Genomic DNA, 56,101 nt, shown 5'->3' with positions numbered 1-56,101 from the left:
CGATGTACGCGTTGCCGGGGCCGTTGATGGTCAGCAGGCCGGGGTGGGTGTAGACCGCGCTCGGGTGGGCGATCCGACCGGTGTAGCGGATCAGCCCGTAGTCGTTCGTGGGGTAGCTGGTGGCGGTGCGGGTGCCGAGCACGGTGCTCTGGGCGCTGTCGGCGTACCAGGTGGCGGCGGCGGTGGTGCAGTGGCCGGCGGTGATCACGTAGTAGGTGCTGCCGCTGCGTGCGTTGGCGCCGAGCGAGCAGCGCGCGCCGCCGCCGTAGATCCCCTGCCCGCCGGCGATCAGGGGGCGCAGCGTTCCGGGTTCGCGGCGCAGCAGCACGCCGGCCCGGTCGGTCACCGCCCGCAGCGCGGCCAACTCGCCGGGGGCCACGGTGTCGTCGACAGTGAGGGTCATCCGGCCGGTGGCGGGGTCGAGACCCCAGGCGGTGCCCGCGGTGCGTACCCCGGTCAGCGTGACCGCCGGGTCGGCGGCGGGCGCGGCGGCCCGGTCGGGGGTCGCGGCCTGCGCCGCGCCGGGCGCGACGAGCAGCAGGATGGTCAGGACGAGGGCAACCAGCGGGGAGCGGCGCATCCGAACCTCCGAGGAGATCGAGATTGATGGATGCGGCCAAGCATCACCCGGCGTCCGACGCCGTGGCAACCTCCGGCCGCCCTCTTCGCCGCCCGGCGGGAATCACCGATCCGGGGACGGCCCGTGTCGGGGCCGCCGATAATTCCCCCGGGAGACGCGGCGGGAGGCCAGGCATGACCACCAAAGGGAATGCGGCGCTGGTACGCCGACGGGATCAGTCGACCCGGGCAACGCTGCTGGAGCTGCTCTTCGACGTGGTCTTCGTTGCCGCGCTCGCACTGACATCGAAACTGTTGTCCGAAGAGCTCTCCTGGTCCGGCGGCGCCAAGCTGCTGCTGATGCTGACCGCCGTCTGGTGGACGTGGTCGGTCACCACGACCACCACCGAGTTCTACGATCCGCAGCAACGCCCGATCCAGGCCATCCTGATGATCGCCATGGTCGGGTCGGTGGGGATGGCGGCATCGCTTCCGATGGTCAGCAGCGGGCACCTACTGCTCTTCGTGATCTCGTACGTCGGCACACACGTGATTCGCTGCATCATCCTGGTCACCGCCCTGCACCGGCAGGGGCACCGGACGGCCCGGGAGCGGGCCACCCGGTTTCTCTTCTGGTTCACGGTGTCCGGCATCTTCTGGGTCCTCGGCGCGCTGTCAGAGACTCCGAACTGGGGGCTCTGGACGATCGCCATAACGATCGACCTGGTCGCCGGGGCGGCCCGCTATCCCACCCCCTGGCTGGGCCGGGTGCCGCTCGCCCAGTACGGGCGGACCACCGAGCACCTGGGCGAGCGGTACCAACAGTTCATCATCCTGGCCCTCGGCGACATCATCCTGTTGCCGACGCTGCAGGTCAGCCGGGGCCATCTCGATCACCTCCGGCTCACCTCCCTGCTCTGCGCCTTTGCCACCATGCTGCTGCTCTGGCAGATCTACGTCTTCCGCGCCGGCGAGTTGTTGGTGACGGCCGGGTCCCACGGGAGCCAGGCAACGCGACTGGCCCCGTTCACCCACCTGGTCATGCTGGCCGGCGTGGCCAGCACTGCCGCCACCTTCGACCTGGTCGTCACCAGGCCGACCGGAACCACGCCGGTGCCGTGGCTCGTCCTGATCATCATCGGCCCGACGCTGTTCGTGGTCGGCCGCGTCCTCTTCACCATGGCGGTGTCGTGGGTCGTGCCGTGGCGGCGAATTGCCTGGCAGCTCCTGCCGCTGCTGGTGCTGCCGTGGGCCGGCGGTTGGCCGCCGGTGCTGGTGGCCACGATCGTGGCGCTCGGGTTGGCCGGTCACATCCTGTTTCCCGGAGCAGCCCGGGAGACCACGCCGGGCCTGCGGCTGCGACAATCCGCCGACTGACCCCTGCCCCTCCCCGACCGGCGGGAATCGCCGATCCGGGGGCGAGCCGCGCCAGCACCGCCGATAATCCTCGGAGACACGGCGGGAGGCCGGGCATGACCACCGGAGGCACCGCGGCACTGGTACGCCGGCCGGACGGGTCGACCCGGGCCACGCTGCTGGAGTTGCTCTTCGACGTGGTCTTCGTGGCCTCGCTCGCGCTGACCTCGACCCTGCTCACGCAGCGCCACACCTGGTCCGGCGCCGCGATGGTCCTGCTGGTGCTGACCGCGATCTGGTGGACCTGGTCGGTCACCTCCACCACCACCGAGTTCTACGACCCGCAGCAGCGCCCCATCCAGGCCATCCTGATGGTCGCCATGGTCGGGTCGGTGGGGATGGCGGCATCGTTGCCGATGGTCTCCGACGGGCACGCGATGGTCTTCGCCATCGCCTACGTCGGCACGCACGTGATCCGCGGCATCATCCTGATCACGACGTTGCACAAACAGCATCATCGGCTGGCCATGATCCGCGCCGCGCGATTCTTCTTCTGGTTCCTGGTGTCCGGCGTCTTCTGGATCGCCGGTGCGGTGTCCGGCACGGTGAACTGGACCCTCTGGACCATCGCCATCACGATCGACCTGCTCTCCGCGGCGGCCCGCTACCCCACGCCCTGGCTGGGCCGGGTGCCCGTCGACCAGTACGAGCGGACCACCGCGCATCTGGGCGAGCGGTACCAGCAGTTCATCATCCTGGCCCTCGGTGACATCATCCTGGTTCCCACGCTGCAGGTCAGCCGGGGCCCGCTGGCCGGACTCCGGGTCGCCGCGCTGATCTGCGCGTTCGCCATCATGCTGCTGCTCTGGCAGGTCTACGTCTTCCGGGCCGGCGAGTTGTTGGAGGCCGGGGCCGGGCCGAAGTCGGGCCGGCCAGCCCGGGTGGCTCCGTACACCCACCTGGTGATGCTGGCCGGCGTGGTCGGCACCTCGGCCTCGTTCGATCTGGTCGTCAGCCGGCCGACCGGCACGACGCCGGTCGGGTGGCTCTTACTGATCATGAGCGGTCCGGCGCTGTTCGTGATCGGCCGCGCCCTGTTCACCCTGCTGGTGTCCATGCTCTTGCCATGGCGGCGAATGCTCTGCCTCCCCCTGCCGCTGCTGACGCTGCCGTGGGCCGGCCGCTGGCCGCCGCTGCTGGTCACCACGGTCGTGGCGCTCACGCTGGCGGCGCACATTCTGATTCCCGGAGCGGCCCGGGAGACCACGCCGGGCCTACGGCTGCGGCAATCCGACGACTGACCCTGCTTGTTCAGGCGACGTGTCGAGCGGTCCACTCGGCGAGGTCCCGGGCGCACGCGTCCACCGACTCCCGCCAGGTCCGGGCCGCGCCCTCACCCGCCTCGTCGCTGACCTGCTTGACCAGCCGGCACGGCACGCCGGCCTGCGCGGCGGCCCAGGCCACCGCGTACCCCTCCATGTCGACCAGGTCGGCACGCTGTGCCAACCGGTCGCGCTCCGCGTCGTCGGCCACGAAGGTGTCACCGGTGGCCAGCACCGCACCCTCGGCGGCCAGCGCCAGCGGCGCACCGTAGGTCTCGCCGGTGAGCGTGCGCAGCAGGTCGGTGTCCAGGTCGTGCTGGAGGACTGTGGCGACCTCGTGGATACCGGCCCACCCCGGGCGCAACGCCCCGGCCGTACCCAGGTTGAGCAGCAGGGCGGGACGCGGCCCGGCGGCCAGCACCGCGGCCACCGCGCTGGCGGCGTTCACCTTGCCCATGCCGGTGAGCAGGACCGGCAGCTCGGGCGGCAGGTAGCGGGCCTCCTCGCCGACGGCGAGCACCACCAACGGACGATCGGCGCGGACCGTGCCTCGAAGATTCACCGGAGCATCGTACGAGTCGGCTGCTCGGCCCTCGACGTCAGTCGTCGGTGAAGCCGTACAGCACGAAGTCCTTCTCCGCGCCACAGGCGATCACGTGGGTGTTCCACGAGCAGGACGAGCTACGCACGTCCTTCAGCTCGCCCAACTCGTCGACCTCCCCGGACTCGGCCCACACCCCGGCCAGCACCCGGTTGTCCGCGACCACGCTTGGCGCCTTCGCGAAGACCAGCAGGTTGCCCTCGTCCAGGCGGACCGCCACCCCGCCCCGGTCGGGCAGCACCGGCTTGCCGGTGGCGTCGAAGACGGTGACGGTCGGCTCCGGGGACTCCCGCTGGGCGAGCAGCTGCTCACCCAGTGGGACCAGGTCGGTCACGCCCGGCGCCGACCACTTGATCATGCCCTCACCCTCGGTGGCCGCCACCACCTCGGTGCGCGCGACGTCGTTGTTCGGCACCTGCAGCAGGCACGCCCGCCGGGCACCGCAGGCCACCAACTCCTTCGGGCGGTACTCGTCGTTCCCGGACCGGTGCAGCACCACCGGCTCGGCGTCGGAACCCAGGTCGTACGCGAGCAACTGGTAACCACCCTCGTTGGCGGCCACGTACAGGCGGTCCTCGTGGGCGACCACCAGGTCGTCGAGGTCGGCGACGCTGCCCCACTGGCGCAACACACGACCGGAGGCCATGTCGAGCAGCCGCACCGACCGGTCCGCACCCACCTGCACGAGTCGGCGCCCCTTGCCCGTCCACGGGTCGCGGGGCCTACCGTCGAGGAAGGCCGGCCCGCCCGCCGCCGCGTCGGTGCCCACCGGCCGGACCACGGTACGGGCTCCGGCGTACTTGTCGCGGGGGTTGGGCTCGGTCCACCTCGTCGAGCCGTTGCTCAGGCGCAGGCCGACGAGTTGCTCCCCGGCCCGGTCCAGAAGCACCGCTGTGTCGTCGGCGACGTACACCTCGTCGTCACCGCGCAGATCGCGCTGCCAGCGCTGCTTGCCCGTACTGCCGTCGAGCACGGCCAGCGGTCGGAGAGTGCTGTCGGCCGGCGCGTCGGCGAGGACCACGACCGCCCCGGGAACGGCGATGATCGCCTCCCAGTCGTCGGCCCGCACGTCGGTGGGCCTGCGCCACAGCTCGTCGCCGCTGACCGCGTCGACGGCCACCACCTCCAGCCGGTCGTCGGGCAGCGGGAACGCCAGGTAGGCCCGATCGTCGAGCACCGCCGTCCACATGCCGACCGGCCGTTCGGCGCCGGCCGGCGGCCGGGACAGCTCGCGCAGCGAGTCGAACGCCAGATCCGGGTAGCGGTCCCAGGTCAGGTAGAGCGCCGCGGCGGTGGCCACTCCGACCAGGGCCAGCACCGCGCCGAGCACCACCCAACGCGCCCGCAGCCAGCGGGGCCCGCCGCCCGTCGGGGTCGGGGTGGCACCGGCAAGACCCGGCCCGGGAGGCGGGCCCACCGGCGGAGCCGATCCCGGCCAGCGCTGCGACGGTACGACCGGCGCGGGGGCTCCGGCCGGGGCGGGCGGGCTCACCGGAGCCGGCGCGGGTGGTGCGAGCTGCGGTCCCGCGTACGCCGGGGCGGGTAGCGGCTTGCGCAGCGGCAGGTCGGTCAGGGCGCCCTCGGCCACCGGTAACTCGGGCTGGTCCAGCACCGTCGGCGCGATCCCCAGCTCGGCGTGCAGCATGCGGGCCACCAGCGGGATCCGTGACGACCCGCCCACGAGGAACAGCCCGTCGAGTTGATCGGGGCTGAGGCCGGCGGCGGCGATGACCTCCCGGGCCCGCTGCACCGCCCGGTGCAGCAGCGGCGTGGCCACCCGTTCGACGTCCAACCGGGTCAGCTGGATCGTCTCGGCCACTCCCGGCACCGCGACCGGGGCGACAGCGGACCGGGACAGGGTCTCCTTCGCACCTCGTACCTCGTCCCAGAGTCGGACCTGGTCGCGGCGCTGCGCCGGATCCGCCGGTCGGGTGAGCCGGGCCCACTGCGCGGCGTGCCGCTCACCGACCACCTCGCCGACCCGCCGCACCAGCGCGGCGTCGAGGTCCAGCCCGCCCAGGTCCGGCAGGCCACCGTCGGCGACCACGCTGAAGCCCGAGTCACCCCAGGGGTCGGCGCCCTCGTTGCGCAGCACCGCGACGTCGAGCGTCCCGCCACCGAAGTCGAACACCGCGATCGCCCCGCCGACCGGCACCGGACGGTGCAGCACCTGCGTGTAGTAGCGGGCGGCGGCCACCGGCTCCCGCAGCAGCCGGGTGCCCGGCGGCGTCGGCCCGGCGAGGGTGTGCTCGGCCGCCTGCGGCCAGCCCGCCCGCAGCAGCGCGTCGGCGAGAACCTGCCGCCGCGTCGCGTCCCAGGCGGCCGGGCAGGTGACCACGGCCGGGGGCAGGAAACCCACAGCGCCCACCGCGGTCCGCGCGACCGCCGCCAGCACCGCGGCGAGCAGGTCGGCCGGCGGGTACGCGCGCTCGCCGAGCAGCACGGTCGGCTCGTCCACCCGACGCTTCGGGTTCGCCTCGAACCGGGCCGGGTCGGCCTGCGCCAACCGTCGGGCGTCCCACCCGGTGTGCAGGGTGCCGTCCGGGTCCGCGTAGACGGCTGACGGACTGAGCGGTTGACCGTCCATCAGCAGCGGACGGGTCCGCCCGTCGGGCCAGCGCAGCACCGCGACCGTGTTGGACGTACCGAGGTCGACGCCGAGAGCGAAACCCTCGTGCTGGCCTGCCATTGCCCGATACCTCCGCGCCGACGAGGGGAACTCGACCCCGCATCGTACGCAGGCCCCGCCGCACTGCTGATCACTCGGTCCGGGATGGCCGGTGGCGTCCGCTCAGCGGGTGGAGTGGACGCCCACCACCTCGTCCTCGCTGGTCTCCCCGGTCAGCTGGAAGCCGAGCTTCAGGTAGAACCGCTCCGGGCCGTCCGGCCCCGGCTTCCACGTGGTGTAGACGCGGTCGTGGCCACGTCGGTGGGCCTCGTCGCGGACGGCCTGCACCGCGAAGCGGCCGTACCCCCGGCCCTGGTGCTCGGCGGCGATGTTCAGCCGCCACAGCCCCGAGCGCCTGTCGTCCGGCTGGGCCGGATCCCACACGATGTCGAAGAAGCCCATCAGGAAGCCGACGATCTCGTCATCCTCGACGATCAGGCGCGGCCACGCGATCTCGGGCTGCGCGTACGCCTCGGCGAGGGACCAGGCAACCGGAGACGAGAACTTCTCCTGGTCGGGCCGCACGCTCACCCGACACGCGGCCTCCACGTTGTCCTTAGTGACTTTCACCAGTCGCGGCACGCCGGCCACCCTACCGAGCGGGCCGCGCAACAGCCCGTCGAGCAGCCTGCGCCTGCCGAATTGGAACCAGGTGTCGAGGTCGGCGTCGGCCTACTGTCGAGCTGCCGGGCCGTCCCGATCGGTCCGTGCGGCGCGGAGCAGCCGGAGCTGTCCGATCTCCGCGACGTTCTTCATCAGCTCGGAGTTGACCCACCCGATCGTGTGCGTGACGGTGAGGTCGGTCTGGTCCGGCCAGGGGAACGTCGCGATGCGGTCGAGGTCGTTGTCGCTGAGCTGGCCGAGGAGACCCAGCCATTCGGTGCGCAGCCCCCGCAGCCAGGCGACTGTCGGCTCGCCCGCGCCCGGCCAGGCGACGGCCGTCCGCTGCCGCGCTGATCCACCCCGGAGATGATCCATCGTCACGGTCCACCACCAGCCGACGTGCCAGGTGAGCCAACCGATGGTCGGCACCGGGACCGGGTCAGGTTCGGTGTCGGCCCAGTCCGGGATCCAGGTGCCGTCCGTGCTCTGCCGCACCGACCAGCAGTGTGGGGCCGGCTCCCAGAGGAAGTCCGCGGGATCGAGTCGCTCCAGGTGGTACTCGAACAGCGACCACGTCAGGTCGAACTGCCAGCGCAGGAGGGCGAGGGGCGCTACGGACATCCGGAGATGATGTCAGCCGATCGGGCCGGCGGGGTCGGCGGGGCAGCGGGTGGAGAGGGCGTAGCGGAGCAGGACCACGTCGCCGATCTGCCGGGCCTCGGCCAGCCGCGCGCGGCGACCCGGGTGCCAGGGGAAGCGACCCTCGCCGACGAACCGGGGCGCCCGCCCGTCGCCGACGAAGAACGGGGCGACCACCAGGTGCAGTTCGTCGGCGAGACCGGCGGCGAGGAACTGGGCGTGCACCGTCCCGCCGCCCTCCACCATCAACCGCTGTACACCGCGCGCGGCCAGGTCGGTCAGCACCCACTCCGGGTCGACCGGCTCACCCGCGTCGATCACGACGGCCAGTCGGCCGACCCGTTCCTGGGTCTTCTCCACCGCGCCGGTGGCGCAGTAGACGAGCCGGGCCGCTTCACCGGCGGTGAAGAAGCGGGCGGTCGGGTCGAGGTCACCCCGGGCGGTCAGGGTGACCTTGGTGGGTGAGGCGGGTCGGCCGGCCGCCACCCGCTCGGCTCGGCGGGTCGGAGAGCGCACCAGCAGCCGAGGGTCGTCCCGTCGGACGGTGCCGGCGCCGACCAGGATGGCATCGCAGCTGGCCCGGACCTCGTCGACGCGGTCCAGATCCTCCTCGTTGGAGAGCAGTAACCGCTGCTCGGAGGCGTCGTCGATGTACCCGTCGATGGAGGCCGCGCAACTTAACAGCACGTACGGGCGCGTCGGCCCCGGCCGCCAACTCATCGGGAGACGGGCCGCTCGGGAGTACGGGCCGCGAGCGCATCCGCCGCCTCGACCTCCGCCGCCTTGGCCGCCTTGGCCGCCAGGTAGTCGGCGTTGGCCGGCGAGAGGAAGACGCTGGTGAGAACCCGTTCGGCCACGTCCACGCCCAGCCGGGTCAACTGGTCGGCCTTGTCCGGGTTGCTGCTCAGCAGGCGGACCCGCGGCACGTCCAACGTGGCCAGCATCTGCGCGGCGACCGTGTAGTCCCGCTCGTCCTCGCCCCGGCCCAGCGCGACGTTGGCCTGGTAGGTGTCCAACCCGGCGTCCTGCAACGCGTACGCGTCGAGTTTGGCGTACAGGCCGATGCCACGGCCCTCCTGGCGGAGGTAGAGCAGGAAGCCCCCGGTCTCGGCGATCCGCTGCACCGCCTCGCGCAGTTGTGGCCCGCAGTCACAGCGTTGGCTGCCGAACACGTCGCCGGTCAGGCACTCGCTGTGCGGACGGACCAGCGGGGCCTCTCCCCCGGCGGCGAGCCGGTCCAGGGCGCCCGCCCAGTCGCCGAGGCCGAGGGCCAGGTGCTCCCGACCGTCCACCAGGCCCTTGAAGGTGAACACCCGGGCGGTCGTGGTGTAGCCGTCCGGAAACGCCAACGGCACCGTGACCTGCGTACGGATCGAGGCAACCGGCAATGCTTCGGGCATGGGACTCCTTCGTCCGGCGCCACCGCCATCCGGCGACGCGTTCCGTCTCACAACCGACTTCAACAGCCGCCGCCGGAGGCGGCTTCCCGGGCGGCGACCGGAAGTCGACGCCGACGAGCCAGCAGCACGGCGGCGCCGGGCAGGCTGGCTACCAGCACCAGTGCACCGTAGACGGTGGCGGTGGCGACACCCTCGGCTGCGCTGAGGCCGGCCGCGCCGAACACCCACGCCGCCACCCCCTCGCGGGGCCCGAAGCCCGCCACGTTCAACGGCAGGCCCATGGCGAGCAGGGCGAGCAGCGTCAACGGCAGCAGTCGGGTCAGCGGGGCGTCCGACCCGGCGGTGCGCGCCGCCACCAGGAAGGTGGCCAGGTGACCGGCGACCATCACGGCCGAGGCGACAAGCACACCGAACCAGGTGCGTCGCGCCAGCAGCCCCGAGCGCACGTCCGCCACGGCGGTACGCAGTGCCGTCGACCAGCGCGACCCGCCGCCGTTCGGAAGGATCCGGGTCACCAGAACGGCGACCAGCCCGCCGGCGACGACAAGCGCGGCGGCGACCGGCAGGTACGGCCGGACCGGGGACGGGAAGGCCGCGAGCACCACGAGCGCGACTCCGACCAGGACCACCTGCCCGGCGATCCGCTCCCAGACCACCGCGCGGATGCCCCGGCTGACGTCGCCGGCGTCGCGGCCGTGGCGTACCGCCCGGTGCACGTCGCCGAGCACCCCGCCGGGCAGGGTGGCGTTGAGGAACACCGCCCGGTAGCAGTGCGCCACCGCGGTGGCCAGTGGTAGGCGGACGCCGAGGCCGCCGGCGACCAGGCTCCACCGCCACGCCGCGCAGACGGTGGTGAGCACCCCGATGACGAGCGCCGCCGCCAACGCCGGCGCGTCGATCAGTCGTACCCCGGCGAGGAAGGGGCCGGTGCCCACCTGCCACAGCAGGACGGCGAGCAGACCCACCCCGCCGACCACTCGTGCCCAGGCCCAGAACATCGGCGCCGGCCCTCCCCTTGAAGATCGTCCACTTGCCCTAGTGCACGTACCCAGGGTGTGAACGGTTCATCCACCCGCGAGGAGGTCGATGTGATCGACCAGCACGGTGAGCCGGCCGGCCGCCGCCTCGGCCAACCGACGTCCGGCGTACGTCTGGGCGGGGCCGGCCAGGTCGGGGCGCTGCGCGCAGGCCGCCCCGAGCCAGCCCCGGAACCACTCGGCTGCCAGGTCGGCCTGCTCCGGGCCGAGATGCCACGGGCTGGGTCGTTCCCGCACGTCGACTCCATGCCGGGCGAACGCGGCGGCGGTGACGGCGGCGGCATCCGGGCCGAGTAGCCGCCGGCCGTCGACGGTACGCCGCTGGTGCTCGTTGAACGCGGCTTCGACCGCCTCGTCCAGCGGGTCGGCCGGGGTGAACCGGACCCGTCCGGTCACCGAGATGGCGAACAGGGTGGGCCGGCCGACGCAGGCGGCCACCACCCGTTCGACCTCCTCCGCGGTGAGCATGTCCAGCAGCGCGGACGCGGTTACCAGGGAAGCGTCGGCGAGGTCCGCGGTGGTCAGCCGGGTGAGGTCACCGCAGCGGGTGTGGACGGTGACCGGGGCGCCGTCGGCGGCGGTCACCCCGCTCATACCCTCGGCGGCGCGGGCCAGCAGGTCGGCGTCCCGGTCGTGCAGCACCCAGTGCTGTGGTCCGGGCAGCCGCGCGGCCATCCAGCGGCTCATCGAGCCGGTGCCGCTGCCCAGGTCGTGGATCACCGGCGGGGCGTCCCCGGTCAGCCGGGCTCGGACGGCCTCCAGCAGGTCCTCGGCGCGCGCCGCCGCGTCGGCCGGCTCACGCAACCGCAGCCAGTCGGCGAACGGCAGGGTCTCCTCGACGGTCATTCCGCCACCTCCTTCAGCACGCCGGCCAGCAGCGCGGTGGTCACCGGCCAGTCGGTCAGGGTGTCCCGCCGGGCGAGCGCGGCACGCCGAAGCCGGGCGCGCAGCGCGTCGTCGTCCAGCCAGCGGGTCAGCGCGGCGGCCAGCGCCTCCGGGTCTCCGGGCGGGACCAGCAGTCCCGGTCGGTCGCCGTCCGGCGCGTGGCCGAGCGTCTCCGGCAGGCCGCCCACCTCGGTGGTCACCACCGGCAGGCCGCGGGCCAGCGCCTCGGTGACGACCATGCCGTACGTCTCGCCTCTCGACGGCAGTACCAGCAGGTCGGCTGCGGCGTACGCCTCGCCCAACGCCGCGCCGGTCAGCGGGCCGACCAGCCGCACCCGCTCGGTGAGGCCCGCTGCGGCCAACCGGTCGCGCAGCACGTGCACGAGGTCCGGTTCCCGGGCCAACGTGCCCACCCAGAGCATCGTCCAGGGCCGGCCGGCCAGCGTGGCCAACGCGTCGACCAGCACGTCGTACCCCTTGTGGTGGGTGACCGCCGCGACGCAGAGCAACCGGTCGCCGGCCGCCGAGCCGGCCACCGCCGGCGCGGGCCGCACCCCGGGCGGCGCGGCCCGGACCCGGCCGGCGAGCGTCGGATGGCGGGCCAGCAGGGCGCGGCGGGTCCAAGCGCTTGTCGTGACGACGGCCCGGGCGGTGGCCAGCGCGTGGGCCTCCGGCTCGTCGTCCAGCGGCAGGTGCACCAGGACCACCAGCCGCAGCCGACGGGCGTGCGGGGCGAGCAGGTCCGGCACGGTCGAGGCGATCAGACCGTCGATCAGCACCACCGCGTCGTCGGGCGCGGCGGCGAGCACCCTGCCCAGCGTCGCCCGGTCGGCCGGGTCGGGGTGCGGCCAGGCGCCCGGCACCGGGTGCTCGTGGACCGACCAGCCGCGCTCGCCCAGCCCCGCGCAGATCCGCCGGTCGTAGGAGTTGCCGCCGCTGGGCGTCGCCGGGTCGTCGATGTCACCGGGCAGGACGACGTGCACCGCCCGGCCCGCATCGGTCACAGCGACCGCTCGTAGCTCGCCCAGGCGATGTGCGACTCGTGCAGGGTGACGGTGATGCCGGCCAGGTCGCGCGCCCCCGCGCCCAGCTCACCGGCGTGCACCCGCTCGACCAGTCGGTCGGCGATCGTACGGGCCAGCACCTCAGTGGTGGTGTTCACCCCGGCGAAGGCCGCCTCGTCGTCGAGGTTGCGGTAGGTCAGCTCGCCCAGCACGGCCCGCAGCTGCTCGGTGGCCAGGCCGATGTCCACCACGATCCCGTCGGCGTCCAGGTCGGGCCTGCGGAACGTCGCGTCCACCACGAACGTCGCGCCGTGCAGACGTTGGGCGGGACCGAACACCTCGCCTCGGAAACTGTGGGCGATCATCATGTGATCCCGAACGGTCACGCTGAACACGGTCACTCCCCGTCGTCGTAGGTGATGAGGTGGCAGAGGGCGGGCAGATCACCCGAGGTCAGTCTGGCGAGCACGTCGGGCAGTTCCGCGAACCGGGACGCACCGGTGATCAACGCGTCGAAGGCCGGGTCGTCGAGCAGGTCCAGGGCGAGCGCCAGCCGGTCGGCGTAACTGCGCCGTCCCCGCCGGGCGGGCGCGACCATCCCGACCTGACTGCTGCGCACGGTGAGTCGGCCGGAGTGGAACGACCCGCCCAGCGACACCTGCACCGGGCGGTCGCCGTACCAGCTCAGCTCGATGACCGTGCCCTCCGGCGCGAGCAGGTCCAGTGACTGTTGCAGGCCGGCGGCGGTGGCGCTGGCGTGCACGACCAGGTCTCGTTCGCCCTTGGCGTCGGCCGGGTGGGCGAAGTCGACGCCGAGCGCACCGGCCACGCCGGCCCGGCGCGCGTCGGGGTCGACCAACTCGACCTGCACGCCGGGGAACCGGGCGAGCAGCGCCGCGACGCAGCAGCCCACCATGCCGCCGCCGATCACGGTGACCCGGTCACCGACCAGCGGCGCCGCGTCCCACAGCGCGTTGATGGCGGTCTCCACCGTGCCGGCGAGGACCGCTCGGGCGGCCGGCACCCCCTCCGGCACCGGCACCACGGCGCTCGCTGGCACGACATAGGCGCTCTGGTGCGGGTGCAGGCAGAACACCGTCCGCCCGAGCAGCTCCGGTGGGCCCTGCTCGACCACGCCGACGCTGAGGTAGCCGTACTTCACCGGGCCGGGGAAGTCGCCCTCCTGAAACGGCGCGCGCATCGCGGCGTACTGGTCGGTGGGCACCCGGCCGGCGAAGACCAGCGTCTCGGTGCCCCGGCTGACCCCTGAGTAACTGGCCCGGACCAGCACCTCGTCGGGGCCCGGGGCGGGCAACGACACCGGCCGGATCTCGGCCGCGCCGGGTTCACGCACCCAGCAGGCGTACGCCTCGCGGATCACCGTCGCGCACCTCACGTCTGCTCCGGGCCAAACCGATCGGCCATGTCGGGGTCCCCCGGTCGGGTTGTCGATCATAAACACGGAGGTACGGCGCGCACAGTTCGAAGCTCGCTCGGTGCAATAGCGATTCGGACAAATCTGGCATAAGATGCTTTTTGCCCCGATACGCTCCCCTGGCACATTCGAACCAACGGGGGCGTGATGAGGATTTCGTGGTGGGGTAGCCGCAGGTCACGGGCTGCGGCGCTGGCCGCAGTGGCGGGCGTGCTGGCGGTCAACGGTCTACTGGTGCCGGCGCCCGCCGCGCCCACTCCGATCAACCCGGTACTGGCCGCCGTCGACGAGGCCATCGGACCGGTCGACCCGGTCGCCGAGGCGCTGAGCTTCGGCGTGATGACCGAGGGCAACGCCACGGTGAACAACGACGAGAACGAGGGAACCCTCGCCGTCGGCGGTGATCTCACCTTCGGCACCTACCAGCTCGCCGGGGCGACCGCCGGATCGTTCGTGGTGCCCGGCGACGCCAATCCCAGCGCCCTGGTCGTGGGTGGACGGGTCAACTTCGCCGGCAGCGTCGGCGGCAGCCGCCTCCAGGTGCTCTCCAACGGCTACGCCAAGGTCGGCGACCTGACCGGCGCCTTCGTCCGCAACACCGACAACAACGGCGCCCAGGTCAACACCCGGATCCTGCCGACGAACGACTACGACGCGTCGCCCCGGGTCGAGCTGGTCACCAGGCAGCCGGTTCCCAGCGTCGGGCCGACCTCGCCGATCAACTTCGCCGGTGCGTTCGCCGCCTTCCGGGACACCACCGCCGGCCTGGCCACCTGTGACAACACAGTGGTGCTACGGACGCCGAACGGTGACGTGCTGCCCCGCCCGATCCCGCCAGGCAGCAACGCCGTCGTCACGTTGACCCCGGGCGTGACGAACGTGCTCAACCTGACCGCCGCCGACCTGGCCAACATCCAGATCCTGACCTTCGCCAGTCAGCCGACCGCCGACACCCCGCTGCTGGTCAATGTGGACACCAGTGGTGTGGGCAACACGTTCGCCTGGACCGCCCCGAACTTCGCCGGGATCGCCGGGCCGCAGGCGCGCTACATCCTGTTCAACTTCCCGACCGCCACCGCGCTCACCCTCACCCCGAACGCGGCCACCGTCGAGGGCACCATCTACGCCCCCAACGCCAGCCTCACCGACCTCTCCTCCAGCAACACCGAGGGCAGCGTCATCACCCGTACGCTGGACCACCGCGGCGGCGAGATCCACTACTTCCCGTTCAGCACCACCCTGTCCTGCGCGGGCGCCGCCCCGGCCGACATCGCCCTGATCAAGTCGTCGACCACCACGCTGATCAACAGCGTCGGTCAGCAGGTGCCGTACTCCTTCCACGTGGTCAACACCGGCGGCGTTCCGTTGACCAACATCTCCGTCACCGACGTGCAGACCCCACCGTCGTCGAACGCCAACCTCGGCCCGATCACCTGCGCCGCCACCACCCTCGCGCCCGGGGCGCAAACCGCCTGCACCGCCACCTACACCGTCACCCAGGCCGACCTGGACAACAACGGCGTCACCAACGTCGCCACCGCACAGGGCAACCCATCCACCGGCCCACCTGTCGTCTCCGATCCGAGCACCCTGACCATCCCGGCGCGGGGGCTCACCGCCGCCGTCACGGTGGTGAAGTCGTCCACCACCACGTCGATCACGTCCGTCGGACAGCAGGTGCCGTACCGGTTCCTGGTCGCCAACACCGGCGGCCTGACCCTGAGCAACGTGGCCGTCACCGACGTGCAGACACCGCCGTCGTCGAACGCCAACCTCGGCCCGATCACCTGCGCCGCCACCACCCTGGCGCCCGGCGCGACCACCATCTGCACCGCCACCTACACCGTCACCCAGGCCGACCTCGACAACGACGGCGTCACCAACGTCGCCACCGCACGCGGCACCCCGCCCGGCGGCGGTACGCCGGTCACCTCGCCGCCGTCGACGCTCACCGTTCCCGCAGCCGGACTGACCCCGTCGATCGCGGTGACGAAGACCTCGACAACAGCGTCAATCACCGCAGTCGGGCAGCAGGTGCCGTACTCGTTCCACGTGGTCAACAACGGCGGGCTCACCCTGACCGCCATCAACGTCACCGACGTGCAGGCACCGCCCTCGTCGAACGCCAACCTCGGCCCGATCACCTGCGCCGCCACCACCCTCGCACCCGGCGCGCGCACCGCGTGCACCGCCACCTACACCGTCACCCAGGCCGACCTCGACAACGACGGGGTCACCAACACGGCCACCGCACACGGCACCCCGCCTGGCGGTGGCACCCCGGTGAACTCGCCGCCCTCGACCCTGACGTTGCCGGAAACCGGCCTGGTCGCCTCGATCGCGGTGGTGAAGACCTCCACGACCAATGTGATCAGCACCGTCGGGCAGCAGGTGCCGTACTCGTTCCACGTCGTCAACAACGGCGGGCTGACCCTGACCGACGTCGGCGTCACCGACGTGCAGGCGCCGCCCTCGTCGAACGCGAACCTCGGCCCGATCACCTGCGCCGCCGTCACCCTCGCGCCCGGCGCGCAGACGGCGTGCACCGCCACCTACACGGTCAGCCAGGCCGACCTGGACATCGGCTTCGTCCGCGACACCGCGACCGCGGAGGGCACCCCGCCCGGTGGCGGAACGCCCGTCCAGTCGGGGCCGTCAACGTTGACGATCCCGAGCGGTGACGTCTTCCCGGCCATCTCGCTGATCAAGTCGTCCACCACCGCCGCCATCAGCTCGGTGGGCCAACAGGTGCCCTACAGCTTCCTGGTCGCCAACACCGGCGGTGTCACCCTGAACAACGTCAACATCACCGACGTACAGGACCCACCGTCGTCGAACGCGAACCTCGGCCCGATCACCTGCCCACAGACCACCCTCGCTCCCGGTGCGACCACCGTCTGCACCGCGACGTACACAGTCACCCAGGCCGACCTGGACCATGACGAGCTGACCGACATCGCCACCGCGCACGGCACCCCGACGGGGACCGAGGAGCCGGTGGACTCGGACCAGGTCGTGCTGACCATTCCGGCGGCCGACGTCACACCGTCGATCTCCGTGGTGAAATCGTCCACCACCACATCCATCACCTCGGTCGGGCAGCAGGTGCCGTACCAGTTCCTCGTCGTCAACAACGGCGGTGTGACGCTGACCAACGTCAACGTCACCGACGCGCAGACCCCGCCCTCGTCGAACGCGAACCTCGGGCCGATCACCTGCCCACAGACCACTCTCGCGCCAGGCCAGGCGACAGCCTGCACCGCCACCTACACCGTCACCCAGGCCGACCTCGACAACAACGCGGTCGCCGACGTGGCCACCGCACACGGCACACCTCCGGACAGTGAGACGCCCGTCGACTCGCCGCCGTCCACACTGACGATCCCGGAGGCTGGGCTGGTCGCCGCGATCTCGGTGGTCAAGGTCTCCGAGGTCACCTCGATCGGTACGGTCGGGCAACAGGTGCCCTACCGGTTCCACGTGGTCAACACCGGCGGACTCACCCTGACCGACGTCAACGTCACAGACGTGCAGGCGCCGCCCTCGTCGAACGCGAACCTCGGCCCGATCACCTGTGCCGCCGACACCCTCGCACCCGGCGCGCAGACGGCGTGCACCGCCACCTACACCGTCACCCAGGCGGACCTGGACAACGACGGGGTCACCGACACGGCCACCGCACACGGCACACCGCCGGGCAGCCAGACGCCTGTGAACTCGCCGCCCTCGACGCTGACCATTCCGGAGGGCGGGCTCACCGCCAACATCGACGTGATCAAGTCGTCGACCACTGTCGCGATCACCGCACCCGGCCAGCAGGTGCCCTACACCTTCCTGGTGGTCAACACCGGTGGCTTCACGCTCACGAACGTGACAGTCAACGACACGGTGCTACCGCCGTCCCCGCGTGGCGAACTCGGCGACATCACCTGCGGTCCGCAGGACACCCCGAACGGGGAGGTGACGCTGTCGCCGGGCGCGTCCATCCAGTGCCGGGCGACCTACACGGTGACCGCGGAGGACTTCACCGGCTCGTCGCTGCGCAACGTCGCCACGGCCACCGGCACACCGCCGTCCGGGCCCCCGCCGGTCTCACCACCGTCGCCTGTGGACATCCCGATCCCGCATCCAGCCATCGCCATCACCAAGTCCGTGACGCCTACCGTGGTGTCCGCGGCCGGTGACGTGGTCACCTACCGGTTCGTGGTGAGCAACACCGGCACCACCTCACTCAACGCGGTGACCGTCGACGAGACCGACTTCTCCGGCACCGGTACGCCCGGGGCGATCACCTGCGGCACCCCGCCGGTCGCCAACGGCACGGTCACCCTGGCCGCCGGTGCGAGCACCACCTGCACGTCCACCTACGCGGTCACCGCGGCGGACATCGAGGCCGGCCGGATCACCAACACGGCCGTCGCGGCCGGCACCCCGCCGACCATTCCCGGCCAGGACCCGCCCGCACCGGTACGCTCCGCGCCGGCCTCGGCCGAGGTCACGGCCACCCGGGGCGCGGCCATCACAGTGGCGAAGTCGAGCAGCACCGACAAGATCGTCCGACCGGGTCAGCACGTGCCGTTCCAGTTCGTGGTCACCAACACCGGTCAGGTGCCGCTGACCGGCGTGACGATCACCGACACCCTGACCGCGCCGGCCTCGGCGGCAAACCTCGGCCCGATCACCTGCGGTCCGGAACGCACCCCGAACGGCGCCGTCACCCTCGCGGCCGGCGCTGCCGTGACCTGCGCGGCGACGTACACGGTCAGCAAGGCCGACTACCACCACGGGTCGCTGCGCAACACCGCGACGGCCACCGGCACCCCGCCGGACGGCCCGGCGCCGGTCGCACCCGAGTCCACCATCACCATCCCGGTGAAGGGCAAGCTCCCGGTCACCGGTGACTCGTTCCCGATCTCCGCCTGGATGGGCGCCGGCGTGCTGGCGGTGCTCCTGGGCGCGGCGCTGCTGCTGGTCGTCCGGCAGCGCAGGCTCCGCGCCTAGCGCGGACCTGATCGCGGGGGTCGGACCGGAGGGGAACCGGTCCGGCCCTCGCGGCACGTCACCACCACCGCGCGGCGGGCGATCCGCCTCAGCCTCCGACCAACGAGTCGGTCCGGCACCTTTGCATGAAGAACGTCGATGGCGATGACTGCTTGAACGACCACCAGTGACCTCTTCGGTGTGAACTCTCGGCGAGCCGGTCCGATCGGGTGTCATCCGAGGTCGTACGGCGTGCTGGGGTCGTTTCGGGTCGGGTTCGGTGGGCAGGGTTGCTGTACTTCGCTGCTGTACTGCTCGTCGACGAGGAACCTGTCGGCCAAGTTCGGCCACTGCTTCCACGCCCTCGGCCGCAACACCCACGCCGAACGCTTCGCTGTCCGGTCCCTGCGCATGGACAACCGATATGTACGCGGCCGAGCCTTCAACCTCGCCCTGCTCGCCAGCGTCCACGCCCAACAGGGCGAACCTGACCGGGCCTGCGCCGTCGGCGCGGAAGCCCTGACCCTGACCACCCAGCTACGGTCCGCCAGAGCCGTCCGCTACCTCCGGGACCTGCAAACTCAACTCGCTCCGCACCGGCGGCTACCCGCCGTCCGGCACTTCACCGGCCGCATCGACGCCACGCTCGGTCGGCGGCGCTGACCGGTCACAGCTCTCCCCGGGCCTTACGCGCGACCAGCTCCAGCACCGCGATCACCGTGCCGGCACCGACGATCTCACCCCGGGACACCAGCCCGTACGCCTCGTCGAGCAAAATCCACGCGACCTGCTCCGCCTCGTTCACGTCCAAAGGTGCGCCGATGCGCTCAGCCTTACGAGCCAGGAACAGAAGGTTCTCAGCGTCGGCAGTGCCGACCCACGGTTGGAAGGACAGCAACGGCTCCACCCCTTGAGGCCGCCAGCCGGTCTCCTCCTCGACCTCCCGCACCGCGCACTGCGCCGGCTGCTCCTCGTCGTCGACGTAGCCACCGGGCAACTCCCACACCCACCGGTCGAACACGAACCGGTGCCGCCGCATCAACAACAGGCGCTCCCGATCATCGAGCACGGCGACCATGGCCGACCGGGGAGCCCGGATCACGTACTGCTCAAAGCGCACCCCGTCGGGCAACTCCACCTCGGCGATGCTCAATTGCGCCCGCCGGGTGTCGTCCACGACCCGCTCGCCGTGGATGGTCCACCGGGTCAACTCCGTCGCCTGCTTCTTCACCACCCCGCCAGTATCCGCGCCGAACCCGCCACCTGCCGTAGGCGACGCCTCCTGGGCGCACTTCCCGGTGCCTCGATTAGGGACAGCCTGGATCGGCGGGTGGTTGCTATCGTCGCTGCATGGTTGCGGGGAGTAACAAGGGCAGGCGCAAGTCACGAAAGCCAATGTCTGCGGAGGACCGTGCCCAGGCGGAGCGAGACGTTCGAGGTGCGGTCTCCGACTTCCAGGACACGGCCTACGGCAACCTCCGCGCCGCCATCGCCAACGTCGCGATCTTCTTCGGCTTTGTCGGCGTGTTCGGGATCGTCGTCGGGGCGGCAGACGGGCTACGCCTCCTCCCGATGGCTGCTCTTGTCCTTGCCGGACTGGTCGGAGCGGCTTACTACCCCGCCCGGCAGCAGTGGACGACAGCTGTCAGGCTCCTAGTCGCGTCGAGCGCGCTCGTGGTGATCGGACTAGTCGGCCTCGTCCTAGTCGCCACGGTCGTGGAAACATGAGCTTCACCGTTGAGCCATTCGCGCTGGCCAACTACGCCCGACAACTGGACCGCGCAAGCGGCGACTCCTCAGCCATTGCGGGCTACATCGGCACCTATGCCAAGGACGCCACCGGCGGCGAGTTGATCGCCATGGCCGCCGATGGGCACCGGCACGCCGTCACCGTCATCTCCGACACCATGCGGCGGCTAACCACTCTGCTGGACGCCTCCGCTCCCGAGCTGGTCGCGACCTCCATGTACTACCGGCTGAACGACCTCGCCACCGCAGCGAGCCTTGACCGCACGTTTCCCGGCGCGGCTCCATGCCAACCGCCGACAGCTCTGGAACAAGAACTCACCACGCTTGCCTGCCTCCCCCCGCCCTTCGCCGACATGTGGGACGTCACCGCGAGCCTCACCCCGCCCCCGGAGCCGTCCAACCCGCCCAACGCCCTCGGCTGGATGGACAACATCAGCCCCACGTCCTGGGCCATGCAGGGCTTCGACGTCGTCTTCGGCTTCGACCCCATCTCCTGGCTCCAGGAACGCCTTTTCGGCAACTGGGAAGCGCTCGCCACCATGCAACCGGTCCTCACCAACGTCGGGTCCGCGCTACACGACCTGGCCCTCAACACCCAGACCGGTGCGGCCACCCTGCGGCAGGTGTGGCAGGGACAGGCAGGAGACGCCGCCTACAGCTACTTCACACAGCTCTCTACGGCGGCTGCCGCGCTGCGCGGACCGCTCAACGACATCGGTAACGAGTACAAGGCTATGGCCGACTCAGTCTGGTCCATCAGCGAAGCCATCGGCGGCATCATCAAGGGCCTCATCGACGCAGCGATCATCGCCGGCATCGCCGCCGCCGCCGGCACCGTCACCTCCGCAACCGGCGTTGGCGCCATCGTCGGCTACGGCGTTGCCGCCGTCGAAGTCGCCTACATGCTCAAGCTGTGGGGCCAGGCCACCCAGCTTTACCAACACGCAAGCGCGGCCGTCCTCGCGTTCCGGTCCGCACTCACACACAGACTCGCCGACCTCGAATCCGTCAAGCTGCCTACGCTGCCCGGCGGTAGTGGTTATGACCATCCTGTCGCATCGGCCGGTGGCGCTCGGTGAGCGACCTCTCCGACATTGCCGACGGCGACCCGCATCGCTTGCGCGGACTGCGCGACAGCCTCGACCGGCTGGCAGATTCCCCGCAGCCCGAACTCCGTGAGATGGCACGCGCCGTCCTTGACGGCGAGATTCCGCTACGGACAGCGGCGCTCAGCAGCGCCTACGCTCCCGCGCTCGGCGACGCCTTCGGCGGCTTCTGGACGTACTACAGCCAGCTCAGCCCACACGAACGCAGCGAACTTGAAGCCAGCGCCTACACCTATCTCCCGTCCACCGCGCAGGACCCGGGTACCTAGCGGCCGTGCCGCTCGCCACCAGGCGGCTGACATCTCGCTTACAAGCTCTGTGCATCGCGTCCGCCCTCGTTCGGGAGCGGCCGCACGCTCAGAGCCTCGTCCATGCCAGCCCTCGTCAGCGTGCCGCCGTCCCGGCGCGGTTGCTGTCACGGCTGCTGTCGCTCACCTTCGCTGGCGATGGCGTCGTCCTCTGCGTCGAAGCGCCAACCTGTGGTCGGGAATTCAGCCATCAGGGCGGCAAAGCTCGGGGCCTGATGAATCGCTGCGTCCCAACCCTCAGCAGTGATGTCGAGCAGCACCAACGGCGGTGGCTGCTGGCGAAAGTCGTAGGTGAGCATCTCCCGGCTACCGTCACCCCCGATGATCACCCCACCGGGAAAGCGCTCTGCCGCCTCCGCCCGCCGCGTTCACCTCAATCAGGCGACCCTGTACGTAGATGCTCAGGAAGTCCCCCGCCGGGGGGACGAACTCGTCAACGCCACCGCAAGAATTTCCCGACTGCAAATCTGACAGCAATGTCCGTCGAGGGGAGTATCCGCTTATCGGAGAGTGCGCTTACCTCGTCGCAGAACCGTGTAATAACTGCAAACATGGTCACAGCCAAGTCTGTTATATACCTCGATGATAATCGATTAGAAGGCACTTCCGAGCATCACTCGGTTGACTTCTGCGGAGTCCACGCACAAGCCTTATCGATCTTCCGGACGCACCTCCGAAATACCTCAGGGCCTGTGCTTATAGCGGAAGGGATGGTGATAGAAAGCCACTTCGGGATGACGTCATGCACGGCCTTCGGTCGTTCATCGCGGACGGTGGTCAACTTGGCCTATTCCAAATTCGGCGGCGGCTTGGACTTCGAGGGTACGAAGGTCCGAAAACATCGACGATAGCCCGACTGGATATGCGGTTGACTTACGAGTCTGTTCGACCGAGAGGATTTCGCTCCCAGCCACTCTGGCCTGCCGGTCGGGCGAACTGTCTCCGACGACCTGGCAGCCAGACGGGACAATCGATCTCGACCATCTTAAGTACTCGTCTCTTGCCCGAGGCGATGCAGGCCTTGATTGCTGGCTGGAATGGTTGAGGCGCAGCCCAGACTACGCCGCCCACCCCTACAAGCTCCTAGCAAACACTTATAGGGACTCCGGCCACGAGGCGTCGGCTCGACGAATACTCGTAGCGCAGCAGGATGACCTGCTATCTCGCCGCCTTCCGGGCGAACGCTTCCGCCGCCTCGGCAAAAGAGCACTCAAAGTCTCGCTCGGTTATGGCTACCAAACATGGAGGGCGCTTGCCGGGTTTGCCGCCGTAGTTCTAATCTCTGCAACACTGGCCATCGCAGCAGGAGGGACCGAGGTTCAACCAGGGAAATTTGCGGCAGCTCGAACGTTGAAAACAGCGCAACCCGGTAGTCAATGCACTTTCGTGGAAAGGGTCGGATTGGGCATTGATCGCAGCGTTCCCGTCTTGAACACAGGAACGCGTGAGCGATGCGACTTCGACCCCACCACCCTTGCTGGTCAAATCTTCACAGTAGCCTCGTGGTTGCTTCAACTAGTGGCTTGGGCTCTCCTAACACTCTTGATAGTTAGTTACACCGGACTCGTTCGCCGCATCTAGCTGTCGGGTGACCTGCCATCACTGTCTGCCGTCGACCCGCCCCTCCTGGGGAGCAGGCCGTCGCCCCGACCCGCCACGTCAAGACGGCCTTGAAAGACGCGCCGGCGGCACTGGTCCGCTTCCGCAACCGCCTCGTGCATCCCATTCCTCGAATCGGCCCATCCCACGGGGTGGGGCGGCTGCTCGCGATCCTCTCGGACCAGCCCTGACCGCACGGGCCGACGGCCTTACTCAGCGTCTCGGCGCTTCACGTTCCAGCCGCTCCAAGTCCCGCTCCCAAACGGCGATCAGCCCTTCGCTGATCGCGTCGTCGGTGACGCCCCGGCGTATCCAACCGAGATCACGGTCGTTGTAGCGAAGCGCAAACACCAGTCCAAGCTCGCCTGAGATCTCCTCCAGCCACGCCACCAGCCACCGGACCTCGGCAAAGCACCGCCGTTCCACCGCAGGCGTCGCCCATGGTCCCGGCGCTAGAAAGGCGTGCGTAAGCCCGATTTGGCGCCCGCCATCCCGGTCGACCTCGTCGAACGCTTCCGCCCTCTCGCCCACCCAACTCAGCCTGCCGCACTCGCGCTCGTATGCCCGCAGGAAACAGCTAACGTCCCTGTCGTCCAAGCGTCCCTCGCTGTAAGCGATCAGCTCATCTGTAGGCACGGGCATGGCCCGATCCTAAGGACAGTCAGGCTGCCATCCGGACGACCGCGCGTCCGAGTGCCAGCCAGTGCCACGACCCCTTGACCCCCAGGCAACCAACAGGATTCGCCAACCTGCCAGATTCGATGCCCACGTTGGTAATTGCGTCCATCGGCGTCCGAGGATGTCCGACTGGATCCGCCCCGATCGTCACTCACTCGGTCGCATTGTCAAGGCAGCCACACTGGCCTTCCGGCGACGACAGCGCATTAGGCAGCCAGGATCCGGGTGAAGAACGCCAGGCTGTCGCGGATCAGCGGCTCCAGCGGCACCCCGGCGAAACAGTGGTCGGCCCCCCGCACCACCGACAACTCGACCTCGGCACCCACCGCGGTCAACGCTGCGGCGAGCTCTTCGCTCTGCCCCACCGGCACGACCAGGTCCTGGTCGCCGTGGATCAACAGCAGGGGTGGGGCTTGGCCGGTGACGTAGGTGATCGGACTGGCTGCCCGGCCCAGTGCCGGGTTCTCGGGCAGTGCGCCGCCGATCAGCAGGGACTCGGGCGAGCCCGCCGCGTCGTGGTCGATCGTTCCGGACGGGTGTGCCTGCGACTGCATGGTCAACAGGTTCGACGGCGCGTACCAGCAGACGGCCGCACCGACGGCGCTGTCGTCCTGGTCGGTGCCCGTCAGCGCGACCAGCGAGGCCAGGTGACCGCCGGCGGACTCTCCCCACACCCCGATCCGCTCGCGGTCCACACCCACCGTGTCGCCGCGCCGGCGTAGCCAGCGCACCGCAGCCTTGACGTCGTCGAGCTGGGCGGGAAAGTGCGCCTCGCCGCTGAGCCGGTACTGCGCGGAGGCGACCGCGAATCCGGCGCGGACAGCGGCGGTGAACGGATCCGCTGCCATGAGCCAGTCCGCCGGATGCTTGGGCGAGCCGAACAGCCACGCGCCGCCGTGGATCCAGACCAGAACCGGGACCGGCTGGCGGGCCTCCGCCGGCACGACAAGATCCAAGGTCACCGGTCGGAAGCCCGGGGCCTCGTTGACGACGATGTCGCGGTGCTCGATCCGGTCGGTCAAGCCTCGGGATGCCGCATCGATCATCGCGCCATCCTCGCACCGACGATCAGGCCGTACCCGCCCCGGAAGCCGGGTTGATCATTGTTTCTTCTCGGGCGTGGCCGGGCGGGCGCGGACGTGCAGCCGCTCCCCCTGCGGCCCGAAGAGACTGAGGGCCTCGGCGGTGCCGGGCCCGGGGTTGAAGAAGAGGTGCGGCATGCGGGTGTCGAACTCGGCCACCTCCCCCGGGGTCAGCGTCAGATCACGGTCACCGAGCAGCAGACGTATCCGGCCGGAGAGCACGTAGAGCCACTCGTACCCCTCGTGGGCCTGCGGAATCCGGCCTCCGGCGGACGGGTCCGGCGGGAAGATCTGCTTGAACGCCTGCACACCGCCCGGCCGGCGGGTCAGCGGCAGATACGTCACGCCGTGGATGACTATCGGTTTGGGGTGTACCCGGGGGTCGCCGGTGGCGGGGGCGTCGACCAGTTCGTCCAGCGCCACCTGGTAGGCCCTCGCCAGCGGGAGCAGCAACTCCAGGGTGGGCCGGCGACTACCGGACTCCAGCCGGGACAGGGTGCTCACCGAGATGCCGGTCAGATCGGCGAGTTGGGTCAGCGTGGTTCCGCGTTGGTGACGTAGGGCACGCAGCCGGGGGCCGACGGCCGCCAGCGCGGCGCTGTCCTCGTTTGCCATAACGGCAAGGATAGTTGCCGCCTTGCCGGCCGCGACGGATGGTGGGCGCAGCCGACGAAGCAAGAGGGAGATTCCGGTGGACGAGACATACGACGTGGTGGTGGTGGGCGGCGGCGCCGCGGGGCTCAGCGGAGCCCTGGCGCTGAGCCGCGCCCGACGGTCGGTGCTGGTCATCGACTCCGGCGAGCCGCGCAACGCGCCGGCCGACCGGATCCACAACTACCTGGGCCGGGAGGGGACGCCGCCGGGTGAGCTGCTCGCCATCGGGCGAGCCGAAGTCGCCGGGTACGGCGGGCAGTTCCGCACCGGACGGGTGGCGGCCGTGACCCGGGACGACGACGGGTTCCGGCTGAGCCTCGACGGCGGGGAGTCGGTGCGGGCACGTCGCCTGCTGGTGACCACCGGCCTGACCGACGAACTGCCCGACGTGCCCGGCCTGGCCCAGCGGTGGGGTCGCGACGTGCTGCACTGCCCGTACTGCCACGGCTGGGAGGTTCGGGACCGTCGGATCGGCATCCTGGCGACCAGCCCGCTGAGCGTGCACCAGGCCGAGATGTGGCGACAGTGGAGCCCCGACGTGCTGCTCCTGCTGCACGACGCCCCGGCACCGGACGCGGAGGTCGCCGAGCGGCTCGCCGCCCGGAGCATCGCGGTGGTGCCCGGTCCGGTAGCCGCGGTGGAGGTGACCGACGACGCGCTGACCGGTGTACGGCTCGCCGACGGCCGGGTGGTGGCGCTCGACGCGATCGTGGTGGCGACGCGGTTGACTCCCCGCGCCGACGTGCTGGTGGGGCTGGGTCTGGCCCCGGAGGAGGTGACGATGGGTGAGCACGTCATCGGTGCCCAGATCCCCACCGACGCCACCGGCGCGACCACCGTCGCGGGTGTCTGGGTGGCGGGCAACGTGGCCGACATCCGTGGTCAGGTGATCACGTCCGCCGGGGCCGGCCTGAGCGCGGCGGCGGCGATCAACGCGGATCTCATCGCCGAGGAGACCCGTGACGCGGTGGCCGCGTACCGGCAGTTGGTGGCCACGACGTTCGAGGAGCCGGCGTGGGAGGAGCGCTACCAGTCCCGCCCCTCGGTGTGGAGTGGTCGGCCGAACCCACAGTTGGTCGCCGAGGTCGCCGACCTGGCCCCGGGGCGCGCGCTGGACGTGGGCAGCGGCGAGGGCGCCGACGCGGTGTGGTTGGCCGAGCGCGGCTGGCAGGTGACGGCGGTGGACATCTCCACCACGGCACTGAGCAGGGCCGCCGCGCACGCCGAGACCGCCCGCGTCGGCGACCGGATCGAGTTCACGCACGCCGACCTGCGTGACAAGCCGCCCACCGAGGAGGCGTACGACCTGGTGTCCGCGCAGTTCATGCACCTGCCCCCGGAGCAGCGGCGGGAGTTGTTCGGCCGGCTGGCCGCGGCGGTGGCGCCGGGCGGCGTCCTGCTGATCGTCGGGCACCACCCGTCGGATCTGTGGGGGTCGGCGCACCGGATGCACATGCCGGACATGATGTACACGGCGCAGGACGTGGCCGCCGACCTGGAGCCGGCCCACTGGGAGGTGCTGGCCGCGGAGGAACGCTCCCGCCCCGCCACCACCCCAGACGGCGAGGACATCACCCACAACGACGCGGTCCTGGTAGCCCGCCGCCGCTAACCGCCCTCCCCCGTGGACCCGCGCCTCCCCCGTGGACCTGCGTCGATCATGGAGTTGTGGTGGTTGACAAAGGTGGTGGAGCACCACCTTTCCGGCACCACGAGTCCATGATCGGCGCGGGAACGGGGGAACTCGGGGCGGCAACGTGAGAGGTGGTGGGGCAGGACTTCGCATGAGGTCCGCTCGGCGGTAGCGTTGCGCCACACTGACGGCCCGTGGGGCAGGCGACCGCCGACCCTGACGCCCCGATCGTACGGAGGATGGTGCATGTCCATCGGCGCTGAGCCGCACGCAGCACGCGACGATGCGGCCTCCCGGCCGAGCTTCGAGCTCACCCTGCGCGGGTACGACAAACGCCAGGTGGACCGGCACCTGGAACAGCTCGACGGTCAGATCAAGATGCTGAGCGGAGAGCACGGGCGATCCGCCGTCCGCGTCCGTGAACTGACCGCCGAGGTGCAGCGGCTGCGCGCCGAACTGGCCGAGCTTCAGGAGCAACCCGTGCAGGTGGACCGCGCTTCGTTCCACGATCTGGGCCCGATGGTCGGCGAGATCATGGCTCTCGCTGAGAAGCAGGCCGGAATCATCACCGAGTCGGCCACCGACCGGGCTAATGAGCTGCGCAGCGAGTCCGAGCGGATCCTCGCCGACACCCGTGAGCGGGCCGCGCAGGCACGTCAGGATCTGGCCGAGGAGTTGGCCTCCCGACGTGCCGAGCAGGAGCAGGCGCACGAGGAGCGCCGCACGCTGGCCGAGGCCGAGTTGACCGCGATCCGCGAGCACGCCGAGCAGTTGCGGGCCGACGGTGAGGCCGCGCACGAGCGCGCCCAGCACGAGGCCAAGCGGATCACCGAGCAGAGCGCGCAGCAGCTCAACCAGACCCGGGTCGCCGCCGACGCGCTGATGAAGTCGGCCCGCACTCAGATCCAGCAGGAACACCAGTCGGCCCGCGCCAAGAACCAGCAGGAGATGGCCCAGTGGCAGGCCAGCGTGGAGCGAGAGGTAAACGAACGGCGTACCGCCGCCGAGCAGGACATCGCCGAACAGCAGGCCGCGGCCGAGCAGGAGCTGGCCGAGCAGCGCAGCGCGACCGAGCAGCAGATCGCCTCGCTGCTGGCCGAGGCGCAGCAGCACGTGACCGAGCTGCGTAACCGCGCCGACGAGCAGGCTGCCAGCCATCAGCAGCAGCTCGCCGCCCTGCAACAGGAGCTTGAGGAGCGCCGACAGGAGGCCAGCGAGCTGCAGGCCGAGCTGGGCACCGGCCGTCAGCAGCTCGCCGAGATCCGCCAGGAAGGCGAGACGCTGGAGAACGAGCTGTCCCGGATGCAGCAGCGGCTCAGTGAGGTCCGCCGGGACCTGACCGCCGAGAACGCCCGGCTGGACGAGGCCCGCCGGGCCGGGGACTCCGCCGAGCGGCACGCCAAGGAGGTCCGCGCCCGCGTACAGCGGGAGGCCAAGCGGGTGGCCGACCTCGCCGCCGCCGCGGTCATGGCCGCGGCAGCCGGCGGTACGGAGACCGCCGAGTACCCGATGGTGGGTTCCCGCTCCAGCGCCGACCGCCCCGCCCCCGACCGGTCCGGCGTCGAACGGCTCAACATCGACCGCGTCGGTGTCGACCGGCACTCCGCGGAGCGACCCGCCCTGGACGATGGGGACGCCGATCGCGCCACTCCCGACCGGGCCCCGCTCGACCCCGCACCTGTCGACCGGACCCCGGCCCAGAGCGGCTACGCCGACCTGACGCCGGTAGGACAGGCCAATGGCGACCGGCCCCGGGCCGAGCAGGCGAACGGCGACCGGGCCCCGGCGGAGCAGGCGAACGGCGACCGGGCCCCGGCGGAGCAGGCGAACGACGGGCATGGTGGCGCGGACGAGTCGGTGGCTTCCGAAGGTACGGCGGCCCGGGAGGTGAGCGCCGACGACGCCGAGCCGACCTTCCCTCGGCACATCGGCACGGACGCACCGACGCCCGTGCCGTTCCTGGCCTTCGGGCAGCCGGTCAGCGAGAACGGCGCCGCCCGGCACTGACCTCAGCCATGCCGCGTGGCGATCCTGCCACGCGATGATCGACTCGGATTCCTTGAACGCGTGGTGTCGGACGTCGTCGGACAGCGCGGTTTCCCGGAACCCGAGTCGATCAGCACGCGCTGGCGATTCTGCGCCGAACCGGGTCGGCGTGTCCGTCGGAGCTGGGAGGCTGGGCTGGCCGCCGCGCACCAGCGGTGGCCGCCGGCCTGGCCGGTGACCGAGAGGAGCGTCCGGTGACCGACCAACCGGAGGAGTTCGACCTGCTCGTCGTCGGTGGCGGCAAGGCCGGAAAGACGTTGAGCATGGACGTCGCCCGCTCCGGGCAGCGGGTCGCCATGGTCGAGCGCGGCATGATCGGCGGCAGCTGCATCAACGTCGCGTGCATCCCGACGAAGGCGCTGGTCACCAGCGCGCGGGCCGCCCGCCAACTGCGGGACGCGTCGGCGCTCGGCCTGACGGTGGAGGGCGGCCGGGTCGACGTGGACCTGTTGCGCGCGCACAAGCAGGACGTGGTCGAGGGGATGGTGGCCGCCAACCGGCAGCAGTTCCTCGACTCCGGTCTGCACCTGGTGATCGGCGAGGCCCGGTTCGTCGGCCCACGAACCGTACGGGTGGCACTCGCCGACGGCGGCGAGCGGCTGTTGCGCGGCAGCGACGTGGTGATCAACACGGGCACCCGCCCCCATCTGCCGTCGGTGCCCGGGATGGCCGAGGCCGGGGTGCTCACCAGCGACGAGCTGCTGCGCCTGGATCGGCTGCCGGCCCGACTGGTGGTCCTCGGCGGCGGCACCGTCGGGGTGGAGTTCGCGCAGATGTTCGCGTTGTTCGGCAGCGCGGTGACGCTGGTCGAGGGCGGTCCACGGCTGCTCACCCGGGAGGACCCCGACGTGAGCGACGCGGTGATGCGCGTCTTCCTCGATGACGGCATCGACGTACGGGTGGGTGTGGCGGTCGCACGGGTCGACCGGGAGGCCGACGGCTCGCTCCGGGTGACACTGGACGACGGCGGCACGGTGATCGGGGACGACGTGCTGGTGGCGGCCGGCCGGGAACCGGTCACCGACGGGCTCGGCTTGGACGTGGCCGGCGTACGCCTCAGCGAGCGGGGCTTCGTGGAGGTCGACGAGCACCTGCGCACCAGCGCCGAGCGCACCTGGGCGGCCGGGGACGTCGCCGGCAGCCCGCAGTTCACCCACGTCTCGTTGGACGACTACCGGATCATCAGGGCGAACCTCGCGGGTGGCCAGCGCAGCACCGCCGACCGACTGATCCCGTACACCGTCTTCACCACCCCGGAGCTGGCGCGGATCGGGCTGACCGAGACCGAGGCGCGCCGCGCCGGGTACGACGTCCAGGTCGCCCACCTGCCGGTCGCCGCCATCCCCCGGGCACGCACCCTGCGCCAGACCCGGGGCATGTGGAAGGCGGTCGTCGACACCAGCACCGACCGGATCCTCGGTGCGGCGCTGCTCGGCGCCGAGGCCGGTGAGGTGATCACCTCGGTGCAGTTGGCCATGCTCGCCGGAATGCCGTGGACCGCCCTGCGGGATGCGGTCATCACCCACCCGACCATGACCGAGGGTCTCAACCTGCTCTTCGCCTCGCTGGAGTCCAGCCCGGTCCGCTGAGCGCGGCCCGGACCGCCGACCCCAGGCCACGAAGCGGTCGTACAACTCGCGCGGGCTGGATCCGCCGTAGGGGTTGAGGTGGGGAAGATCCTGGGCGGCCTCGTAGAACATGCCTGCCAGGTAAATGGTCAGTCCCAACGGGTTGTCATCGAACTCCACCGTAAGCAGCAGCTTTGCGTCGTGGCAGGGCCACTGCTGGCCGTCCACCCGGCAACGCCACACCGGGCGCAGCGGCAAGTGCGTCTCGCCGTCGTGCACCAGGTGGGCCGTGAGTCCGTGCCGCTCCGTGTCAACCCTCAGGGGCTGAGCCGCGCTCACCGCTGGCCGGCCAGGTTCAGGCGGATCGCCGAGGTGAGCACCTGGTGCTCGAAGCAGGACCCGGTGCCACAGTCCGGAGGGTCCTGGCGGCGGCACACGTGCCCTCTCACCCACGCCCAGCCGCTGGTCGCTCCCCGACAGACGGCCACGACGATCACGACCTCGTCCCGTCGGGCGGGCACGGTGGGCTCGCACAGCCACTCCCCGGCCAGGAGGAACAGCTTGGTTCCGGCGGGCACCTCGACGTCGACATCCACGGCCGCCGCTCTCCCAATCCAGTTCATGACGTCCACCCCCAAGGCTTGTGTGTGGTGGCCGGCAAGAGCGAGATTCCGGTCGGCCACCACAACCAGCGGCTACGACAGACCACGCCGTCCCGCAGCGATCCGCCGCGCCTATTCACACCGCCCGAGATCGACCGGCATGGGTAGCGTGGCCGTTACGCTGAGGGTTGTGGCAGCCGTGAGCGGTGGGCCCACACGGGAGCCCACACGCCGGGGGGCGAGATGGACGGTTTCGGGGACACACTCAGGCAACACCGCAAGGCCGCCGGCTGGTCGCTGCGGAAGTTCGCCGAGCTGACGGCATACGACTTCGGCTACCTCGGGCAGATCGAACGCGGCGACCGCACCACCAACCCAGCGGTGGTGGCCGCCTACGACCGCGCGTTGTCGGCTGGTGGTGCATTGGAGACCGCGTACGGGAGCAACCAGGCAGGCGACAAGGACGTGCGCAGACGGTCGGTAGTCCAGGCAATGGGCGCGCTCGCTGCGGTGCCCGCGGTGGATCGGTTCGTGGGATGGGAGGCCCTACGGCAGGGGCTGAGCGCCGCCGTCGATGTCGACTTCGATGAGTGGACCGAGATAGTCGCGGGCTACGGACGCGGCTACTACCGCCAACCGCACGACCAACTCATGACCCAACTCGGCCGGGACCTGACCGTGTTGCAGCACCAGATCGCCGGCGGCGGCCACCGCCGCCCATTACTGCTACGCGCCGCCGGTCGCCTGTCGGTCATCGTGGCGCTCAGCCTGAACGCATGTGGGCAGACCGTGCTGGCTGGCAGGTGGCGGGCTAGCGCTCAGCGGGTCGCCGACGAGTCCGGCGACGCAGACACGCGAGTGCTCACCCGGGCGTGGGACGTTGTGAACGGCTGCTACGACGGTCGGACACCGGCCATGCTGGTAGCGCTGGCCGACCAGGTGCTGCCGCTGACCGACGGCATGCCGTCGGCGGCAACCTGCGGGCTACTCGCGGGCCGGGCTCAGGCATTGTCGCTCGCCGGCCGGCACGCCGAGGCCGTGGCGTCCGTGCGGGCCCTCGCCAATCTTGTGGAGACTTTGCCCAGCACGGTGACCGCCGACGTGGAGTCGCTGTGGGGGTGGCCAGAGCACCGGTTACGGCACACCGAGTCGTGGGTGTACGCCCACGCCGGTGACCAGCACGCCGCCGAGGCCGCACAGCAGCGCGCCCTGGAGCTTTACCCGCCGTCGCAGCAACGGCTACGCACGCAGGTGCAACTGCACCAGGCGGCTGCATTGTGCCGCGATGGGCACATTCCCGACGGGTTGCGCCTGGCTGCGGACCTGCTCGACCAGCTACCCGCCGAGCAGCACAACGCGCTTGTGCGTGCGGTCGCCCGGCAGGTTGCCACCGCCGTGCCCCACGACGAGCGACACCGGCCGGATTACGGCGAGTTGATAGAGCGCGTACGCGTCTAGCATCCGGGCATGGGCTTGCTCTACACCACCAGCCACGGCCAGGACGCGGCCCGCTTCTTCGGACCGCTGGTCGACCTGTACGAGTGTGTGTACGCCGAACCGCCGTACGAGGAAGGCCCCGACCAGGTGGCGCGTTTCGGCGACCGGCTTCCCGAGGAGGCCGACCGGCCCGGTTTCGTTCTCGTCACCGTCACCGTGGACTCGTCGCTGGTCGGTGCCGCTTACGGGTGGACCATGTCAGCCGGCGACTGGTGGTCCCGGGCCGACGCCGACCCGCCCGCCGAGATCCGTGCGGCGGCGAAACTGGCCGTGATGGAGTGGATCGTCCACCCACAACGCCGCAGCGAGGGCGTCGGCGCCGAGCTGATGCGCCGGCTGCTCGCCGATCGCCCGGAGCGGTACGCCACCCTCGCCTCGGACCCCCGCTCCCGGGCACGGAAGGTTTACGCGCGCAACGGGTGGCGGCAGGTCGGCGCATCAGTCCTGCCCTGGGGCCCGCCCATGGACCTCCTCGTCCTCGACCTTGACCCAAAGCCATTCCGCTGAGCCCTAAGAGGCCCCTCGCAGCGGCACAACGGCTACCCGACGATCTCGTCGCGTACCCGTTGTTGGAAGGCTCGGGCCTGCGCCCCGGTGGGCGGCGGTCCGCCGTGCCGTGCGGCGACCGCCCGACGGATCACCTCGGCCGGGTCGCCGGCGTCGATCAGCCGCTGACCGGCGGCCACCTTCGCGAGCCAGACGCCGTCGCGGTGGCGTACCAGCGACCGGCAGGCGCCGAGCACGGCGTCCTCGGTGCCGGGCGCGGGCTGGTCTGCCGGCGGTGTGGGCAGGGCCAGCCACCAGGACAGCGCCTCGATGAGCAGCCGGCGCAGGTCGGCCGGGGTGAGGTCGGCGAAGACCTCCCCCACCGGCGGCCCGAGCAGCGCGAGTCCACTCTGGTGCAGGATGCTCCGGTCGAGGCCGTACCAGAATCGGCCGTCGGCTACCGGCCGGTCGGCGGGGTCGAGGGTGCGCCGGAACGGCATGCCGGCCCCGGTGTTCAGTTCGACCTCGAAGCCGGGCTCCGGGGTGCCGGAGGCGGCCACCGTCCGGTCGTAGACGACCAACTCCAGTCCGCGTGCGGGGCAGGGCAGCGCCTCGTGCCGCAGCCGGGCGACCAACGTCCGCTTGGCGGTGTCGGTGAGCGGCCCGGCGCTGAGCAGCGCCACGTCCACGTCGCTGCGGCCCGGCTGGTACGCCCCGAGCCCCACCGAGCCGGCCGCGTACGCGCCGACCAGGTCGGCGCCGAGCACGTCCTGGGCGGTGGTGACCAGGTCGTCGAGGTAGCGCTGAAGATCGGAGTCCACGGGCCATCATGACGCACGGGCCGGAGCCCGGGCGGGACTACCCCGCGTAGAGCAGCAGCAGACCGGCGACGGTGTAGGCGACCATCAGTGCCAGCAGGGGTAGTTGGCCGGCCACCGCCCGGGCCCGGGGGAACAGGTACAGGGCCCGGTCGTGGGCGAGCAGCGTGCCGAGCAGGTGCCCGAGGATGATGACGGTGATCTGGAGGGTCGCCACCCCGGAGGGAGTGACCAGCCCGGTGTGCGGCTCCCAGTCGGCGGTGCCGAGCCAGTTGGCGCCGGTGCCCAGCGGGTCGGAGAGCAACGCGACGGTGCGCTGGCCCTCCAGGATCAGCAGCGAGTAGTAGTGCGCCACCACGTACCCCACCGCGATCGGCACGATGGAGTGGGCGATCTCGCCCGGCACCTGACGGGCGTCGGCCGCGTCGGCGCGGCCGATGCGCGCCGCGGCGCGGGTGGCGGCGAGGTACGCCGCCGCGACGGCGGCGATGACGAGGCTCAGACCGGCGCTGCCGGTGACCGCCGGGTGCAGGCCGTTCTCCTGGCTGAAGCGCAACCAGCCCGGGGCGTTGGAGAGGCTGTCGTACATGGTCGAGCCGAGCAGCACGATCACCACGGCGACCAGTCCGGGGCGGGGTCGCAGGCCGGCGATCCCGTCGAGCGGGTTGCGCCACACCAGGACGCCGTCGGCGGCCCGGCCGAGCGGGGCGAGCTGACCGATCACTGTGCTGTAGGTCTCGAACGGGTCGGCGTGGTCGAACCAGCCGGCGCCGAACAGCACCGCGCCGGCCAGCAGGACAACCGCGTACCCGACCAGCCAGGCGGTGATGACCGGCAGGGTGGCCCGGTCGGGGGCGACCAGTTCCAGCCAGACGAACCCGAACAGGGTGGCGGCGGCCGGCCACCATCCGACGCCGTCGGGCAGCTCACGAAGCCCGCGGTTCGGGTCGCGCCGGGCGGCCAGCGCCCCGAGCAGGTGCAGCGTCCGCAGCGGGTTGACCGTCCGCCAGACCGGGCCGAGCAGCAACGACAGCGGTGCCAGCCCCACCCAGAGCAGCACGTAGAGCGCGCCGGCGGTCGGGTTGTCGGCGGTGTCCGGTCCCAGCAGACCGAGGCAGAACCACGCGGCGGCGAGCAGGCCGAGCGCGCGCAGCACCCACCGGAACGCGGGCGCGTCGATGAGTCGGGCGAGCCACCGTGGCACCTGTCGACCGCCTGTGGCGTCCCGGTCGAGTCGGGGTTCGCGCCAGAGCAGGCCCAGCGCCACGAACGTGACGACGAGGGTCAGCGCGGCCGCGACGACGAGTTGTGGCAGCGTGATCGGCAGGTCCTGGCGGCCACCGACGCCGTGTGCCAGCAGCGCGGGAGCGGTTGTCATGCCGCTCAGCGGACGACGAGCTGGAACAGCACCAGCTCCGACTCGTGCGTCTCCACCTCGAACAGTCCGGTCTTGTCGGCTCGGAACTCCACCGAGCCGGGGGTGCCGGCCGGCAGCCGGGCGCCCAGGTCGTAGCCGTGCACGTGCAGCTCGTCGGCCACGTCGGAGGTGACCGTGATCCGGACCAGCTGGCCCTTACTCACGGTGACCCGCCCGGTCGGCGGATCGATCCGCTTCTTCGCGATGGTCACGGTGATCTGCTGGTCCACGGCAGCGGTGCTGGCGGAGGCGCTGGGCGTGGCGGTGGCCGTCGGAGCCGACGCGGTGGTGGTGGCGCTCGACGGGGCGGCGGACGTGGGCGCCGTCGTGGGCGTGGCCACGGAGGGGTCGTCGTCATGCCCGCAACCGGCGAGGAGCAGGGCGGCGAGGGTGACGGCGGCGAGGGTGACGGAGGTGCGGGCGGCGGGGGTACGGACGAACACGTGTGGGACTCCGAACGACGCGAGGGGGACGGGTGTCGGGTTGATCGTCGGGGAGGAGAACTCTACGTCTTGTTCGGTGCCGGGGAAATGACCATGATGAACGGATGCGATCGAAGCCGGCCACTGTGCGTAAGGCCCTGAACCGTGCCGTGGCGGCGCTGGCGGCGGCCCTGCTGGTGACTCTGTTGCTGCCGGTCGCCCCGGCGTCCGCGCACGGCCAACTGGCGACCTCCACTCCGCTGAAGGGCACAGTCGTCCGCAAGCCGCTGACCCAGCTGGCGTTGTACTTCACCGAGAAGCCGGCCTCCAACGCGCACTTCGCCATCAGCGGGCCGGACGGGTCGCGAGTGGACAGTGGCTGGTCCTACGGCGAGCCGAAGCGGCTGGACAAGCCGGTCACCGAATACTTCATGGTCAACGGGGTGTTCGAGCCACGGCTCTACCACACCGGCTTCCCGGCCATGGTTACCGTCGCGCACTGGCCGGCGAAGGGCCGCTACACCGCCAGCTACCTCTCGGTCGCCTCCGACGGTGAGGCGGTGCGGGGCGAGGTGACCTTCGACTACCAGGGTCCCGGCACGGCGGCCCCGGCCGGCTGGTCGGCGCCCACGGCGGGGCCGGATCCGGCGCTGCTCGCCCAGGCCGAGGGCGAGGGCTCGACCAACCCCGGGGCCAGCGGCAGCCCAGTGGTCCCCACCGACGCTCCGGCGAGTGCGCCGGCCGGCGCCGCCGAGGAGCAGAGCGACACCGGGTTCCCGGCCTGGCTGATCCCGGTCCTGATCGTCGTGACGGTCGCAGTGCTCGTGCTGGTGGCGGCCCGCCGTCGGCCTGCGCAGCGCGGAGCCTCCCCGGCGGGTCGCCGGCCCGCCGGGGCAGCGGGCCGGGGCGGCGGCACCACCCGCAGGTCCGCCAACCCGACTCGGAAGACCGGCAACCGGACGGGCAGTTCGGCCCGGCGCGGACGGCGGTAGGCCGCCGCAATAGCGGGGCATCTCTCGCGTATCGTCTCGAACTTTCGTACGGACATTGGAAACTTTTGATGTATCGAGGCGAAGCCATGGACAGTCCAATCGAAACGCCTTAATGTCTCGACCCATCAACCCGGTGTTTCCGCACTGTCACTCGTCGGCGTCGAGGACGTTACGGAGCCGGGCCGGCGGCCATCCTCACCGTTGATCCACGCCGGCCGTCGGACACTCCACTGCCTCCTGGAGGAACGATGGGCACACGCCTGCTACGCCGACTCCACCATCCCGTCCTGGGTGCGCTGGCACTCGTCCTCGCCGCCGGCCTCTGGGCCGTCCCTGCCACCGCCGCTCCCGCGCAGGAACCGGGCGTCACGCTGCGCGTCTTCGACGTGCAGGTGCCGCTCTCCGAGCTGTGCACGCTCAAGCCCGCGCAGACCCCGAACGTGGACAAGCTGATGTCCACGATCAACTGGACCTCGGCGGCCGACTTCGGTTTCGAGGACAACTTCGTCTCACAGGTGCTCGGCAACATCACCACCACCCAGGCCGGCAGTTACACGTTCCGGCTCAGCAGCGACGACGGCTCCAAGCTGGCGATCGACAACGCCGTGGTCATCAACCACGACGGTCTGCACGGCGCGACCCCGCCCAAGGAGGGCACGGTCACCCTCACCGCCGGCCTGCACGCGCTGCGCATCGACCACTTCGAGCGTGGGGGCGGGCAGCAGATCACCCTGGAGTGGAAGACGCCCGGCTCGTCGACCTTCGCGGTCGTGCCGAACTCGGCGCTGAGCACCGACGCCGGTGTGGTCCGGGTGACCGCGCCGGGGCGCAAGGAGTGCGAGGGGGTCTTCGACTCCCCCGGTGACGGCTTGCCGTTGACCGGCGTGCACCCCGGCTACACGCTTACCAACCTGCGGCCCAGCGGCTTCCAGCCGAAGGTCACCGGCATGGACTGGCTGGCCGACGGCCGGCTGGTCATCAGCACCTGGGGCGGCAGCGACCAGTCCGGCACCTCCCAGGACGGCGAGGTCTGGATCCTCGGCAACACCGGCGGATCGACGAGCCCGGGCAACGTGACCACCAAGAAGATCGCCGGCGGCCTCAAGGAACCGATGGGGCTCAAGGTCGTCGACGGGGTGGTCTACGTGACCGAGAAGCAGCGGTTGACCCGGCTGGTGAACACCGGCGGCGACGAGGCCGCCGAGCGCCTGGAGACCGTCGCGACCTGGCCGTACGGCGGCAACTTCCACGAGTTCGCGTTCGGCCTGCTCTACCAGGACGGGTTCTTCTATCTCAACCTGTCGGTGTCGATCAACTCCGGCGGCGCCACCACCAACCCGCAACCCGCCACCAACCGCGGCACCACACTCAAGGTCAATAAGGACACCGGCGCGGTCAGCTACGTCGCCGGCGGCCTGCGTACGCCGCACGGCATCGGCTGGGGCCCGGAGGGCGGCATCTTCGTCACCGACAACCAGGGCGGCTGGCTGCCCTCGTCGAAGCTGGTGCACGTCAAGCAGGGCCGGTTCTTCAACCACTTCACGAATCCGGCGGGGCCGTTCGACACCGCTCTGGTCACCCAGCCGGTGCTCTGGATGCCGCAGAACGAGATCGCCAACTCGCCAAGCACGCCGCTCTACCTGACCAGCGGCCGGTACGCCGGCCAGTTCGTCATCGGCGACGTGACCTACGGCGGTCTGCAACGGGCCAATGTGGAGAAGGTCAACGGCGAGTACCAGGGCGCCCTGTTCCGGCTCACCCAGGGCCTGGAGGCGGGTGTCTCCGAGGTCAACGTCGGCCCGGACGGCGCGATCTACGTCGGCGGGCTCGGCGCGGGCGGCAACTGGGGCCAGACCGGCAAGCTGTCGTACGGCCTGCAGAAGCTCAGCCCGAACACCGCCACCACGTTCGAGATGCTCGCGATGCGCGCCACCACGACCGGCTTCGAGGTGGAGTACACCCAGCCCGTCTCGGCGGAGACCGCCGCCCAGCTGGCCGCACGCTACAAGATCAAGCAATGGCGGTACGTGGCGACGTCGAACTACGGCGGGCCGAAGATCGACGAGGAGACGTTGACCGTCACCTCGGCCACCCTCTCGGCGGACGGGAAGAAGGTCACCCTCGCGGTGGCCGGTCGCAAGGCCGGCCGGGTGGTGCACCTGCGCTCGCCGCGCCCGTTCACCTCCACCAGCGGTCAGTCACTGTGGAGCACCGAGGCGTGGTACACGCTCAACTCCATCCCGGGCAGTCCGCCGCCGCCGACCGGTGGCACCATCACCGGCGTCGGCGGCAAGTGCCTGGACGTCGACAACGCGGGCACCGCCGACGGCACGAAGATCCAGCTCTGGACCTGCAACGGCACCGCCGCGCAGTCGTGGACGCGGGTCGGCGACACGTACCGCGTGCTCGGCAAGTGCCTGGACGTGGACAACGCGGGCACCGCGAACGGCACGAAGATCCAGCTCTGGACCTGCAACGGCACCGGCGCGCAGATCTGGCAGCCGCAGAGCGACGGGTCGATCCGCAACCCGCAGTCGGGCAAGATCGTGGAGGCCGCCGGCGGTAACACCGCCGACGGCACCCAGATCCAGCTCGGCACGTACGCGGGCGGCGCACACCAGAAGTGGGTGGTCAGCAGCGGGGTAACCGGCTGACCTGGAACGAGGGGGCGTGGTCTGACCGGCGGGTCAGGCCACGCCCCGCCCACCTCGCGAAGATCACTCAGCGGAACAGCAGCGGCCGGTTCCCCCGGGCGCCGACGAGTTGGCCCCGGATGTTGATGTCCTCGATCGAGTCGGTGTCCCCCACGCCCCGGGTGGTCAGGTCGGTCATCACCCCGTTGCGCCAGAGGAACGGGCGCCACGCGCCGGTGGTGGTGCTCTGGCCCAGCACGTCGCCCCGGTCGTTGATCGCGGTGGCGCGGCTCCAGCCGCCGCCGAGCGTGCCGAGGTCGGTAAGTGTCCCGTTCTGCCAGCGGAACGCCCGCCCGTTCGCCGCGCCCACCACCTGACCCCGGTTGTTGATCCCGATGGCCTCGCTGCCGATCTGGGTGAAGACGCCGTTGCGCAGGAGACCGCCGACGCAGGTGCACGGGTAGTCCTGCGGCGGCACGTTGAACCCGCCCACCACGTCGCCGGCGTTGTTGAAGTCAGCTGTGAACTCGTAGAAGTACTCCTGGCCCAGGTCGGTGAAGACACCGTTGCGCCACAGGAACCGGTGCGGCATGTCGCCGGCCGGTTCGCTGCTGCCGAGCACCTGCCGCCGGTCGTTGACCCCGATCGCCACGCTGTTCTCCCCGCCCAGGGTGCCCAGGTCACGGAGCCGGCCGTCGCGCCAGAGCACCGCGCGGGTCAGGTAGTCCGGGCCGAAGGAGGTGATGGCCACGTCGCCGAACTCGTTGACGTCCACGGCGGCGGAATCCGTGTCGCCCGGCAGCACGCCCAGGTCGGTGATGACACCGTGGCGCCAGAGCACGGCGTGCCGGGCGCCGCTGGCGACGGTGCTCCAGCCGACGATGTCGCCGCGGTCGTTCATCGCCGTGGCAGCGCCGTCGCCTCCACTCAGGGTGCCGAGGTCGACGACGCGGTAGCCGTGCGGGGACGCGGCGGCCGGAGCGGGGGCGAGGGTGATCAGCGCGACGACTGTCGTCGCGGCGGTCAGCAGGGGACGCGGGGACACCATGGACGTCAAGGGGGACGCTCCTCGGATCGGAGCGGCGACGACCCGGCGGACGGGCACGGAGCCACCACCACTGCGCGTTCGATCGGTCACGCACAGTAGATCCGGTGTCGTGGGCAACGCGCCAGGGACCGAACGGTCACCGACACCCGAGGCGTCCAGCTGTGGGGCGTCGGTCAGGGGCCGTGCGGCAGGGGTTGCGCCAGTGCCCGCAGGTCCGCCGGGAGCTGGGCCAGGGCGTCCTCGAACTCCCGGTGCCCGACCACCCGGTGCATCGTCTGGAGCACCGCGCGGGCGCCCCGCTCGGCGGCCGGACGGTCGATACCGGCCCGGTCGGCCACCCGGCGCAGGAACTCGTCGTAGTCGAACGTCTCCGCCGGCTCGGCGGCCTTGACCAGCAGCGGGCTCAACTCGTCGGCCAGGTGGGGGGCCAACGCGCCCACCTCCCCGCCGCTGAGCCGCTCGGTGAGGGTTCGCAGGACCGCCTCGGTCAGTGGGCGTGCCTGCTCCGGCGAAAGACCCGCCCGTGCCGCAACCTTGTCGACGAACGCCAGCTCGGCCATGCCCCCGCCCTTCGCTTTCGGAAACGCGTGGCTACCCGGGCCCACCGGCAGCAAACCCGGCAGCCGGAGCGGGATGGTTCTGCTGGTTGCTCCGCGCGGTGCCGTCCCCTTCTCGTACGGTGGGGTCGGACCGGGAACCCGACGGCTGCCCGACGGCGGCCCGTGCCGCAGGAGGAGCAGATGGCCCTCGACCCGCCCGACGTGATCGACAGGTACTTCCGGGCCGTCAACGACCGGGACCTGGACGCCTTCGTGGCCTGCTTCGCGGACACGGCGAGCGTCGCCGACGAGGATCGACTGTACGACGGGCGGGCCTCGATCCGTGCCTGGCGGCAGAAGACGATGGACGCCTACTCGTACACCGCCGAGCCGGTCCGGGTCACACCGCAGGCGGGCGATTCGTATCTGGCGCTCACCCGGGTGTCCGGCGACTTCCCCGGCAGCCCGATCGAGCTGCGGTACCGGTTCACCCTGCGCGACGGGCTGATCGGCGCGCTGGACATCCGTCCCTGACGGCGAACCGGTCCACCGACACGAAGGGAACGCCGTGCCCCGAGTCTGGCTCATCACCGGCTGTTCGCGTGGTCTCGGCCGCGCCCTCGCCGAGGCCGTCCTGGCCGACGGTGACCATCTGGTGGCCACCGCCCGCAACCCGGCGCAGCTCGACGACCTGGTCGACTCGCACGGTGACCAGGTCCGCGCGGTGGCTCTCGACGTCAACGACTCCGCCGCCGCCAGCGCTGCCGTGCGCACCGCCGTGGACACGTTCGGGCGGCTGGACATCCTGGTCAACAACGCCGGGTACGCCGACGTCGCCGCGATCGAGGACATGTCGGAGGACGACTTCCGGGCGCAGGTCGAGGCCAATTTCTTCGGAGTGGTCAATCTGTCCCGGGCCGCGCTGCCGGTGATGCGCGAGCAGGGGCGCGGGCACATCGTGCAGATCTCCAGTGTCGGCAGCCGGGTCGCCAGCACGGGTCTGGGCGCGTACCAGTCCGCGAAGTGGGCGGTCAGCGGCTTCTCCGGGGTGCTCGCCAAGGAGGTCGAGGCGTTCGGGATCCGGATCACCACTGTCGAGCCGGGCGGGCTGCGCACCGACTGGGCCGGCTCGTCGATGAGCGCCCTGCCGATCAGCGAACCGTACCGGCCGGTCATCGACCCGGCTGTGCAGCGGCTGCGCCAGGCCAGCGGTGCCCAGCCGGGCGATCCGGCCCGCGCGGCTCAGGCGATCATCCGGATCACCCGGGTCGACGACCCGCCGCTCCGACTGCTGCTCGGCGCCGACGCCGTGGCGGCTGCCGAAGCAGCCGCCAGGGCCCTCGCCGCGTCCGACGCGCGGTGGCGGGAGTTGAGTGAGTCGATCGCCTTCGACGCGGCTCCCTGACTCGACGCCCCGGCCGGACCACCGGTCGGGTGCCCTGCCGGACCGGTGAGGCCGGTCGGGCCGGCCCGCAGGTGATCAGCCGCCGAACGGACGAGACGGCCAAGGGGTCGGTGGGTGACATGATGTGGCGACAACAGCTGTCGCTACGAGAAGGGTTGCCGCTGCCCGATGGCGCACTTCGAGGCTCGCACGCCGACGACACCCGCGCGGGTCGCGGTGCCGCTGGCCGGGCAGCCCAGTCGGGCGGGCTGATGCGGGGCGAGCGACGGGAGGCCGTGGCCGAGCAGAGTGTCCACACCCACGCCGCGGACAGCATGGCGTACCAGGTCGCGACCGACGTACGAGCGCTGCGCGCGTTCGTCAGCGCCGGGGCGCTGGCCCGCGGCCTGTCGGCCGAGCGGGTGGAGCTGTTGACGCTGGCGGTCAGCGAGCTGGCCACCAACACGTTGCAGCACACCACCGGCGGCGGTTGGGTCCGACTCTGGGCCGAGGCGGGCCAGCTGTTCTGCGACGTGGTCGACCGCGGGCCGACCCGAGCGTTCGGCCGGAGCATGCCGACCACGGACTCGGTACGGGGGCGCGGGCTGGCGATCGTGGAGCAGATCTGTGACGAGGTCGCCGTGCTCACCGGCCCCGGGGAGACCGTCGTCCGGATTCGCCTCAGTCTGTGCACGCCGGCGGCGATCCCCGCCCATCCAGGGCACCGTGGCTGCCACAATGCGGACAGCCCGGACCAACGGTGACACCGGGTCGGACCCGAAACGGAGGACGCCACGATGCCGGACAGCGCACGCGAGGCTGAGCTGCTCGACGCCGAGCGCACTTTGCAGGCCGCCCAGCGGGCCGGCGACGTCGCCGCTCTCGATCAGCTGCTGGTCGACCAGCTGATCGCCGTCGGCCCGGATGGGCGTACGCACAGCAAGCAGGATGACCTGGCCGCCCATCGGGACCGCCGCTCGGTCGTCGAGGAGTTGGTGGAGGAGGAGCTGGACCTGCTCGTCGTCGGCAGGACGGGGGTGACGTTCTTCCTGGGCCGGGTGTCCGGCGTCTTCGAGGGGGCGCCGTTCGCGGCACGGCTGCGCTACACCCGGACCTGGGTGCACGACGACCGGAACGGTTGGCGGATCCTGGCCGCGCACATCAGCCCGGTCTGACTCAGCTCCCGTCCTCGTCGTCCTCGTCGAGCAGGCCCTGCTCGTCGAGGAACGCGAACCATCTGTCGTCGGCGGGGGTCAGGTCGGCGTAGCCCGGCCCGAGCAGGTAGTAGTCCACGAAGGATTCCACGTCGGGGGCGAGCTCCTCGAACGCGTCGGACATGAACCACTCGGTGCCGTTCGGCGGGAAGTACCAGATCGCTCCCGTGCCACGATCCATGAAGATCGGCTCGTCGCTGCGGGTGCCGACCACCAGCCAACCGGCCCGGTCCTGCGGGATGGATGAGAAGTCCGGCGCGTAGTCCAGGTGGTACTGGATTCCGGGGAGGGTCGACGAGGACGCCAGCTCGACCCGACCCGCGCGCAGCCCGTCGGCCACCAGTAGGAGATCCCGCAGGTCGGCCGGGAGCCCTGCCGGTACGGCGTCGATGGCCGCCCCCTCGCCGAACTCGGCGTAGGCCAGGCTCTCCGGCAGATCGGACAGATCGGCGCGCAGCTCCTCGATGAGCTGCCGCAGCTCGAGGTTCACTGCATCACCTCTGTTCGGATGAGGTCCGTCCGGCAATGCCCCCGGCTGCCCGGAGACCTGCGAGCCGATGCGCGGTTTGGTTCTACCACGCACCGGCCCGCTGGGGTGTCACCTCACGAAATCCGCCAACCGGGCAATCACGTCGGTGGCCAGGAGACCGTACGGGTAGGCGGTGTAGATCTTGGACAGTTTCCGCCGACGTAACGGAAACTGTCCAAGATCTGCTGGTGAGGCGGCGCCCACGATGGTGTCAGCTCACGACGGCGTCGATCGGGCCGAGGCGCAGGGTGCCGTCGTTGAGGGGCGTGCAGCGGATGCCGCCGGTGGTGCGCAGCGCCTTCCACGCCCCCGGGCCGACGGTGACGTCCATCCAGGCGCACGGCCGGGCCGCCCGGTTGACTCGCAGGCTGACCGGGCCGTCGCCGGAGTCCAGCACCAGCACTCTGCCGATCAAATCGTCCACGGCGATCCCGGTGGTGAGGATGTTGCGCCGCACCTCGGCCAGGCCGATGCCGACCGGCAGCGACTCCTGGGCGATGACTGTGACGCTGGCGTCGCGGTGTGCCTGTTGGCCGAAGTACCTGTCGCCGACGATGCCGAGGCCGGCCCGGATCCGGACGGCGTCGACCAGCTCGCCGGGCGGGGCCGGTGCCGGGCCGTCGGCGGGCCGGCCCAGGAAGCGGTGCACGGGCGAGGCCAGCAACTCGACGATCTCCGGCATGGCAGGAATTCTACGAAGCGGGTCGGGCCCTGCGGGGCCTGTCGACGGGATGACCGTCGACCCGGACGGCGCGCTCGTCCGGAACACCTTGCCAGAATGGACCCTGCCGTTCTATAACTGTTGCATGAGTTCTATAACAGTTCGACCGGCGGTCGTTCCCGGGCGGTACGGAAGCTACGGCGGGCGATACGTACCGGAATCCCTGATCCCCGCCTGCGAGGCGGTCGCCGAGGCCTTCTCGACGGCGTGGGCCGATCCCGGGTTCCGCGGCACCCTCGGCGCGCTGCTGTCGGCGTACGCGGGACGGCCGACCCCGCTGACGCCGGCCCTGCGACTGTCGGCCGACCTCGGCGTGACGGTGCTCCTGAAGCGGGAAGACCTGACGCACACCGGATCACACAAGATCAACAATGTGCTCGGGCAGGCGTTGCTGGCCCGACGCATGGGGCGGACCCGCCTGATCGCCGAGACCGGGGCGGGCATGCACGGCGTCGCGACGGCGACGGCCGGCGCCCTGCTGGGTTTGCCGGTGAAGGTGTTCATGGGCGAACGCGACATGGAACGCCAGGCGCACAACGTCTTCCGGATGCGGCTGCTGGGCGCCGAGGTCGTCCCGGTGACCAGCGGCAGCCGCACGCTGAAGGACGCCACCAGTGAGGCCCTGCGGCACTGGGTGACCGACGCCGACGAGGCGTACTACTGCGTGGGCTCGGTCATCGGGCCGCACCCCTATCCGACGATGGTCCGCGAGTTCCAGCGCGTCATCGGTGACGAGGCCCGGCGACAGTGCGCGGCCGAGCTGCCCACGGCCACCCCCGACTACGTGGTCGCCTGCGTCGGCGGCGGCAGCAACGCGGCGGGCACGTTCGCCGGGTTCGTCGAGACATCGGCGAAACTCGTCGGGGTGGAAGCCGAGGGCGGCTCCGGCGCGGCGAACGGGGAGATCGGCGTACTGCACGGCTTCCAGTCGCTGTTCCTCCAGGACGAGCACGGGCAGATCACGGAGGCGCACTCGATCGCCGCCGGGCTGGACTACCCCGGCGTCGGCCCCGAGCACGCGTACCTGCGCGATCTGGGACGCGCCCGCTACGTCACCGTCTCCGACGGGGAGGCGATCGCCGCCGCCGTCCGGCTCGCGCGGGCGGAGGGCGTGCTGCCCGCCATCGAGTCGGCCCACGCGGTCGCCTGGGTCGTCCGCGCCGCCGGTACGCCGGAGCTGCCCACCGGATCGACGGTGCTCGTGACCCTCTCCGGGCGCGGCGACAAGGACATCACCACCCTGATCGCGGAGGCGGACCTCACATGAAGCTGCTGATGCCCTACATCACCGGCGGGGTCGTGCCGGGCTGGACGGCGTACCTGAGCGCGTTCGAGCACGCCGGAGCCGACCTGATCGAGGTCGGGCTGCCGTTCTCCGATCCCACCGTGGACGGTCCCACCATCCAGGAGTCCTCGGACGCGGCGCTGGCCCGAGGCGCGACACCCGCCTCGGTCCTCAAGGACCTCGCCGACGTGCGGACAGGCATCCCCCTCGTCGCCAGCACGTACGCCAACATCGCGCTGCGGCCCGGGTTCGGTGACGCGCTGACGGCGGCCGGGGTGACCGGGCTGATCGTGCCCGACCTGCCCCTCGACGAGTTGGCCGGGCTGGACGTGCCCGGCGTCCAGGTGAGTCTGCTCGCCTCGCCCGCCACGCCTGACGACCGGCTCGCCGAGATCGGCCGGCGCAGCCAGGCTTTCGTGTACGCCATCTCGGTCATGGGCACGACCGGCGAACGCGACAGGCTCGCACCGTCGGCCGTCACCCTGGCCGCCCGGCTCAAGCAGGTCACGGACCTACCCGTGCTGCTGGGCTTCGGCATCTCCACCCCGGAGCAGGCGGGCGAGGCGGCGGCGGTCGCCGACGGGGTCATCGTCGGCGCGGCCGTCATGCGGCGCATCCTCGACGGGGCGAGTCCGGCCGAGGTCGGCGCCTTCGTGGCGTCGCTGCGGGCCGCGCTGCCTCTGGTCGCCCCCGTGCGATGATCGGCGGTGGCCGTCGATGACGGGCGCGAACAGTCGACGCAGCGGGAGGCAGACCAGTGGCAGTGGCACGCTATCGGGCCATCGCCGCCGACCTCGCCACCAAGATTCGCGACGGCCACTACGCGCCGGGCGAGGCACTGCCGGCGCAACGCGAGCTGAGCACGGCGTACGGCGTCACTCTGATGACACTGCGGCAGGCCCTGCGCGAGCTGAGCGCCGAGGGGCTGATCGTCCAGCAGCCCGGCAAGGGCACGTTTGTCGCACCGCCCCACGCGGCGTACCAGCTGGGCTCTCTGCGGAGCTTCGGCGACGACCTGCGCGAGCAGGGCCACGAGGTCCACACCACGGTGATCTCTCGCGCGCAGCGCCGCGTGCCCTCGCGCGTCGCGGCCCGGCTGCGGGTCCGCGAGGCCGAGACGGGCCTGCGTCTCGAGCGGGTCCGCGCGTTCGCCGGCCGTCGCGCCATCCACCAGATCTCCTGGGTACGCGAGCCGCACGCGAGCCGGTTGCGCGACGTGGACTTCACCGGCACATCGTTGTACGCGGCCCTGGCCGACCTGGGGGTGGTGGTGGCCCGGGCCACGGAGACGATCCGGCCGGACGTGCTCGGTGCGGACGTGGCCCGGCATCTGGACGAGGCCGAGGGAGCACCGGTGCTGGTCAGCGACCGGATCACGTACGCGCCCGACGGGACGGCCCTGGTGACGGACCGGGCGACGATGGTGGGAAGCTTGCTGCAGATCACCGCCGACCGGGCCGCCACCGGGCTGTCCCTCCACTACGCGGCGGTCTAGCCCCCTACCCGGTGGGGGCCGGCGTGCCGGTGACGGTCAGGTCACGCAGCCGGCCCACGTTGTCGAACGAGCCGAAGCCGACCCGTCCCGAGCCGAACGTGCCGTCCTTCGCGGTCAGCAGCGGGTCCCGGTGCCCGTCGACGTAGACGGCGATCTCGCCGGTGGCCGGCAGGTGCACCACCCGGACGCGGTGCCACCTGGCGTCGGTGATCGCCGGGTTGGCGCCCCGGGACCGGCCGTTCCACTGGTGGTCGATGCGCTCCCGGTCGGCGTTGTCCACCTTGAAGATGCCGTTGTGCGGATAGATCGTGTTGTCGGTGGACAGGTGCGCGTAGTAGAACTCGGTGTCCGAACGCCAGCCGAAGACGATGATCACATCCCGGTTGGTGACCTCCACCGGTGTGTCGAGTCGTACCTGGGCGTCGACCCGCACCGACGACCACACCGGGCCGGCGGTCAGCACGGCGTACTCGAAGGGCCGGCGCGGACCCGGCCGGCTCTCCCCGGCCTCGGCCAGGACGACCTGGTCGCCTGTGAACTGCCACTTCGCCGGCGTCACCGGCGCCCAGTTGGGGGCCCCGGCGGTGCGGCACAGGGTGACGTCCCCGACGTCGCCGCTGGCGAACTCCCTGGTGCCGGTCACCTTCCACACCTTTCCGTTGGCCTTCGCGAGGACGTACAGCTCGCCGGCGGCATCGGTGCCGAAGCGCAGGTCCACCCGGTTGGGGTCACCGGGTGCGCCCGGGGCGGACAGGTCGCGCAGCCGGACCGGGGCGCCCGCCGCGTCGAAGAGCGCGAGCTGGTGGATCGTGGCCAGACCCCGCCCCCGGCGCATCTCGTCGGCCTCGGTGTAGAGCACCCGGCCGTCGACCAGGTCGCCGAAGACGTACTTGCCGCGCAGCGCGGGCAGCGCCCGCCCCCGGTAGACGAAGCCGCCGGCCACCGCGACACCGACGTCGTCGGTGCAGTTCCAGCCGGCGGCGGGGTCGTGGTCGTACGCGGCGACCGGGTAGGTGTAGCCGTACCTGTCGTCGTCGGCGGGCAGCGGGAGCAGCCGGTCGCAGGGGTTCGTGGCCGTCCTGTCGAAGACGAACGAGCCCTCGCGCTCGCTCCAGCCGAAGTTGTCCCCGGCGCGGACCTCGTAGATCGCCTCGACGGCGTGTTCACCGATGTGCCCGAGGTACATCCGGCCGGTCGCCCGGTCCCAGCTGAACCGGTGCGGGTCGCGGAAACCCACGGCGTAGAGCTCGCCGAGCGCGCCGGCCCAGCCGACGAACGGGTTTGCGGACGGGATGCCGTAGCGCCCGTTCGCGGCGTTGGTGCCCCGCGGGTCGATCCGCAGCAGCTTGCCGTGCGGCAGGGCCAGGTTCTGCGGGTCGGTGTTGCGTGCGCCCTGGCCACCGTCGCCGACGGCGAGGTACAGCAGGCCGTAGTCACGGTCGTGACGTTTGGCCGTGGGGTTGAAGTTGATCTCCTGGATGCCGTGCACCTGGCCGCCGAAGCCGATGCGCAGCACCTCGCGGTGCGTACCGGCGAAGGTGGCGGCGGCCGGATCCGTCGCCGTCCACTCGGTGATGACACCGTGGAAGAGCGTGTTGGGCTGGGCGTAGTCCGGTGTGACGGTCGTCGTCGACGCCAACTCGGTGTGGATGGTGTAGAACCGGCCGTTCGCCCCGAACTCCGGGTGGAACGCGACGTACCCGAAGCCCTGGCCGAGCCCACGACCGGAGAAGAACCGCGGCGCGAACGTCGCCGCCACGTCCAGGTAGACGCGCGGCACGCCGTCCTCGACCAGGTAGAGGCTGCCGTTGAGGTCGGGCACCGCCCGCCGGCCGGAGCCGTCGGGCACCTCCATGATGGTGTTGATCCGGGCGGTACGCATGAGCCGCGCGTCGGTCGGCGCGGGTGTGGGGGTCGACTGCGGGAAGCTGGCGTACTCGCTGAGGACCAGCCCCAGTCGGGACTGGACCGGCATGTCGGGGATCGGGTCGTCGACCGCGTCGACGGCCCGCGCGGGCGTGGCGACAAGTGTGGACAGGATCAGCACGAGGGCGGTGAGGCCGGCCCCCAGGGTGGGCCGGCGACGTGTGCCGGCGCGGCGGTGCAGGGTGCGCACGCGTGTCTCCTTCTCGGTGGGACGGTGCCGAGGGTGGTCAGCGGGCAAGGTGGCGGTACTGCCTCCGCACGTCGTTCGCGGAGACCACACTGTCGAGGAACATCAGGCCGTCCATCCGGCAGTCGCACGGGTTGCGTTCCAGGGTGTCCTGGGGGAAGCTGCCGCCGATCTTGATGCCCCGGGGGTCGGACGCGGTGGTCACGTGCGGGCCGGGCCCGGACACCAGCCACGGGTCGTCGGTGCGGGTGTGGAAGCCGTCCACCGGTTCGCCGTTGCGGTAGAGGGCCAGCGCGCCGGTGCTGAAGTCGAAGGTGGCGGCCAGGTGCACCCACTCCCCCACCGGCAGCAGCTCGCGCCAGTCCCGGGCGGCGGCGAAGGTCTGCGAGTTGCCGCCGTCGAGCCGCCGTCCGAGCGCGACGAGACGCAACTCCCCGTCGACGTCGATCAGCTCCAGCAGGGCGCGGACGCCGTGGCCGTCGGAGTCGCCGGTCAGCACCCCGGCCAGCCCGATCGCGTTGTACCTGTCGTCCGGGTCGACGGTGGTGGAGTTGGGCAACGGGCTGTCCATGTTCAGCTTGAACCAGCCCATGACCGTGGTGCCCGTGGTGGCGCTGAAGGCGCGCAGCGTTCGCACCCCGCTGGCCGACCAGGTGCCGGCCTTCCAGTCGTCGTTGCCGGCGACGGCGGGAGCGACCTGCCGGGTCTGCACCGCGTTGCGGCTGCCCCGGTAGGCGCGGTCCGGCACCCGCATGGCCGCGCCGCCGTTGATCAGCTCGATCTCGGTGCCGGAACGCCCCTGGTCACGTTCCAGGGCGGGGTCGCCGGGCACCGGATGGTCGAAGTCGTACGCGGCGACCAGGTGCGCGCGCAGCGCCGGGTGGACGTCGGGCGAGATGCCGCGGTCCGCCTGCGCGGGTGGCGTGCCCGCACCGGTCAGTGCGCCGATCGCCAGGAGGGAGACGGCCGCTCGTCGGGCCCTGGACATGGCTGTCACCTCGTTTCACGGCATGCCGGATGCCGGTCACGTAAGCGCTCAGGAAAGCGCTTACGTGACCATAGGCTGCCATGGATGCATCTGCCAGTCCGGCCACGATGCCGCCTCAGACCGCCAGGGCCGCCCGGACCTCCCGTTCCGCCGTGACACCCCCGTCGCCGTGCGAGGTGACCCGCCCGGACTCCAGCACGTGGTAGCGGTCCGCCACCCGCAGCGCGAAGCCCAGGTGCTGCTCGACGAGCAGCACACTGAACCCGGACTGCCGGGTCAGCTCGACGATCCGCTCCTGGATCTCCGCGACCACCGACGGCTGGATGCCCTCGGTCGGCTCGTCGAGCATCAGCAGCCTGGGCCTCGTGATCAGGGCACGGGCGATGGCCAACTGCTGACGCTGACCGCCGGAGAGCAGCCCGGCCCGACGCCGCAGCAGCGCGCGCAGCGCCGGAAACAGATCCAGCACCTCGGCCGTGGCCACCGCCCCGTCGCGCCGGCCGTCGGCGACCAGCCGCAGGTTCTCCGCGGCGGTCAGGTGCGGGAAGCACTGCTGACCCTGCGGCACGTACGCCATCCCCCGCGCCACCCGCTCGTGCGGCCCGGCGCGGGTGACGTCCTCACCGTCCAGCTCGACGGTGCCGGCGCTCGGGCGCAGCAGCCCGGCCGCGACCCGCAGCAGGGTGCTCTTGCCGGCACCGTTGTGCCCGAGCACGGCGGCCACCCCGTCGGGCGGGACCGCCAGATCGACCCCGTGCAGCACCCGAGAACGCCCGTACCCGGCGTGCACCCCGCGCAGCGTCAGCATCATGCCTCCAGGCCGGTGCGGGCCGACCCGGCGTCGACCGGGTGGCCAAGGTAGACCTCCTGCACGCGCGGGTCCGCCTGGACCTGCGCCACCGTGCCCTCGCTGAGCACCCGGCCGGCGTGCAGCACTGTGACGCTGCGCGCGAACCGACGCAGGAAGTCCATGTCGTGCTCGATCACGACGACCGTGCGATCCCGGCTCACCGTCTCCAACAGGGCGCCGGTGGCGTCGCGTTCCTCGTGGCTCATCCCGGCGACCGGCTCGTCCAGCAGCAGCAGCCGAGCGTCCTGCACCAGCAGCATGCCGATCTCCAGCCACTGCTTCTGGCCGTGCGCGAGCGTCCCGGCGAGGTGCGCGGCCCGCTCGGCCAGACCGATGGTCTCCAGTGCGGCGGCGACCTCGTCGGGGACACCTCGACGGCGGCGGGCCAGGGTCGCCCAGCTGCGCCGGGCGCCCGCCGCGATGTCGAGGTTCTGCAACACCGACAGCTCCTCGAAGACCGTCGAGGTCTGGAAGGTCCGCCCGATGCCGAGCCGGCTGATCCGGTGCACCGGCCGGCCGAGCAGTTCCTCGTCACCGAACCGGACCGAGCCGGTGGCCCGGACCAGGCCGGTGATCGCGTCGACCAGGGTGGTCTTGCCGGCGCCGTTCGGCCCGATCAGGAACCGGATGTCGCCGGGGGGCACTTCCAGCGAGACACCGTCGACGGCGGTGAAACCGTCGAAGCTGACCCGCACGTCCCGGACGGACAACCCGTCCAATGGTTCCCCGCTCATGCCGTGCTGGCTGGGCATGCGCTCACGGCCCTCGCTGCGCTCGGTGCGTTCGCTCATGCCGCCTCCACCTCCGTCCGTTCGGCGCGGCGTCGGCCCAGTGACAACCACCCCCGCCGTACCGGTTGCGCGCCGAGGTCACGGCGGCGGGCCAGCGCCCACAGCGACGCCAGGCCGCCGGGAAGGAACGCCACCACGACCACGAAGAGCAACCCCTGCAGGTACGTCCAGGTGCCCGGGAAACGCTCGGACAGGGCGGTACGCGCCCAGGCCACCGCCACCGCGCCGAGCACCGGCCCGAGCAGGGTCGCCCGACCGCCCACCGCGACGCCGATGACGAACTCGATCGACGGGACGATGCCGATCAGGGCGGGCGAGATGATGCCCACCGCCGGTACGAACAGCGCACCGGCCAGCCCGGCCATGCCGGCGGCGACCACGTACGCCACCAGCTTGACCGACGCCGGGTCGTAGCCCAGGAAGCGGACCCGCTCCTCACCGTCGCGGACCGCCACCAGCAACTCGCCGTAACGGCTGTGGATGAGCTGACGGGCCAGCGCGAGCAACGCCAGCAGCGCCGCGGCGATGATGAAGTACACCATCCGCTGGTTGACCGGGTCGTCCAGGTCGTAGCCGAAGAAGCCCTTGATGTCGGTGAGCCCGTTGGTGCCACCCGTGGTGCCCTGCTGGCCGATCAGCAGGATCACCATCGCGGCGGCGAGCGCCTGACTGAGGATGGCGAAGTACGCGCCGCGGACCCGGCGGCGGAACACAAGTGAGCCGAGGCCGAAGGCGACCACCATCGGCAGCAGCACCGTGGCGGGCAGCGCGAACCACGGGCTGGCGAACGGTCGCCACCACAGGGGCAGCTCGTCGAGTTGCCCGTACAGCTGCATGAAGTCGGGCATCCCACCCGGGCCCGCGTCGGCGAGCTTGAGGTGCATGGCCATCGCGTAGCCGCCGAGGCCGAAGAAGACGCCCTGGCCCAGGGTGAGCATCCCGCCCCGGCCCCAGGCGATCCCGATGCCGACCGCGACCATGGCGACGCAGAGGTACTTGGCCAGCAACGCCAGCCGGAAGTCCGACAGCACCAGCGGGGCGACGGCGAACAACAGCGCCGCGCCGAAGGCGAAGCCGGCCAGGGTCCGCATCCGTGCCCGGCCGGCGGGCCGGCCCGGTGGTACGGCGCCGGCGGACGCCGGGCGGACGGCGGTGTCGGGTGGCGCGGGGGTGACGGCGGTCATGCGAGGCTCCTGGTCCGCAGGGTGAACAGGCCCTGTGGCCGCCACTGGAGGAACGCGACGATCGCCACGAACACGATCACCTTGGCGACGCTGAGGGTGGTCAGGTACTCCCCGGTGGCCTGGAGCACGCCGAGGGCGAAGGCGACGATCACGCTGCCCTTGAGCTGGCCGATCCCGCCGACCACGACGACCAGGAAGGCGTCGATGATCAGGTTGGTGCCCATGGTCGGGCCGATCGGGCCGAGCAGGGTGAGGGCCACCCCGGCGAGCCCGGCCAGGCCGGAGCCGAGGAAGAAGGTCGTCCGGTCGACCCGGGAGGTGGCGATGCCGGACACGGCGGCGAGGTCGCGGTTCTGCACCACCGCGCGGATCCGCCGCCCGAGCGGGGTGAGCCGCAGCGCCAGGGTGAGCGCCGCCACGGCGGCCAGCGCGAGGGCCAGGATGAACAGCCGGTTGTTGGCGATGGTCAGCCCGCCGGGCAGCGCCACGTTGCCGGTGAGCAGCTCGGGCGCGCGGGTCTGCACGTTCGGGCTGCCGAAGACGTCCCGGGCCAGTTGTTGCAGCATCAGTGACACACCCCAGGTGACCAGCAGGGTGTCCAGCGGCCGGGCGTAGAGCCGGCGGATGAGCAGCACCTCCAGCAGGACTCCCATGGTGCCGGCGACCACGAACGCCACCGGCAGCGCGACCGCCAGCGACAGGCCGGCGCCGGTGATGCTCTGTTGCAGAACGTATGTGGTGTACGCGCCGGCCATGATGAACTCACCGTGCGCCATGTTGATCACGTTCATCTGGCCGAAGGTCAGCGCCAGGCCGAGCGCGATGAGCAACAGCACCGCGCCGATGCTGATGCCTGTGAAGAGTTGACCGAAGAGGACTGTCACGGTGGGTACTCCGAACTGCTGGTCGGGTGGCCCGGACGGAGCGCGCGGCAACGCGTTCCGCCCGGGCCGGCGTCGTCAGCTCAGGCCGCTCGCCCACGGGTAGGTCTTGAGGTACGGGTCCGGCGCGACAGGCTTGCCGGAGTTCCACACCTCGGTGATCAGACCGTCCGCGCCGATCTTGCCGATCCGTGCGGTCTTGGCGATGTGCTGGGTCTTGCCGTCGACGGTGACCAGACCCTCCGGCGCGTCGAAGGTGATCCCGTCCGAAGCGGTACGGACCTTCTCCACGTCGAAGGCGCCGGCCTTCTCGACCATCGCCTTCCACAGGTGGACGCCGACGTACGCGGCCTCCATCGGATCGCTAGTCGGCTTGTCCGCGCCGTACTTCGCCTTGTACGCGGCCACGAACTTCGAGTTCGCCGCGCCCGGGGTGGTCTGGTAGTAGTTCCAGGCCGTCAGTTGGCCCTCCAGGTACTGGGTGCCGATGCCCTTGACCTCTTCCTCGGCGATCGACACCGACACCACAGGCATCGCGGCGGCGGTCAGGCCCGCCGACTTGTATTCCTTGAAGAAGGCCACGTTGCTGTCACCGTTGAGCGTGTTGAACACCGCGTCCGCGCCTGACGATTTGACCTTGTTGACGATGGTGCCGAACTCGGTGGAGCCCAGCGGCGCGTAATCCTCGCCCAGCACGGTCATCCCGTTCGCGGTCGCGTACGCTTTGATGATTTTGTTGGCGGTACGGGGAAAGACGTAGTCGCTACCGACCAGATAGACCGACTTTGCGCCCTGCGACTTGAGGTAGTCGAGCCCGGGAACGATCTGCTGGTTGGTCGTGGCTCCGGTGTAGAAGATGTAGGGCGACTGCTCCAGACCCTCGTACTGCACCGGGTAGAACAGCAACGCCTTGTTCTTCTCGAACACCGGCTTGACCGCCTTGCGGCTGGCCGAAGTCCAACAGCCGAAGACGGCGGCGACCCGGTCCTCGGAGATGAGCTTCTCGGCCTTCTCCGCGAAGGTGGGCCAGTCCGAGGCGCCGTCCTCACCGACCGGCTGGATCTTCTTGCCGAGGACACCGCCGGCCGCGTTGATCTCCTCGACGGCGAGCATGATGGAGTCGCGGACGGTGACCTCGCTGATCGCCATGGTGCCGGAGAGCGAGTTGAGCAGGCCCACCTTGACGGTGTCGCCGGAGACGTCGGCGGTGACGCCGGTCGCGCCGCCCTCGTCGGTGGTCTTGCTGCCGCACGCGGTCATCGCGGCCGCGGCGACCAGGGTCATGGCACCCGCCAGGATGC

The 56,101-nt window shown here is 71.1% G+C and carries 52 protein-coding genes and 2 pseudogenes (2 of these 54 only partly in view); 22 read left to right on the top strand and 32 right to left on the bottom strand.

Going from position 1 to position 56,101, the window contains the following annotated elements:
• Window positions 1–580 carry the 5' portion of a S1 family peptidase gene (locus tag ACLQ3B_RS13420; RefSeq protein WP_425780605.1) on the bottom strand. The gene continues 281 nt to the left of window position 1, outside the view, so the window shows 580 of its 861 coding nt (coding positions 1–580); it begins with the start codon at window positions 578–580; its stop codon lies beyond the left edge, outside the window.
• Between the two features lie 173 nt (window positions 581–753).
• Between ACLQ3B_RS13420 and ACLQ3B_RS13415 the strand changes: the two genes are divergently transcribed.
• Entirely contained in the window at window positions 754–1,935 is a 1,182-nt protein-coding gene (locus ACLQ3B_RS13415) for a low temperature requirement protein A (protein ID WP_425780603.1), read from the top strand.
• A 95-nt stretch (window positions 1,936–2,030) separates the two neighbouring features.
• Window positions 2,031–3,215 carry a low temperature requirement protein A gene (locus ACLQ3B_RS13410; RefSeq protein WP_425780601.1) on the top strand — a complete coding sequence of 395 codons (1,185 nt, stop codon included), beginning with the start codon at window positions 2,031–2,033 and terminating at the stop codon, window positions 3,213–3,215.
• A 10-nt stretch (window positions 3,216–3,225) separates the two neighbouring features.
• Here the strand turns inward: ACLQ3B_RS13410 and ACLQ3B_RS13405 are convergent, their stop codons facing one another.
• From ACLQ3B_RS13405 to ACLQ3B_RS13355, 11 genes are all read right to left on the bottom strand, one after another.
• Window positions 3,226–3,798, bottom strand: coding sequence for a nucleosidase (locus ACLQ3B_RS13405; RefSeq protein ID WP_425780599.1), 573 nt, complete (start codon window positions 3,796–3,798; stop codon window positions 3,226–3,228).
• A 37-nt stretch (window positions 3,799–3,835) separates the two neighbouring features.
• Window positions 3,836–6,526, bottom strand: a complete 2,691-nt coding sequence (locus ACLQ3B_RS13400) for an Hsp70 family protein (RefSeq protein ID WP_425780598.1) — start codon at window positions 6,524–6,526, stop codon at window positions 3,836–3,838.
• A gap of 102 nt (window positions 6,527–6,628) precedes the next feature.
• Window positions 6,629–7,087, bottom strand: coding sequence for a GNAT family N-acetyltransferase (locus ACLQ3B_RS13395; RefSeq protein WP_425780596.1), 459 nt, complete (start codon window positions 7,085–7,087; stop codon window positions 6,629–6,631).
• A 90-nt stretch (window positions 7,088–7,177) separates the two neighbouring features.
• Window positions 7,178–7,729, bottom strand: coding sequence for a DinB family protein (locus tag ACLQ3B_RS13390; protein WP_425780594.1), 552 nt, complete (start codon window positions 7,727–7,729; stop codon window positions 7,178–7,180).
• A 12-nt stretch (window positions 7,730–7,741) separates the two neighbouring features.
• Window positions 7,742–8,467, bottom strand: coding sequence for a RibD family protein (locus ACLQ3B_RS13385; RefSeq protein WP_425780592.1), 726 nt, complete (start codon window positions 8,465–8,467; stop codon window positions 7,742–7,744).
• The gene (locus tag ACLQ3B_RS13380; protein ID WP_425780590.1) at window positions 8,464–9,147 is read right to left on the bottom strand and encodes a GTP cyclohydrolase II; all 684 of its coding nucleotides are present in this window, start codon (window positions 9,145–9,147) and stop codon (window positions 8,464–8,466) included. Before ACLQ3B_RS13380 ends, ACLQ3B_RS13385 begins: the two co-directional genes overlap by 4 nt.
• 59 nt (window positions 9,148–9,206) lie before the next feature.
• Complete coding sequence (locus ACLQ3B_RS13375) at window positions 9,207–10,145, bottom strand: lysylphosphatidylglycerol synthase transmembrane domain-containing protein (RefSeq protein WP_425780588.1); 939 nt, start codon at window positions 10,143–10,145, stop codon at window positions 9,207–9,209.
• Window positions 10,146–10,211: 66 nt separating this feature from the next.
• On the bottom strand, window positions 10,212–11,030 hold the full coding sequence (locus ACLQ3B_RS13370; protein WP_425780586.1) for a class I SAM-dependent methyltransferase: 819 nt from the start codon (window positions 11,028–11,030) through the stop codon (window positions 10,212–10,214).
• A complete protein-coding gene (locus ACLQ3B_RS13365; RefSeq protein ID WP_425780584.1) occupies window positions 11,027–12,073 on the bottom strand; it encodes a glycosyltransferase family 4 protein in 1,047 nt (348 codons plus the stop codon). The genes ACLQ3B_RS13370 and ACLQ3B_RS13365 overlap by 4 nt, the downstream gene beginning before the upstream one ends.
• Window positions 12,070–12,468, bottom strand: a complete 399-nt coding sequence (locus ACLQ3B_RS13360) for a 6-pyruvoyl trahydropterin synthase family protein (protein WP_425780582.1) — start codon at window positions 12,466–12,468, stop codon at window positions 12,070–12,072. Before ACLQ3B_RS13360 ends, ACLQ3B_RS13365 begins: the two co-directional genes overlap by 4 nt.
• 2 nt (window positions 12,469–12,470) lie before the next feature.
• On the bottom strand, window positions 12,471–13,454 hold the full coding sequence (locus tag ACLQ3B_RS13355) for a dehydrogenase (RefSeq protein ID WP_425780581.1): 984 nt from the start codon (window positions 13,452–13,454) through the stop codon (window positions 12,471–12,473).
• 201 nt (window positions 13,455–13,655) lie between these two features.
• Here ACLQ3B_RS13355 and ACLQ3B_RS13350 point away from each other — a divergent pair.
• The 3 genes and pseudogenes from ACLQ3B_RS13350 to ACLQ3B_RS13340 all read left to right on the top strand — a co-directional run.
• Window positions 13,656–15,032 (top strand): annotated as a pseudogene (locus tag ACLQ3B_RS13350) (collagen-binding domain-containing protein); the annotation flags it as partial.
• 105 nt (window positions 15,033–15,137) lie between these two features.
• Window positions 15,138–18,509 (top strand): DUF7507 domain-containing protein, encoded by a 3,372-nt coding sequence (locus ACLQ3B_RS13345; protein WP_425780899.1) that lies wholly within the window; start codon window positions 15,138–15,140, stop codon window positions 18,507–18,509.
• Window positions 18,510–18,818: 309 nt separating this feature from the next.
• Window positions 18,819–19,151: pseudogene (locus ACLQ3B_RS13340) on the top strand (XRE family transcriptional regulator); the annotation flags it as partial.
• A 4-nt stretch (window positions 19,152–19,155) separates the two neighbouring features.
• Here the strand turns inward: ACLQ3B_RS13340 and ACLQ3B_RS13335 are convergent.
• Window positions 19,156–19,722 carry an NUDIX hydrolase gene (locus tag ACLQ3B_RS13335; RefSeq protein WP_425780579.1) on the bottom strand — a complete coding sequence of 189 codons (567 nt, stop codon included), beginning with the start codon at window positions 19,720–19,722 and terminating at the stop codon, window positions 19,156–19,158.
• Window positions 19,723–19,838: 116 nt separating this feature from the next.
• Between ACLQ3B_RS13335 and ACLQ3B_RS13330 the strand changes: the two genes are divergently transcribed.
• From ACLQ3B_RS13330 to ACLQ3B_RS13320, 3 genes are read left to right on the top strand one after another with little or no spacing between them, the layout of a single operon-like run.
• Window positions 19,839–20,216 (top strand): hypothetical protein, encoded by a 378-nt coding sequence (locus ACLQ3B_RS13330; RefSeq protein WP_425780577.1) that lies wholly within the window; start codon window positions 19,839–19,841, stop codon window positions 20,214–20,216.
• Complete coding sequence (locus ACLQ3B_RS13325) at window positions 20,213–21,316, top strand: WXG100 family type VII secretion target (protein WP_425780575.1); 1,104 nt, start codon at window positions 20,213–20,215, stop codon at window positions 21,314–21,316. Before ACLQ3B_RS13330 ends, ACLQ3B_RS13325 begins: the two co-directional genes overlap by 4 nt.
• A complete protein-coding gene (locus ACLQ3B_RS13320; protein WP_425780574.1) occupies window positions 21,313–21,612 on the top strand; it encodes a hypothetical protein in 300 nt (99 codons plus the stop codon). The genes ACLQ3B_RS13325 and ACLQ3B_RS13320 overlap by 4 nt, the downstream gene beginning before the upstream one ends.
• 146 nt (window positions 21,613–21,758) lie before the next feature.
• Here ACLQ3B_RS13320 and ACLQ3B_RS13315 read toward each other — a convergent pair whose 3' ends face one another.
• The 4 genes from ACLQ3B_RS13315 to ACLQ3B_RS13300 form a co-directional block, all read right to left on the bottom strand.
• Window positions 21,759–21,950: a hypothetical protein gene (locus ACLQ3B_RS13315; RefSeq protein WP_425780572.1), complete on the bottom strand. Its 192-nt coding sequence runs from the start codon at window positions 21,948–21,950 to the stop codon at window positions 21,759–21,761.
• A gap of 1,513 nt (window positions 21,951–23,463) precedes the next feature.
• Window positions 23,464–23,781 carry a hypothetical protein gene (locus ACLQ3B_RS13310; RefSeq protein ID WP_425780570.1) on the bottom strand — a complete coding sequence of 106 codons (318 nt, stop codon included), beginning with the start codon at window positions 23,779–23,781 and terminating at the stop codon, window positions 23,464–23,466.
• Between the two features lie 353 nt (window positions 23,782–24,134).
• Entirely contained in the window at window positions 24,135–24,974 is an 840-nt protein-coding gene (locus ACLQ3B_RS13305) for an alpha/beta hydrolase fold domain-containing protein (RefSeq protein ID WP_425780569.1), read from the bottom strand.
• A 54-nt stretch (window positions 24,975–25,028) separates the two neighbouring features.
• Entirely contained in the window at window positions 25,029–25,625 is a 597-nt protein-coding gene (locus ACLQ3B_RS13300) for a helix-turn-helix domain-containing protein (protein ID WP_425780567.1), read from the bottom strand.
• A 76-nt stretch (window positions 25,626–25,701) separates the two neighbouring features.
• Between ACLQ3B_RS13300 and ACLQ3B_RS13295 the strand changes: the two genes are divergently transcribed.
• From ACLQ3B_RS13295 to ACLQ3B_RS13285, 3 genes are all read left to right on the top strand, one after another.
• Window positions 25,702–27,276: an FAD-dependent oxidoreductase gene (locus tag ACLQ3B_RS13295; protein WP_425780565.1), complete on the top strand. Its 1,575-nt coding sequence runs from the start codon at window positions 25,702–25,704 to the stop codon at window positions 27,274–27,276.
• 267 nt (window positions 27,277–27,543) lie between these two features.
• Window positions 27,544–29,304 carry a hypothetical protein gene (locus ACLQ3B_RS13290; protein ID WP_425780563.1) on the top strand — a complete coding sequence of 587 codons (1,761 nt, stop codon included), beginning with the start codon at window positions 27,544–27,546 and terminating at the stop codon, window positions 29,302–29,304.
• Between the two features lie 233 nt (window positions 29,305–29,537).
• A complete protein-coding gene (locus ACLQ3B_RS13285) occupies window positions 29,538–30,932 on the top strand; it encodes a dihydrolipoyl dehydrogenase family protein (protein ID WP_425780561.1) in 1,395 nt (464 codons plus the stop codon).
• 314 nt (window positions 30,933–31,246) lie between these two features.
• Here ACLQ3B_RS13285 and ACLQ3B_RS13280 read toward each other — a convergent pair whose 3' ends face one another.
• Window positions 31,247–31,534 carry a hypothetical protein gene (locus ACLQ3B_RS13280; RefSeq protein ID WP_425780559.1) on the bottom strand — a complete coding sequence of 96 codons (288 nt, stop codon included), beginning with the start codon at window positions 31,532–31,534 and terminating at the stop codon, window positions 31,247–31,249.
• 222 nt (window positions 31,535–31,756) lie between these two features.
• On the opposite strand from ACLQ3B_RS13280, the gene ACLQ3B_RS13275 reads away from it, so the two are divergent.
• Both ACLQ3B_RS13275 and ACLQ3B_RS13270 read left to right on the top strand, forming a co-directional pair.
• A complete protein-coding gene (locus ACLQ3B_RS13275) occupies window positions 31,757–32,971 on the top strand; it encodes a helix-turn-helix domain-containing protein (protein WP_425780557.1) in 1,215 nt (404 codons plus the stop codon).
• 9 nt (window positions 32,972–32,980) lie between these two features.
• A complete protein-coding gene (locus tag ACLQ3B_RS13270) occupies window positions 32,981–33,517 on the top strand; it encodes a GNAT family N-acetyltransferase (protein ID WP_425780555.1) in 537 nt (178 codons plus the stop codon).
• Between the two features lie 32 nt (window positions 33,518–33,549).
• On the opposite strand, the gene ACLQ3B_RS13265 is transcribed toward ACLQ3B_RS13270, so the two are convergent.
• From ACLQ3B_RS13265 to ACLQ3B_RS13255, 3 genes are read right to left on the bottom strand one after another with little or no spacing between them, the layout of a single operon-like run.
• Complete coding sequence (locus ACLQ3B_RS13265) at window positions 33,550–34,317, bottom strand: nucleotidyltransferase domain-containing protein (RefSeq protein ID WP_425780553.1); 768 nt, start codon at window positions 34,315–34,317, stop codon at window positions 33,550–33,552.
• Window positions 34,318–34,354: 37 nt separating this feature from the next.
• On the bottom strand, window positions 34,355–35,692 hold the full coding sequence (locus ACLQ3B_RS13260; RefSeq protein ID WP_425780551.1) for a hypothetical protein: 1,338 nt from the start codon (window positions 35,690–35,692) through the stop codon (window positions 34,355–34,357).
• A 5-nt stretch (window positions 35,693–35,697) separates the two neighbouring features.
• On the bottom strand, window positions 35,698–36,174 hold the full coding sequence (locus tag ACLQ3B_RS13255; RefSeq protein ID WP_425780549.1) for a hypothetical protein: 477 nt from the start codon (window positions 36,172–36,174) through the stop codon (window positions 35,698–35,700).
• Window positions 36,175–36,278: 104 nt separating this feature from the next.
• Here ACLQ3B_RS13255 and ACLQ3B_RS13250 point away from each other — a divergent pair, with 104 nt between their 5' ends.
• Together ACLQ3B_RS13250 and ACLQ3B_RS13245 are read left to right on the top strand one after the other, a co-directional pair.
• Window positions 36,279–37,145 (top strand): copper resistance CopC family protein, encoded by an 867-nt coding sequence (locus ACLQ3B_RS13250; RefSeq protein ID WP_425780547.1) that lies wholly within the window; start codon window positions 36,279–36,281, stop codon window positions 37,143–37,145.
• Between the two features lie 248 nt (window positions 37,146–37,393).
• Window positions 37,394–39,799, top strand: coding sequence for a ricin-type beta-trefoil lectin domain protein (locus ACLQ3B_RS13245; RefSeq protein ID WP_425780545.1), 2,406 nt, complete (start codon window positions 37,394–37,396; stop codon window positions 39,797–39,799).
• 67 nt (window positions 39,800–39,866) lie between these two features.
• Here the strand turns inward: ACLQ3B_RS13245 and ACLQ3B_RS13240 are convergent, their stop codons facing one another.
• Window positions 39,867–40,826, bottom strand: coding sequence for a hypothetical protein (locus ACLQ3B_RS13240; protein ID WP_425780897.1), 960 nt, complete (start codon window positions 40,824–40,826; stop codon window positions 39,867–39,869).
• A 173-nt stretch (window positions 40,827–40,999) separates the two neighbouring features.
• The gene (locus ACLQ3B_RS13235) at window positions 41,000–41,386 is read right to left on the bottom strand and encodes a DUF2267 domain-containing protein (protein WP_425780543.1); all 387 of its coding nucleotides are present in this window, start codon (window positions 41,384–41,386) and stop codon (window positions 41,000–41,002) included.
• 180 nt (window positions 41,387–41,566) lie between these two features.
• On the opposite strand from ACLQ3B_RS13235, the gene ACLQ3B_RS13230 reads away from it, so the two are divergent.
• From ACLQ3B_RS13230 to ACLQ3B_RS13215, 4 genes are read left to right on the top strand one after another with little or no spacing between them, the layout of a single operon-like run.
• A complete protein-coding gene (locus tag ACLQ3B_RS13230; RefSeq protein WP_425780541.1) occupies window positions 41,567–41,899 on the top strand; it encodes a nuclear transport factor 2 family protein in 333 nt (110 codons plus the stop codon).
• 34 nt (window positions 41,900–41,933) lie between these two features.
• The gene (locus tag ACLQ3B_RS13225; RefSeq protein ID WP_425780539.1) at window positions 41,934–42,770 is read left to right on the top strand and encodes an oxidoreductase; all 837 of its coding nucleotides are present in this window, start codon (window positions 41,934–41,936) and stop codon (window positions 42,768–42,770) included.
• Window positions 42,771–42,799: 29 nt separating this feature from the next.
• Entirely contained in the window at window positions 42,800–43,513 is a 714-nt protein-coding gene (locus tag ACLQ3B_RS13220) for an ATP-binding protein (protein WP_425780537.1), read from the top strand.
• 33 nt (window positions 43,514–43,546) lie between these two features.
• The gene (locus ACLQ3B_RS13215; protein WP_425780536.1) at window positions 43,547–43,924 is read left to right on the top strand and encodes a nuclear transport factor 2 family protein; all 378 of its coding nucleotides are present in this window, start codon (window positions 43,547–43,549) and stop codon (window positions 43,922–43,924) included.
• Window position 43,925: 1 nt separating this feature from the next.
• Here the strand turns inward: ACLQ3B_RS13215 and ACLQ3B_RS13210 are convergent, their stop codons facing one another.
• Together ACLQ3B_RS13210 and ACLQ3B_RS13205 are read right to left on the bottom strand one after the other, a co-directional pair.
• Complete coding sequence (locus tag ACLQ3B_RS13210; RefSeq protein ID WP_425780534.1) at window positions 43,926–44,453, bottom strand: SUKH-4 family immunity protein; 528 nt, start codon at window positions 44,451–44,453, stop codon at window positions 43,926–43,928.
• A gap of 250 nt (window positions 44,454–44,703) precedes the next feature.
• The gene (locus tag ACLQ3B_RS13205) at window positions 44,704–45,174 is read right to left on the bottom strand and encodes a molybdenum cofactor biosysynthesis protein (protein WP_425780533.1); all 471 of its coding nucleotides are present in this window, start codon (window positions 45,172–45,174) and stop codon (window positions 44,704–44,706) included.
• Between the two features lie 124 nt (window positions 45,175–45,298).
• On the opposite strand from ACLQ3B_RS13205, the gene trpB reads away from it, so the two are divergent.
• From trpB to ACLQ3B_RS13190, 3 genes are read left to right on the top strand one after another with little or no spacing between them, the layout of a single operon-like run.
• Window positions 45,299–46,480 (top strand): tryptophan synthase subunit beta, encoded by a 1,182-nt coding sequence (gene trpB / locus ACLQ3B_RS13200; RefSeq protein ID WP_425780531.1) that lies wholly within the window; start codon window positions 45,299–45,301, stop codon window positions 46,478–46,480.
• Window positions 46,477–47,199, top strand: coding sequence for a tryptophan synthase subunit alpha (gene trpA, locus ACLQ3B_RS13195; RefSeq protein ID WP_425780529.1), 723 nt, complete (start codon window positions 46,477–46,479; stop codon window positions 47,197–47,199). Before trpB ends, trpA begins: the two co-directional genes overlap by 4 nt.
• Window positions 47,200–47,255: 56 nt before the next feature.
• A complete protein-coding gene (locus tag ACLQ3B_RS13190) occupies window positions 47,256–47,993 on the top strand; it encodes a GntR family transcriptional regulator (RefSeq protein ID WP_425780527.1) in 738 nt (245 codons plus the stop codon).
• A 4-nt stretch (window positions 47,994–47,997) separates the two neighbouring features.
• Here ACLQ3B_RS13190 and ACLQ3B_RS13185 read toward each other — a convergent pair whose 3' ends face one another.
• From ACLQ3B_RS13185 to urtA, 7 genes are all read right to left on the bottom strand, one after another.
• The gene (locus ACLQ3B_RS13185) at window positions 47,998–50,109 is read right to left on the bottom strand and encodes a PQQ-dependent sugar dehydrogenase (RefSeq protein WP_425780525.1); all 2,112 of its coding nucleotides are present in this window, start codon (window positions 50,107–50,109) and stop codon (window positions 47,998–48,000) included.
• A gap of 37 nt (window positions 50,110–50,146) precedes the next feature.
• Complete coding sequence (locus ACLQ3B_RS13180; protein ID WP_425780523.1) at window positions 50,147–51,094, bottom strand: LamG-like jellyroll fold domain-containing protein; 948 nt, start codon at window positions 51,092–51,094, stop codon at window positions 50,147–50,149.
• A 115-nt stretch (window positions 51,095–51,209) separates the two neighbouring features.
• Window positions 51,210–51,902 carry an urea ABC transporter ATP-binding subunit UrtE gene (gene urtE / locus ACLQ3B_RS13175; protein WP_357180466.1) on the bottom strand — a complete coding sequence of 231 codons (693 nt, stop codon included), beginning with the start codon at window positions 51,900–51,902 and terminating at the stop codon, window positions 51,210–51,212.
• Window positions 51,902–52,735, bottom strand: a complete 834-nt coding sequence (urtD, locus tag ACLQ3B_RS13170) for an urea ABC transporter ATP-binding protein UrtD (RefSeq protein WP_425780522.1) — start codon at window positions 52,733–52,735, stop codon at window positions 51,902–51,904. Before urtD ends, urtE begins: the two co-directional genes overlap by 1 nt.
• On the bottom strand, window positions 52,732–53,919 hold the full coding sequence (gene urtC / locus ACLQ3B_RS13165) for an urea ABC transporter permease subunit UrtC (RefSeq protein ID WP_425780520.1): 1,188 nt from the start codon (window positions 53,917–53,919) through the stop codon (window positions 52,732–52,734). Before urtC ends, urtD begins: the two co-directional genes overlap by 4 nt.
• Entirely contained in the window at window positions 53,916–54,803 is an 888-nt protein-coding gene (gene urtB, locus ACLQ3B_RS13160) for an urea ABC transporter permease subunit UrtB (protein ID WP_425780518.1), read from the bottom strand. Before urtB ends, urtC begins: the two co-directional genes overlap by 4 nt.
• 75 nt (window positions 54,804–54,878) lie before the next feature.
• Window positions 54,879–56,101 carry the 3' portion of an urea ABC transporter substrate-binding protein gene (gene urtA / locus ACLQ3B_RS13155; RefSeq protein ID WP_425780516.1) on the bottom strand. It continues 22 nt past the right edge of the window, so 1,223 of the gene's 1,245 nt are visible here — the last part of the coding sequence; its start codon lies beyond the right edge, outside the window — the gene reads right to left on this strand; its stop codon occupies window positions 54,879–54,881.

This window comes from Micromonospora sp. DT53 (assembly GCF_049841535.1).
Lineage (GTDB): Bacteria > Actinomycetota > Actinomycetes > Mycobacteriales > Micromonosporaceae > Micromonospora.
Note: the sequence above shows the minus strand (reverse complement) of the source record. Positions and strands in the feature narration are given on the sequence as shown.

Bases quoted from the DNA above. Each gene is read 5' to 3' on its own strand.
- ACLQ3B_RS13415 (WP_425780603.1), top strand. From the start codon at position 754: ATGACCACCAAAGGGAATGCGGCGCTGGTACGCCGACGGGATCAGTCG.
- ACLQ3B_RS13410 (WP_425780601.1), top strand. From the start codon at position 2,031: ATGACCACCGGAGGCACCGCGGCACTGGTACGCCGGCCGGACGGGTCG.
- ACLQ3B_RS13400 (WP_425780598.1), bottom strand. From the start codon at position 6,526: ATGGCAGGCCAGCACGAGGGTTTCGCTCTCGGCGTCGACCTCGGTACG.
- ACLQ3B_RS13390 (WP_425780594.1), bottom strand. From the start codon at position 7,729: ATGTCCGTAGCGCCCCTCGCCCTCCTGCGCTGGCAGTTCGACCTGACG.
- ACLQ3B_RS13385 (WP_425780592.1), bottom strand. From the start codon at position 8,467: ATGAGTTGGCGGCCGGGGCCGACGCGCCCGTACGTGCTGTTAAGTTGC.
- ACLQ3B_RS13380 (WP_425780590.1), bottom strand. From the start codon at position 9,147: ATGCCCGAAGCATTGCCGGTTGCCTCGATCCGTACGCAGGTCACGGTG.
- ACLQ3B_RS13375 (WP_425780588.1), bottom strand. From the start codon at position 10,145: ATGTTCTGGGCCTGGGCACGAGTGGTCGGCGGGGTGGGTCTGCTCGCC.
- ACLQ3B_RS13370 (WP_425780586.1), bottom strand. From the start codon at position 11,030: ATGACCGTCGAGGAGACCCTGCCGTTCGCCGACTGGCTGCGGTTGCGT.
- ACLQ3B_RS13330 (WP_425780577.1), top strand. From the start codon at position 19,839: ATGGTTGCGGGGAGTAACAAGGGCAGGCGCAAGTCACGAAAGCCAATG.
- ACLQ3B_RS13325 (WP_425780575.1), top strand. From the start codon at position 20,213: ATGAGCTTCACCGTTGAGCCATTCGCGCTGGCCAACTACGCCCGACAA.
- ACLQ3B_RS13315 (WP_425780572.1), bottom strand. From the start codon at position 21,950: ATGCTCACCTACGACTTTCGCCAGCAGCCACCGCCGTTGGTGCTGCTC.
- ACLQ3B_RS13305 (WP_425780569.1), bottom strand. From the start codon at position 24,974: ATGATCGATGCGGCATCCCGAGGCTTGACCGACCGGATCGAGCACCGC.
- ACLQ3B_RS13300 (WP_425780567.1), bottom strand. From the start codon at position 25,625: ATGGCAAACGAGGACAGCGCCGCGCTGGCGGCCGTCGGCCCCCGGCTG.
- ACLQ3B_RS13290 (WP_425780563.1), top strand. From the start codon at position 27,544: ATGTCCATCGGCGCTGAGCCGCACGCAGCACGCGACGATGCGGCCTCC.
- ACLQ3B_RS13280 (WP_425780559.1), bottom strand. From the start codon at position 31,534: ATGAACTGGATTGGGAGAGCGGCGGCCGTGGATGTCGACGTCGAGGTG.
- ACLQ3B_RS13275 (WP_425780557.1), top strand. From the start codon at position 31,757: ATGGACGGTTTCGGGGACACACTCAGGCAACACCGCAAGGCCGCCGGC.
- ACLQ3B_RS13270 (WP_425780555.1), top strand. From the start codon at position 32,981: ATGGGCTTGCTCTACACCACCAGCCACGGCCAGGACGCGGCCCGCTTC.
- ACLQ3B_RS13260 (WP_425780551.1), bottom strand. From the start codon at position 35,692: ATGACAACCGCTCCCGCGCTGCTGGCACACGGCGTCGGTGGCCGCCAG.
- ACLQ3B_RS13250 (WP_425780547.1), top strand. From the start codon at position 36,279: ATGCGATCGAAGCCGGCCACTGTGCGTAAGGCCCTGAACCGTGCCGTG.
- ACLQ3B_RS13245 (WP_425780545.1), top strand. From the start codon at position 37,394: ATGGGCACACGCCTGCTACGCCGACTCCACCATCCCGTCCTGGGTGCG.
- ACLQ3B_RS13240 (WP_425780897.1), bottom strand. From the start codon at position 40,826: ATGGTGTCCCCGCGTCCCCTGCTGACCGCCGCGACGACAGTCGTCGCG.
- ACLQ3B_RS13235 (WP_425780543.1), bottom strand. From the start codon at position 41,386: ATGGCCGAGCTGGCGTTCGTCGACAAGGTTGCGGCACGGGCGGGTCTT.
- ACLQ3B_RS13230 (WP_425780541.1), top strand. From the start codon at position 41,567: ATGGCCCTCGACCCGCCCGACGTGATCGACAGGTACTTCCGGGCCGTC.
- ACLQ3B_RS13215 (WP_425780536.1), top strand. From the start codon at position 43,547: ATGCCGGACAGCGCACGCGAGGCTGAGCTGCTCGACGCCGAGCGCACT.
- ACLQ3B_RS13205 (WP_425780533.1), bottom strand. From the start codon at position 45,174: ATGCCGGAGATCGTCGAGTTGCTGGCCTCGCCCGTGCACCGCTTCCTG.
- trpB (WP_425780531.1), top strand. From the start codon at position 45,299: ATGAGTTCTATAACAGTTCGACCGGCGGTCGTTCCCGGGCGGTACGGA.
- trpA (WP_425780529.1), top strand. From the start codon at position 46,477: ATGAAGCTGCTGATGCCCTACATCACCGGCGGGGTCGTGCCGGGCTGG.
- ACLQ3B_RS13180 (WP_425780523.1), bottom strand. From the start codon at position 51,094: ATGTCCAGGGCCCGACGAGCGGCCGTCTCCCTCCTGGCGATCGGCGCA.
- urtE (WP_357180466.1), bottom strand. From the start codon at position 51,902: ATGCTGACGCTGCGCGGGGTGCACGCCGGGTACGGGCGTTCTCGGGTG.
- urtD (WP_425780522.1), bottom strand. From the start codon at position 52,735: ATGAGCGAACGCACCGAGCGCAGCGAGGGCCGTGAGCGCATGCCCAGC.
- urtC (WP_425780520.1), bottom strand. From the start codon at position 53,919: ATGACCGCCGTCACCCCCGCGCCACCCGACACCGCCGTCCGCCCGGCG.